Source organism: Vibrio sp. Vb2131, assembly GCF_033338535.1.
Classification (GTDB): Bacteria; Pseudomonadota; Gammaproteobacteria; order Enterobacterales; family Vibrionaceae; genus Vibrio; species Vibrio alginolyticus.
Genome location: NZ_JAWOSW010000028.1, coordinates 1 through 50273, shown reverse-complemented (window position 1 = coordinate 50273; position 50273 = coordinate 1). Strand labels below are relative to the sequence as shown.

Below are 50273 nucleotides of genomic sequence, written 5' to 3'. Positions count from 1 at the left end.
TGGTGATTTCTCCAATTGATTTTCCGGTGTAGCGGTTTCCGACGTCTCGGAAAACCAAGTAGTTCTCTCAAAGTTACCTCTATTAACGACACCAAATTCAGAAGCTTTAGAAAAAAGTTTAAAAAAATAACATTGCGAGATTTAGCTAATAAAATTGAAGAAAAGTAAGAAAAAGTGCTCAAGTTTCCACAAATCGAGCCGAGAGGGCTAAATTGTATAGAAAACCAGCAAAAGGAAACAATTAAAGGTAAGTTCGCAGACGATAGACGTGAAAATTAGAAAAGAAAAAGCCCCTTTTCCTTTGAGAGAACTGGGGCTAGGTTGGTCGCCAGAGCCTATGTGGAGATCAAGAGAAATGAACACATTTCCGGCATACCGAGTGCAACTTTACATTGAAAATGATTGGCAGGTGAGAGATGAGAGAGCCGCTCATTCTATTGTAAAGTTGCTTGCCAAAAGCCTGCATTCCCATCCACGTCTGAATGTATTGAGTACAGGCTAAGTAAACTACTGCAATAGTGACATTGCAGAGTTTGGCAACTGTTTCGCTTGAGCAAGAATCGATGTACCTGCCTGTTGCAAAATTTGTGCTTTGGTCATTTGCGTGGTTTCTTTCGCAAAATCTGTATCTTTAATTCGGCTGTTCGATGCGTCAACGTTTTCTTGGATATTCGCCAAGTTGTTGATGCTGTGACTCAAACGGTTTTGCTTCGCACCTAAGTCTGCACGTTGCGAGTCCACGTATTTCAGTGCCGAATCCAGCACAGAAATCGCGTTTTGAGAACCTTGTACCGTGGTCATATCAATATCTTGTACTGACGTTCTGATAGGTTCATCACTCAGGCCAAGCTCAGATGCTAATCCACCAGAAATAGAAATCTCACCCTGAACGTTTGGATGCGCGACAAAAACTTGCAACTTGCCATCTTCACTTACAGACGCATTAATCATATCAGACTGACCATTAATGTAAGTGGCAAGCTCTTCGATGTCGTCGCCCGCTTTGGCATTAATGTTGATTTCTAGATCATCAACATTGCCGTCTTCGTCTTCACCCATACCTGGTAGCGTGATCTTCAAGTCAGATTTAGCTGGGTCAACGCTCCAGTTTTTATCTTTACCATTTTCAGATAAGAAGGTCACACCGCCCATGCGAGTATCGTCCGCACGAATGCTGGTGAGTCCCATGATCATGGCTTCACCTGAGCTCGCACCAATCTGGAATGCCGCTTCACCGAATGAGCCGTTCAATAGACGACGACCACCAAATGAAGTGGTTTCTGCAATACGGTTTAGCTCGTCAATCAATGCCATTGACTCTTCGTTGATCGCCTGACGCTCAGCCGGAGAGTTAGTACCGTTCGATGATTGAATCGCAAGGTCACGCATTCGTTGCATGACAGAGGTTGCCTCATTCATCGCACCTTCAGCGGTTTGTGCAATCGAGATACCATCGTTCGCGTTACGCATTGCGACATCTAGGCCACGAGACTGTGCAGTTAAGCGGTTAGAGATCTGTAGACCTGCCGCATCATCTTTTGCACTGTTAATCTTATGTCCTGAAGATAAGCGCTCCATCGACGTGTTTAATTCATCAGTCGCTTTGTTTAGGTAACGCTGCGCGGTCATCGCGGAGACGTTAGTACTAACTGTTACAGCCATTTTGCTCTCCTGTTGAGTTCGCAAGCTTTTGCGAAGCGGCCAGCTTTACTCTCATTTGGATAAGCACTGACCGTAAAAGTTACTTGCTAAATCTGCCTTAAACGCAGGGTTTAGAATCTCTAAATCTGTTCTGATATTTTCAATACAATTTGTGTGCCAACTTGCGTAAATTATTTAACTACTTTTAAAAGAATCAAATAAACAATAAGTTAGCCTTATCATTAAGCTATTTCCGGTTTGTCAGCCTCATCTTAGCCCAAGGGTATTGAACGCTGCCCTGTTGCCGCCCGACTTGCCTCCCGCATCATTGCCGCTTTGGGTAAAATCGTGCCGCATGACATCTCAGACTCTCAGGTTACGTCGACTTATCGCGCTTAAGGCTTTGCACATAAGGCATCAAAATCAGACAATGTGTATGAGTGTCATACTAGATGTAGTTAAACAACGTTAGATCTTTGGTCTTACCGAATGCTTGTTGCGATGCCTGTAACGCTCGCGAGTTTTCACTGAACTCGATCACGGCTTTAGAGTAATCCAAGTCCTCAAAGTTGCTCTTCGCTTTTGCCAGAGACAAATTAAAGTCTTCATGATTTTGCTCTTGGATATCCAGCGTACTCAATCGAGCACCGGCATCTGTACGCGCTTTATTCAAATGGATAAAAGCAGCGTGGAATTCTTCTGTCATTTGGTGCAATTTAGCAGTCGCCGACGTATCCGAAACCGATTTGTCTGACCATGCCATTGCATCCTTGAAGGTATCGAAAATGCTGAACTCTGCCCGCTTTTCGATCTCAATGCTGTCACCAGGCGTAATTTGGCCTTTTACGTGCACTTTCAGGCCTTTGTATTCAATCCCTTTCTCTGGAGAAAACTCATCGGCATCCACTACTTTGCCGTTACGCTCTAATTGGTAACCAAATTTGCCGTTATTCATATCGACAAATGTCACGCGATACGCCGCATCATCCTTAGCGTCAACGTTAGTAGCTTTGTTTAGCAACAGCTCAGAGCCGTTTTGTAGATCGTAATTCGGCTGATAATCGCCAAATGGGTTTGGTATCTCCATAAACAGCTTGCTGCCAGGATCGTTCATTGGCATCTCAAGCATGCTGGAGACTTTCATTTTGCGCTGATAATCGTCCCCAGCGTATTGAACACTACCGTCTTTATCGCGATAGAATGGTTGGCTTTTTGGCTTAGTACCCGCAAACACGTAGTTACCAGATTCATCTTGCGAGTTCACTAAGTTAAGGAAGTTGTTCGCAATCTCTTCTAACTCACGCTTCTTTGCTTGTCGGTCTTCAGCAGAAAAGGCACCGTTAATCATCTCCATCGTTAAGCGCTTCGACTCGTCGGCAAAATTCTCCGCATTGGCGATATTAACTTCGTGGTTTTCTAGACGATTACGCACCAACACTATAGAGCTAAGATATTGTTGTAGCTGCTCTTGTTGCTGACTAATGTTTTGGATGTAATGCGCAGCGAGGGGGTCGTCACTAGGTTTCAGTAACTTTTTCCCTGAAGCAAGTTGCTCTTGGTTGTGGTGAACCTTATTCTCTTGACGACGCAAATCATTTTGTACGGACTGATAGTTATGGAAACTAGAAATTCGGGTTAGCACTTATCTCTTCTCCTTACCTCAGTTGTAAAATGGTATTGAAGGTATCATTCGCCGCTTGCATCACACGTGATGAAGCCATGTACGCTTGTTGAAACTTCATCATGTTGGCCGCTTCTTCATCGAGGTTAACGCCAGAGATAGAAGCAACGCGCTCTTGTGCCGCCTCATGCTCTAAGCGAGCGACAGAGGCTAATCGGTTTGCTGTAGAAGATTTCAATCCGACTTCGGTATTGAGGTTGTGATAAACATCGATCAAAGTACTGGATTTTCCGTCCATCATCTTATCTGTTTGGATCTTCTGCATTTTTCTCAAGTTGCCATTACCACCTTCCGAAGGCACCAAGTTCGCGGTGAACTTGTCATTCATCAGCGCACCTTCGCTCAGCTCAAATACAGTCGCATCGCCATTTTTATACAGCGGATGACTTTTCGGCACTGAGATTTCAATCATCGGGTTATCTTTGTCTAGCGGGTATGAGTATTTGTCCGATAGCAAATTGCCTTTGTTGTCCGTGATCTTTAACCATGGCTTATCATGTTTCTCGTCGGCTGGTTGTACGGTGACCTCAAACTCTTTAACATCCCCCGCCTCACGAATTTTGAACTTGGCGTTACCTTGAGCAAAAGTGGTTGAAGCTTCATAACTTTGCGCGGCAATGGCTTTTGCATCATTGGTTTCCATCTTGATGATGGCTGCGCCACTTCGTGTTGGGCGCAATAATACGCGCTCACCAGCGGCAAGACCTTCACCGATTTGCACTTTCATACCATCCAGAACAAACGAAGAATCTGATTGATCAATGTTCAACGACATTTGCTCACCTTTCGGTGTTGTCACGCTATACTGGTCGCCATCATAACGTAGCGAATATTCACCACCTTTGATCGCTGAAATATCATCAATGTAAACCGCAACATCAGCTTGAGAGTCAGGCGCAGCAAAAACTCGAGATTTTGCCACCAGCTCAGAGTTCACGTCGGTAAATACGTCTTTACCTATCTTACCGTTAAGATCCAGACCTTGAGATTGCAGCTGATTAATTTTGTAGGAGAAACCCGTCGCTAAACGGCCCATTTCATCTTGCAGTTGTGGAATGTGTTTGTCGCGCATTTCAAGCAAAGCGCCGATTTTGCCATCCATGTCGTCAGACTTGATCGCTTTAATGCCATCCCCTTCCACCATTGCTAAGCGTCTTTGATGAACATCCGGATAGCCATCGATCATTTTGAGCTGGCTTGCTTCCGTGCCAGAAACAAGAGTGTGTCCATTGCCGATATGAACATTAAACCCTTCGGCATTTTTGCGTGGGGTTACGGTAACTTTGGTGTACTCTGACAGCTCAGTAACCAGCTTTTCATGCTGATCCATCAGGTCATTATGTGGGCCCGGGGTGCGCATCATCAGTCGATGAATATCGCGAATTTCCAACGCAAGTTGGTTAACGCGCTCAATGCCCATATCCAATTTTTTATTGGTGACATCAGATTGCAGTCGAACGGTTTCGTGGAAATCATTTAATGTATCAGAGAAGATTTTCGCCTTTTCCAATACCACTTTTCGTGCCCCTAAATCGTTCGGGGTATCTGCCATGGTTTTTACCGCATCGAACCACTCATTCAGGTTCTCAGGAATTTTCTTCGATGCCACAGAGCTCAACATGCTAGATAGCATATCAAGATTGTCTTGGGTATCCGTTTTGTTGGCATTGTTGGTCGACGACAGGTTCAGTTCATTCACGGCAAACTGATCCCACGAGCGGCGAACATTTTCCACATGCACACCCATGCCGTAGGTAGAACCACCAAACATGCGCGGATCATTCGTGCCTTGGATAACAGACTGACGGCTATAACCCTCTGTATTAACATTAGAAATGTTATGACCAGTGGTGTTTAATTGCCTCTGAGCAGTAAGCACACTTTGAGTACCTACATTCAGAAGATCTGACGCCATACATGCCCCCAAAAACGAAATATAAATCGGCAAAACCGATCACCTAGACACATTAAAAGCAAAAGATGTGCCAAGTGATAGAAAGGCGTAGATGTTCAGATAAAGTGAAGGCTTGCACTATGGCAAGCCTTCGAGAACGTCATAAATTGTCGCAGAGACATTACATACTTTCGATTTTATCCTTCACCTGCAGGACTTTATCTGCGTAATTCGGATCGGTCGCGTAACCCGCACTGTGGATACCGCGAATAAACGACTCTGAATTCCCGCGTTGCTGCAATGCTGTCTCGTAACGTGGGTTGTCATTCAAAAATCGTACAAAGTCACTAAAGCTGTCTTCGTAACTTGAGTAGGAGCGAAACGCTGCCGTCTCTTTCACTGGCGTGTTATCGTGGAACTCTAAAGTTTGAGTCGTCACTTTGTCACCCTGCCAGCTTCGATCTGCTTTGATGTTAAATAAGTTGTTGCTGCTGCCACGCGCGTTCTTCACGACCTTTTGTCCCCACCCCGTTTCCAAAGCGGCTTGCGCAAGTAGCAAAGATGGCTCGACACCTAAGGCTTTCGCAGCTTTCTCCGCGTATGGCTTCATCGAGTTAACAAAGGATTCTGGTGAATCGAATCGAGTGGGTTCATTGCTTGGTCGAGATAATTGACCAGATTCAATCAAGCGCTGTTCAATCTCGCGCGCTTTTTTCGGGTCAACACGACGATATTCCGCAGCATTGTTTGCCGCATCACGCATAGCCGTTTCTTTTTTGTCGTTCCCTTGCCCAGCCGTTAATTGCTTAACAATCATATCGGCCAGTCCCATTGAACCAGACGAACTCAATTCACTCGCCATCTGTTCATCCAACATTTGTCGGTAGAACTTCTCGTTTTGGCTGTTCATCATGTTGGACTCAAAGCCCTCATTGGCTTCACGCATGGATTTCAACATCATGGAGGTGAAGATCGATTCGAACTGACGAGCAGCCGCATGCAATGCTTCTTGCTCGCCATCTTTTCCCTCTTTCACTGCTTTTTGACGCAGAGTGTCCAGAGAACTGATGTCATGGATAAAACCAATGTCGTTAGGATTGTTCATTATACCTACCTCCTAACCATTAAATGATGATCAACTGGCCTTCAATGGCACCAGCTTGCTTCAATGCTTGTAAAATTGCCATCAAGTCCGAAGGCGCAGCCCCGACTTGGTTCACGGCACGGACCAAATCATCCAACGTTAAGCCTGGTTCGAACTTAAACATTTTTCCTTGCTCTTCGCTGACTTCGATATCCGAGTCTGGTACGACTACGGTTTGCCCACCAGAAAAGCCGTTAGGTTGGCTAACATTCAGGTTTTCTTTGATCGCAACCGTCATGCCGCCATGCGTTACTGCTGCTGGTTTAAGACGTACATGCTTACCAACTACAATAGTGCCCGTTCGTGAGTTAACGATGATTTTGGCTGCACCATCTGCCGGGTCGAATTCTAGGTTTTCGATTGCCGATAAGAACGCAACACGCTGACTGACGTCACGAGGAGCACGCACGCGCACTGATGTCGCGTCAACAGCGCTCGCCATTTGTGGGCCAAGGAAGTTGTTTACAGCATCCGCCATACGTTGAGCCGTTGTGAAGTCTGACTCAAGCAAGTTGAACGTGATGTAATCACCACGACCAAATGGGTTTGGAATTTCTCGCTCTACTGTCGCACCACTAGAGATAAGACCAACGGTTGGATTGTTACCTACGATTTTAGAACCGTCAGCGCCTTCAGCACTGAAGCCGCTCACCACTAAGTTACCTTGAGCAACCGCGTAAACTTGACCGTCGAGACCTTTGAGGAACGTTTGTAGTAGCGTACCACCACGCAAACTTTTAGCACTTCCGATGGAAGAGACAGTCACGTCCACTTGCTGACCCGGTTTAGAGAAAGGCGGCAACTCTGCCGTAACCATGACTGCGGCAACGTTTTTAATTTTTGGCTTTGTGCCCGGCGGCATCTGAATGCCGAAGTTTTGCAGCATGGCGGCGAAACTTTGCTCTGTAAACGGGTTCGCTTCACCCGTACCAGGTAAGCCTGAAACCAAACCATAACCCACGAGTTGGTTGCTTCGTACACCTGCCACTTGCGCGACGTCTTTGATACGTGCGGCTTGGGCTACGGTAGAAAACAGAGCAACGCTCATCAGTACTAAAAGGAGTTTTTTCATGCTTACTTATCTCTTGCAGTCAAATTGCCGTCAGCAGGGCGTGTTATAGCGCTACATTAAAAAATCGTGCCAAGAAGCCTGGCTCTTGCATATCTTGTTGCAAACCAGTGCCAGAGTACTGAATTCTTGCGTTAGAAACGCGATTTGATGCAATGGTGTTGTCGAAATTAATATCATCCGGACGAATAGTGCCACTTAAACGTATGTACTCATCACCTGTATTTAGCGTCATCCACTTCTCACCGCGGATCACGAGGTTGCCGTTTGCCAGTACTTCAATCACCTCAACAGTGATGTAACCACTGATGCTGTTGCTCTGCTTTGCAGAAGAGTCACCCGCAAATGAGTTGGAATTGTTTAAGTCATAAGAGAAATTATATTTTCCGCCAATTTGCAGCTCTTCTCCGCCCACTTGAAGCGGGTCCATTTGCGCTTCATTGGTTTTCGATAAATCGGCATTTGCGCTTTTCGTCGCACTGGTTGTCTCATCCAGTGTTACGGTAATAATGTCGCCAATACCACGTGGTTTAGAATCGTCATAGAGATCGGTAATGTGCTCGGCGCTAAACAACGAACCTGTTGCAGCAGCATAATGCTCAGGTTTGTTTTTCGGATGAATTGGAGCCCAAGCAGGGTCGCCAGCAACCGGATCGCTTCTACCACGTAAAGTATCTACAATACCGCTGCTCTCTTCTTTCGATTTATCGCCTTCTACTGCGTCGACCACAGTGGTTGCTTGTGTCACTTCATCCGTTTCAATCGGTTCCAACATGGCACAGCCCGACATCGTAGCAATCAAAGCGAGTAGGCAAATACGTTTCATCGTGAGCTCCTCAAATCTTGCTCTTAATCGTTACAATTGCTGGTTAACGAAGCTCATCATTTTATCGACTGACGAGATCACTTTTGAGTTCATTTCGTAAACGCGCTGGGCTTCGATCATGTTGACCAACTCTTCCGTTACATTCACGTTGGACGCTTCCAGCATGGATTGACGAATTTCACCCAAACCGTCCAAACCAGGAACACCCTCTTGTGGATCGCCACTGGCACCCGTTGGTAAGTAAAGGTTCTGACCAATTGGCTCTAGGCCGCCCGGGTTAACAAAATCTGTAATGGTTAGCTGACCAACGACTTGGTTGTCTTGCTGACCTCGGACGCGAACCGACACTTCACCATCCGTACCGACAGTAATAGAAATCGCATCTTCTGGAATCACAATTTCAGGCTCTACAGGGTAGCCAGAACCCGACGTGACTAACGTGCCTTCACCATTTAGCGTGAACTGACCGTTACGGGTATAACCGATGTTGCCGTCCGGCAATGTCACTTGGAAAAAACCGTCGCCTTCCACCATCATGTCCAGTGCGTTGGTCGTTGTCTGTGCATTGCCGTGCGTGTGCACTTTTTGCGTCGCAACCACTTTAGAACCCGCACCTAACATCAAACCACTTGGCAGTTCCGTGTTCTGAGATGACTGGCCGCCAGGTTGGTTGATGTTCTGATAGAACAAATCTTCGAATACTGCACGGCTCTTTTTGTAGCCGACAGTAGAAGCGTTCGCCAAGTTGTTCGAAATCGTGGCAATGTTGGTTTGTTGGGCGTCTAGACCTGTTTTACTTACCCATAGTGCTGGATGCATAGTGAACCTCTAACTCTGTTAACTCATACGAAGCAGTGAATCTGAAGATTTATCCATTTCTTCAGCTGTGCTCATCATCTTGACTTGCATTTCAAACTGACGTTGTAAGTCAATCAATGCGGTCATTTCACCTACGGCATTCACGTTACTGCCTTCTATCGCTCCCGTCTGGAGACTAACAGTCGCGTCTGCTTCGTAAGGTTGGTTTGGAGTTTTATGGCGAAATAAGCCATTGGTGTCTTTAAACAAGCTTTGATCATTAGGCTTAACGAGCTTAATGCGATCAACCGCTTGGAATTCTTCTGCCGGGGCACCTTGAGGAAGTACAGAGATGGTGCCATCCCGACCGATTTCAATTTTGGAGAGAGGGATAGGCAAAGTAATCGGCGCGTCGTTTTCACCCAGCACCAAATGACCACTTGCGTTGGTAAGCATGCCATTTTGATCGACTTTTAGGTTGCCGTTACGGGTCAACCCTTCTTTCCCTGTATGATCGAGTACCGATATCCAACCGCTGCCTTCAATCGTCACATCCAGATCACGCCCTGTTGTAATCACGCTACCTTGAGCAAAGTTATGCCCTGGACGCTCTGTCATGCTGAACACACGTGAAGGATGGCCTTCACCATAAGCCTGCATTGAGCGAGCCTGTGCTAAATCAGCCCGAAATCCGGTCGTGCTTACGTTAGCCAAGTTATTAGCGCGCAATTGTAGTGCCTGCATATTTTGCTTGGCGCCACTCATTGCGAGAAACAGTGCGCGATCCATAAATTACTCCAAAAAATCTCTCTGTACACGGAGTAAAAAGCAATAGTTATGCCAAAATAAAAATAGACTTACTAATCAATATCTTGAATTAATAACAAACTATTAAAAGAGGTCAATAGAGGCAGAAAACTGTAACGAGAGGCAAGGTTTTGATCCATACGGCGGCAACAGCGGCAAATCGTAGATCAAAGCATGCTTAGCCTGAGTGAGGTGTATTCAGGCTAAGCATCAGATGAATGTCATGATGAAAATGAACAAAGCGGTAATTACTAAGAAGCAATCACACGCCATTGCTTACTCAAGCAGAGTATCGAATGACCCAGCTAGTGCTCTAGCGGATCTGTAAGATATTCTGTTGTAGTTGGTTGTGTACTTCTAGCGAACGTGAGTTTGCTTGGAAGTTACGCTGAGCAGAGATCAGGTCCACCAACTCCTGAGTCATATCAATGTTTGATTGCTCTAGCATACCGTTGTTGATAGTACCGAAAGAGCCTTTGTTTGATTCACCCCAGATCTTGTCACCAGAGAACTGCGTTGAATCCCATTGAGTGCCGCCTTTCTTATCCAGACCTTGCTCGTTTGGAACACGTACGAGAGCAACACGACCCAATGTAACGTTTTCACCGTTTGAGTAAGTCCCCAATACGCTGCCGTTTTCATCGAAGTCAACTTTGGTTAGGAAGCCCGTTGTTGCACCGTCTTCGTCAAACTTAGTCAGTTCGAACGGAGCCGCAAACTGTGTTGCTGAGCCTAAGCCGAAGTTAAGCGTCTGCGCAGGATCAGCACCATTCATATCGACTGGTGTCGTGTTCGTCGCCGGATCGCCCAGAGCCACAGAAGTGATTGGCTGACCATTGTTCAAGCTCGCCAACGTACCATCGTTGTTGAACTTCATGGTATGCCCCACATGACCTGTTGGCGTTTGCGCATCACCAGCCGCAACATTTAAAGGCTTTTCACCTTCTTTATCTGTCACGGTGTAGTAAGTGTTCCATGTATTTGGCTGAGTCTGATCTTTCAAGTAATACGTCGTTAGCTTGTAAGACTGACCCATCGAGTCATAAATTGTCGAAGAGGTTGAACGGTTGTATGTATCTGGGTCTGAAAAATCAAACTGCGTTGGATCTTTCAAATCGCCGTTCGCTGGCAAGTTCACACCCACTTCAATGTTTGCTGTTTGTTTTGGCTTACCAAATTCAGCAGGAATATTGATGGGTTGTGGCTCGTATGAAGAAACCTCACCAGAGCTTGGATCCACTTGGTAACCTAATAAGAACTCATCGTTCGCGGTCACCATGTAGTTTTCTTTATTTAAATGGAATGCACCATTACGTGTCAGTTCATTCTGTTGTGGAGTCAGACGCTCCTTCGCCACGGCGAAGAAACCTGTCCCCGAAACACGCAGATCCATTGGGTTGTTGGTGTAAATGCTTGAGCCTTCATGGAACTGCTGCGCCACTTGGCTTGCTTGCGCACCACCACCCGGCGTGGTTTTTGCGTTAGTAAATAAAGAGTTAGAGTAAACATCAGCAAACTCAGCACGGGATTCTTTAAAGCCGTACGTGTTGGCGTTCGCAATGTTGTTACTGGTGGTGTTCAAATCCAGTTGGGCGGCGGACAAACCGCTTAAAGATACATATGACATTCCAAAATCTCCTAATCTAGCGAGCTATGACTACGCTTTGCCGACTTCCAATACTTCTGCAAGTCGAACTGGCGATTCAAAACCAGCCAGATTGAGTAATACGTTTCCGTCACCTTTGCCAAGCAATACGCTGTTTACGTTGGCATACGTCGATACTGGGAACTCTTGCGACTCCCCTTCAACTAAGCCAGACGCTTTCACTTTGTATTTGCCAGCTGGCAGTGGATTTCCGCTTTCATCTTTACCGTCCCAAAGCACACGCGTGTCGCCGGCTGGTTTCGCCCCTACCTCAAAGGTACGAACCAGTTGGCCAGCTTCATCCTCTACACGAACAAACAGATTATCGATAGATTGTGAAAGCTTAACCATTGCCGCCATTGGAGCGTCGTCCTGCTTCACACCTGCTGCTCCTGGGACCAATACGTCACGCCCTACCAAAGAGGAAGCTTGTAACGCTTGATTTGATGTCATTGACGAATTCAAACTCTCAAACTGAGTGTTCATCTTGCCAATGCCATCAACGGTCGCAAATGAAGCCATTTGCGCAATCATCTGGTCATTACTTACCGGCTTAAAAGGGTCTTGCTGAGACAGTTGCTTCGTGAGTAATGATAAGAAGTCTTCCTGTTTTAGGTCCTGCTTACCCGTGCTCTCTTCCGCTTTCTTGTTACTCTCTTGTAGACTTTTAAGCTGGTCGATATAGGACAAGCCGCTTTGACCAACGTTGTTAATTCCGGCCATACGCTACCCCCTTATCCTTATTGACCCATCTGCAGCGTACGCAGCAGCATTTGTTTACTAGAATCAGCGACCTGTACATTAGTTTGGTATGCACGAGAAGCTGAAATCATGTTTGCCATTTCTTCCATTACATTGACGTTAGGCTTGTAAATGTAGCCTTCTTCGTTTGCAAGGGGATGGTCTGGGTTGTACTCCGCACTCAGCGGTTTATCACTTTCTACAATACCCATCACTTTCACTGGCACCGTATCACCGCCACGCATGGCGTTACTTAACTCTGCACCAAACACGGCATGACGCGCTTTGTAAGTGTCTTTCGCAGAGCTGCTGACACTGTCGGCGTTCGCCAAGTTGCTTGAGGTAGTATTCAGACGAACGGATTCAGCGCTCATTGCGGAACCTGTCACATTGAAAACGTTAAATAAGCTCATCTAAATTATTCCCCTTTGATTGCTTTGGTTAAGTTCTTGAATTTGCTGCCTAGAAAGTCGAGTGATGCTTGGTGTCTGATTTGGTTTTGCATAAACAAGTTACGCTCTAAATCCAAGTCTACCGTGTTGCCATCTCCCGTATCTGGTTGCGTAGGAAGACGATATAACTTGTCCCCAATCAACGTCGTAGTGGCAGGAATATGCCGACCATCTGTGCGACTAAGACCAATGCTTGCCCCAGATGTTGCCGCTTGCAATTCCTTCGCAAAGTCTAAACCTCTTGCTTTGTAACCAGGCGTGTTTGCTTGTGCGATGTTGGTGGAAATCACCTCTGCATTGCGCTCACGTACGCCCACCGTGTGCTGGTGGATGCCTAGTGCATTGTCAAAAGATATAGCCATGTTTGCCTCTACAATTAAGAACTGACCGTGATTGATAACCAAAAAGCAATTAGCATGCCAAAACCTAAAGCATTACACCAACCTAGTGGTTACCGTGAATTGAAATAGCAATAAGTGAGCCAAAGTAACTGGAATGTCATGTCGTATCACTTTGCTCACTTAATAAAGATACACCGTGTTGAGGGCACAAGGCAAAAACGCGCTTCAACTAATTGAGTGATACATGAAGCGCTCGGCGCAGAAAGGTAACAAACAAAAAAGCCTGACACGAAGTCAGGCTTTTCTATCAATGAAGAGATACCGCTATTTAAGCTTGTAAATGATGCCCGGATTACAGCGCACCATTTCAAATTTATCAGTCAGACCAGTTAGCGACTCTGATGCCCCTAACAGCAAGTAGCCACCAGGGTTTAAACTGCTCGCCATTTGGTTAAGCACTTTAGATTTCATTTCTGGAGAAAAGTAAATCAATACGTTACGACAGAAAATGATGTCGAACTTACCCATCAGTGCGTAACTGTCCATCAAGTTTTGTGGACGAAAGTTCACCAAACGCTTGACGTTATCTTTGACTTTCATGCGACCACCGTCCGCATTTTCAAAGAAGGTGCGACGACGTTCTGGTGAAAGCCCGCGACCCAAAGCCAAGTTGTCGTACACCCCTGCACGACACATCTCGAGCATACTTGCCGAAATATCTGTGGCTGTAATGGACACGTTTGGTAACAAGCCCGGCTTGCGCTGTTGCGTTTCCAGGATCGTCATTGCAATAGAATACGGTTCTTGGCCCGATGAACTGGCAGCAGACCAGATCTTAATTGGGCGCTTGCTTGCCGCTACTTCTGGCAATAATTTGTCAGCTAAAACCGTGAACGGATAAGTATCTCGAAACCACAAGGTTTCGTTAGTCGTCATCGCATCCACAGCGGCGACTCGTAATTCTCGATTACGCCCTGTAACAACATCACGTAGCAAATCTGATAACGATGCGAGCTTAAACTTCGTCACTAAAGGACTCAGTCGGCTACGCACGAGGTATTGCTTGCTATCACCTAACACGATGCCACATTGCGATTCTAGAAAACGGCTAAAGTCACGATACTCTTGATCACTGATTGTAATAGCAGTCATTAATGTCTCTTTTATTGTGTTAATGCAGATTTAACCGCGTTACCCAACTCATCTGGGTTAAATTTCGCAATGAAGGTGTTGGCACCTACACGCTCAACCATAGCTTGGTTGAATACACCACTTAATGAAGAATGGAGGATAACATAAAGGTCTTTCAAATCGGCATGTCTGCGAATTTCAGCCGTTAAGGTATAGCCGTCCATTTCTGGCATTTCAATATCGGAAATAACCAACGAAATTTGATCGTAGATATTGCCTTCTTGAGCCATTTCAATCAACTTATTGTACGCTTCTTTGCCGTCTTTGACAGATACGACCTCAAAACCGATGGATGTAATCGCACGCTCTACCTGTTTACGCGCGACCGTCGAGTCATCAGCAATCAGTATGCGGCGTACAATAGGCTTTTCTTGTTCTGCTTGTGCGATTTCTTCGCCAATAGCGGAATCCATCGTTTCATCAACTGGCGCAATTTCTGCCAGGATTTTTTCAACGTCAAGGATTTCAACCAGCTCATTGTCAATGTTTGTAACGGCAGTCAAGTAGTGCGCTTTACCTGCGCCGTCTGGCGGTGGCAAAATCGCTTCCCAATGCATATTGATAATACGCTCAACCGATGATACCAAAAATGCTTGGATCGTACGGTTAAATTCTGCAATAACAACAAAACATTTATCTAAATCAGTGGTTGGGCGGCCACCAATTGCCAGGCTCAAATCAATAACGGACACGGTATGGCCGCGGATATGAGCGATACCTTTAACCAGAGGGTGTAGATTTGGCATTGAAGTCAGCTTAGGGCACTGTAGTACTTCTTTCACTTTGAATACGTTAATGCCGTAGCGCTGTCGGCCCATCAGTCGAAAGGTCAATAATTCCAATCGGTTCTGACCGACGAGTTGCGTACGCTGATTCACCGAGTCAAGAATCCCCGTCATATGCTCATCTCCATCTCAAACTTTTTGTTTTTAAATGATACTCTACCACTGGCAAGCACGATACCAGGGAGACAGTATGGCGTATTTCACTTTCACTTCGACACCATTGACTATGACAATATGTAGAGCGCTAATTACAAAGTACGCTAAGTCTATCGGCATTTTGCTCAGTATGTTTAGCTTTTTTGTTCATTCAGCTTCAGATAATCAGATCGAGCAAATAAAAACAGCAGCAGAACAACATATTCTTGCTACGGTCGATCAGCCTGATGGTGGCGAGCTATCTGTTAATGCGGCAGAGATCGACTCGAGAATAAAAGCAACGGATTGCCCTGTTCCGTTAGATACATCTGCCTCTTCCACCAGCAGCACGAGAAGTAACATCAATGTGTTAGTGGAATGCCAACCGGATGACTGGAAAGTCTATGTCCCTGTGAGGATCTCGGTATCAGTACCAATGATCGTCGCTACACGAACACTAGGGAGAGGAGAAATCGTCAGCGCATCGGATGTTACCACTTCCATGATCGAGCTACAGCGCTTTCGTAAAGATGGATTTTCTAGCTACGATCAAGTGGTTGGGGCAAAGCTAAAGCGTAATGTTCGCTTAGGCGATGTCGTAGAGAGAAATGATGTTTGTGTGGTATGCCGAAATGAAAAGGTCATTATCAAAGCGGTGAATTCTGGCATGACGATCACAACGCAAGGCACAGCATTGCAGGATGGTTCAGCTGGCGATCAAGTAAGAGTGAAAAATGATAAGTCGCAACGTATAATAGAAGGCATAGTGACTGACATTGCGGAAATCACTGTTAATTTTTAATACCCACTGGTAGCGTGTTTAAACTGATCAATAAAAATGCAAAAAATGACTAAAGTTATTTTTGCGCTGGTCGATAGTCTGGATACCAGTATTACGATACAAGGCAAAGGTTAAACATGGCAGGTATAGATAATATACGTTCAGGGCAAATGATGACGACAACAAGTCGCGCACCTGCACGTAACGATTCCAATGCTACCAGCACGACAGAATCAAAAAAGGCGCCAGCGCAACAAGACGCAGTATCACTCAGCCAGCAAAGTAAAGCCGTCAGTAAACTCCAGAAGGATATGGCAGCTTCTCCGGCATATGACAGCGCCAAAGTTGCAGCAATCAAAGAAGCTATCACAAACGGTTCATACAAAGTCGATCCTGAAAAATTGGCTGACAACATGATTAAGTTTGAAAACGAATTGCAAGGCAAAAGCTAACTGACTTAGGCCGAAGGTAAGTATTTTATGGCAGCATTAGTCGATCTCATTAATTTCCAGCTAGAAAATGCTAAGGCACTTTCCGCTGTTTTACGCCAAGAAACACAAGCAATAACGGCGCGTGTCTCTACCGAGATTGAGAACATTGCCAAACAGAAGATGACGCTCATTGATCAGCTCAGAACAACTGATCAGCGAATCGCCTCTCACCCGCACGTCAATCAACTTACTGAAGATGAGCACCTAAGTCAGGTTGTTGCTCAAATCCAATCGATCGTCCTCGACTGTCAACAAGTTAACCAAGTAAATGGCGAATCGCTTAGTCGCGCACAGCTGAGCTTCAATAAACTCAACAACATGCTCCAGCGAACTCATGGCAAAGTTGGCATGACCTACAATGCGGGCGGAAAAACCCACACCATCTCGACGCTTGGCACCAATATAAAAGCTTAAACGTCACTCCTACCCTCAATTCCCGCGCTCACGTAGATATAAAAAAGCGACTCATTGTTACCAATCAGCCGCTCAAAAAGATTATCTGTCTAGTGAAATGGTTTAAAACAAAGTTTGCTGACGCTTCTCAGGCACTTGCTGAACTTCTCCGTAATCACGTAGCTTATCCATTTTACGGATATCCAGACGCAGCTCAGTCACATAACTGTCTTCAACAAGATAACTACGCACAACTTCTGCACCACGAATTACACCATCGACGGCACCAGTGGTGCTTTCAATACCCAAACGCTGGTCTTGCAGCTCTGCACGTCCACTAACACGCATGCCATAAACTTGCTCTGCTAGCTCACGATAAGCATCAATTTTTGATGCGCGCATTGCTCGTACACGCTTTTCTTCTACTGTGCGGCCTGTTTGCTCACTGACGCTAGCGTAGCCCACCGCCACTAAGATTTCATCTTGACGCATCTGTTGTAATGGCTGACACCCAACCAATATCAGTGTGGCAACAATAAATAATAACTTCTTCATGCTTCTATCCTATGGACGGAGAATCACAGTGTACGGCTGACGAATGGTAGGGTCAGAACGAATCAACACACCATCTTGTGTGCGGATGCTATTTAACGTATCTAAGTCACGCCCAATACGGTCAGCCGGAAGGAAACCTTGCGCTGTCGCTACAACTACACGGCTTTGCATGCCAACCACGCGTGCATTGACAAGCACTCCGCCCTCTTGGCGCAACATTGTTCCGGTCAGTACATACTGAATTTGCTGCTCTTGAGCTAAATCTTGCCAATCACGACTTAAAGCAAAATCGCCCTGCTGCGTCACTTGAATAGAGCCCGTAGTTTTGAAATCAACCACTTTAAACCCTCGGCGCTGAAACTGATGGATAAAACCTTCAGAGACCGAGTTACCTAACCAGTTTGTTGCATCCATATTTTGTAGATCAACAAACGAGGTAATCGCAATCGGTGTCCGCGCTGATACTGCCACATTAGAAACCATCAGGTCTTCTGTCATGCTCTCAATGAAAAAGTCCATCGTATGACGCGGACTATCCATCAGCATGAACTGGCTTCCCGAGTAAGGTTCTTTACCATTGTAAATCGGTGAGTACGCGCACGATGTCAGAAGCGTCATCATCGATGCGGCGACAAGCCACTTTTTCATGGTTTGATTCTCCAGATAATCTTAGGTGATACCGTTCTTTATTAATTCCTTTCCAAGAAAGTGAATATTGGAACAGTCTTTGCTTTTCTTTGTTTGCCTAACGAAGAAAAACCCACCAAACTTCACTGAATTTGTTAAAGCAATATTTATACCCGAACGGTTGTAACCAATGAAAAAAATATTAAACAGTCTGTTTTCAATCACTTTAGTGATGCTTGTGCCTTTTAAGGTAATGGCATCTTGGTATGAAGTCACAGGCGTTGCCACCATCGTTTCTTCAGAAGAGACGGCAAGGCTCCATGCGTTGGAAGACGCGCTGTTCAAAGCCGTCAATTTTTCGGGCGCAGATATTGGCAGTATTAGCAACTTGATGCCGCTATTAGAAGAAAGTCGCAACGAATACCAGTTTACCAATCATGAAGTCCGTTACATTTTGGTGGAGTCTGAACGCAAACGTCGCGGTAAAGTCGAGGTAAAAATCCGCGTTGATATTTATCCATCGGCAACGGGTTGCCACACCGATCAATACAAAAAGACAATGCTGGTCGGCAATATTGAGGTCGCATCACCACAACAAGCAGTGATGGGACAAATTTATCAAGTTGGTGACGATTTTAGCCACGTAGTGAACCGTCAACTTGATCAAACCTCACGCAGCTTTGTGTCTGTTGGTACAACGGACTATTCAATAAGCAGCAACTATCCTGCTCGCACTCAAATGATCGCGCAAGACAATGGCGCACAATACATCATTGGAGGGGTCATTACCGATCTCACTGCAACGGTCGAATCTCAACTATTGCAAGATGACATCATCAATCGTCAGTTTGCGTTAGAAATGAAAGTATTTGATGGTAAAACTGGCCATGAAATCTTCAACAAAGCCTACCGTGAGGTCGCGCGTTGGCCATTTGCTAAGACGAGTCAAGTGGACACTCGTAGTGCACGTTTTTGGGCATCGACCTATGGCGAGATGATGCTTCGCGTTAGTCGCAATATTATGTTGGATCTGGAGTCGGAGCTATCTTGCAAAATTACACTGCCAGAGGTTGTGGCAGTCTTCGGTAATACCGTAACGATGGATCTCGGCCGTATGCACGGCGTAAAAGAGGGAGACAAATTGCAGCTTTGGCACACCGCGTCGTTTATCGACCAAAATGGATTGCCAAGAAACAAAGTCTCGCAAAGCGAAATTACATTAACGGTATCACGCATATACGAACACGAAGCGGAACTGACGATTGATCAGCCAAATTTAGCATCTAGCGTTCAAATTGGCGACGTAATGAACAAGATCCTATAAAAGCAAACATTAAGTCTTGAGATATGCTCACTTTTGAATATTATAGGCAGCGCATCTTATTTGATTATACCAATGACCGTAGCGAATCGTTCAACGTGATGCTGATACAGATCTAAGTAGATTGCTAGATTTGAACTCAGTAAAACAGTGCAATGAACTGCAACTATTGGTATTACGCCCCCATGGCACAGCTGGATAGCGCAGTCCCCTCCTAAGGGACAGGTCGTAGGTTCGAATCCTACTGGGGGCGCCATATCATAGCCTTAGCTCCCACTTGAGCTAAGGCTTTTTTGTATCTTCAATTTCAAGCCTCGCACTGCTCCCCCTAGTACATCGTGTTAGGTAATCTTCCCAGTAATCAATATGATCGGATCAGGTGTTTCGGTTACGGGATAAAGCCTTCTACTGATCTGACTTCTTCCCCTTGAAATCATTTCAACAAGCCCTATTTACAGTTTTGTATTTTATTACTTTAATTATCTATGAGTTTTGCTTACCCTTTTAGCTATTAATAAAATTATTAGTTAGCACTATGTCTAAGAGCAATTTAATAACTAACACTGGACACCGCTTTATTTCTAAAGGCAAGACAGCCTTTAAGATACATATCCATACCCCCGAGGATACGGTACTACACCGCTCGGTTGGATTTGTTCGTATTGGAGAAAAGAAAGGCTTACAAAAAGCCATTAAGCTGAGAAACGAGTTAGGCCGGCAAATGTGGGGCAAATTCTGGCGACGTCTTTTGAAAGACCCTTACCTAATGACCAGGCTTCCACATAGCGTTGAGCCTAAAATCGTTCACAAGCCTAACCCTACTCTTGAAAACCCTGACAACCGAGATACGTGTTACATCGCCAAGTGGCGAGAGTTCAATGATGACGGTGAGTATAAATATAAAACGGTGGTTCGCTCTATTAGTAAGTACGGCAAACTTGCCGCCTACATGCAAACCAAAAAAGCGTTGTTAGAAGCACATAAAGATAACTTGAAGATCCTGACATTTATGGGGCGTTTAAACAGCATTGATCTTAAATAATACCTGGCCACTTTGAACATTTCAGTCAGTTTTTAAAGAGAAATAAAAAGCCCCAAAGAGCGAACTCTTTGGGGCTTTCAGCTTCAGTCTTCTATACTACGGTCGAATAGGAGCTTATTGCTGAACTTGGTATTCAAATTCTGGAACAACGACTTCTACGCGACGGTTTTGTTGACGACCTTCACGAGTGTCGTTTGAAGCGATTGGGTTGTTTTCACCTTCGCCACGAGCTTGGATACGTGATGAATCAATACCTTTTTCAACGAGTGCGTTAGCAACAGACTCAGCGCGTTTCTCAGAAACTTTTAGGTTGTAAGCTGCTGGGCCAGACGTATCTGTGTAACCTACAACTTCAACGTTCGCTTGTGGGTGCTCGTTTAGGAAAGCAACTAGGTTATCAAGTTTTGCAGCGCTCTCTGGTTTTAGAGTTGTGCTGTTTAGATCGAAGCTACCAGTGCCGATTGTTTGAGTTTCGAATGTTTTCGTTACAACTACTGGCTCTTCTACCACTTCTTCTACAACCACTTCTTCAACAACAACTGGCTCTTCTACGATTACTGGCTCATCGTTGCCGCCGAATTTGAAAGAAACACCTAGTGTTGCAGTGTTACCTGTCGCACGAGTTACATCGTTGCTGATGTCAGTCAGTGTTTGGTATTCCGCACGAGCTGTTACGTTTTGGCTTAGGTTGAATTCAAGACCAGCCGCGCCTAGGTAAGAGTAATCATCTTTGCCATCAAACATTACGTAAGCGCCACCCACTTTACCGTAAAGTGCGATGTCTTCAGTGATTGGTAGGCTAAATTTAGGAGCAAGAGTGATTGCTTCTACGTGGCCACCGAAAGAAGTTTGGTTAAAATCACCGATGTTGTCGAAACCCGCTTCTACTGCGAAGTATTTATTCATTTCGTAACCAACAAAAGCGCCAAGAGTAGAATCGTCTTTGTCACAAGCCTGGCCCGCTACACACGCGTCTTCCATCCATGACTTACCCATCTTACCACCAACGTATACTTCTGCTTGTGCTGCTGAAGCCATAAGTAGAGACGCTGAAATTACCGCTGCTAATTTTTTCATTATTGATTCCTCTAAAGAAGTTCTTTTGTTAGATGCCGAAATGCGCCGTCTGACTGACGTTGTATTTCAATTCTTTTTATTCATTCCTTGAGTGAGATACTTAGTCAGCTTCTTTTTATGCACATGCATTTTTTTTATGGAAGCAACTTACGTACATTTCCTGTTCAGTGATACATATCGCCATCTCGGTATCGCTGACGGGATGAACTATAACGCTAAGAAATCGCGAGAAAAATCCCAATTCTGTCAATTTATTGTCATCAAAAATCTCGACAACATGTGATCTTAAGCAAAAAAATCCCCACGTAATCACGACACAAACGTTTGCTTTATTTTTTGAAACAACATAGCTAAAGCAAAGGTTTTTCTTAAAAATGAGACAAACAAAATGGAACTTTAAGGAACATGGATAAAAATCAATCAGATACTTGATATATAATCGATCGTTTTTTATTCATGCCAACGATATTTGGATTAAAAAATCTTATCCATATTGAGGTAAATTACAGGTGAAACCATCTCTTCATTCACCAATATGAGAGAAAGTTTCTCGTTATCTAAATTGAAGATACAAAAAAGCCGCGGTTGCTCACCGCGGCTTTGTGACTATTTATTCAAAAGAACGTTCAGTTCAAAGCAATTATGCGTTTGCTTCACGCTCAGCAATGAACTCAAGCGCCATCTTAATGCGAGCAATACAACGCTCTTTTCCAACCAGCTCCATTACTGCATCGACAGAAGGAGACTGACCGCCTCCTGTTACAGCAACACGTAATGGCATACCGATTTTGCCCATGCCGATTTCCAACTCTTCACATACTGCTGCGATAACGCCATCTTTGATGTTCGCTGTCGTCCACTCAGTTAGTGCTTCCACTTTCGCTAATGCAAGTTCTAGAGGCTCTTTAGCCACGCCACGTAGGTGTTTCTTCGCTGCGCCCGCTTCAAACTCAGAGAAATCTTCATAGAAGTAACGGATTTGCTCAGCTAGCTCAACTAGTGTGTTGCAACGCTCACCCACCAGCTTGATCACGTCAGTAATAGCAGGACCATTCGTTACGTCTAGTTTTTGTTGGTCTAGATGCCATTGTAGATGCTCAGCAACGTACGCAGGATCTGAGTTCTTGATGTAGTGGTTGTTCAACCATTGCAGTTTGTCAGTGTTAAAAGCAGACGCTGACTTAGATACTGCGTTTAGGCTAAATAGATTGATCATCTCTTCTTGAGAGAAGATTTCTTGGTCACCATGAGACCAACCAAGGCGCACTAGGTAGTTGTTTAGTGCCGCAGGCAGGTAGCCCATATCGCGGTATTGCATGACTGATACAGCGCCGTGACGTTTAGACAGTTTCGCGCCGTCATCACCCAGGATCATTGCACAGTGTGCAAATGTAGGTACTGGCGCACCTAGTGCTTCGTAGATGTTGATTTGACGAGGGGTGTTGTTGATGTGGTCTTCGCCACGAACAACGTGAGTGATACCCATGTCCCAGTCATCCACTACTACACAGAAGTTGTAAGTAGGTGAACCGTCAGTACGACGAATGATTAGGTCATCCATTTGATCGTTGCGGATTTCAATGCGACCACGGATTTGATCATCAAATACTACGCTGCCTTCTTTCGGGTTACGGAAACGGATAACACATGGATCGCCATCTTTTGCCGCTTCGTTTGCTGCTTTGATTTTTGGATGGTTAGCATCGTAGCGAGGCATTTCTTTATTTGCTTCTTGCTCTGCACGGATTTCATCTAGCAGCTCTTTAGACGCGTAACATTTGTAAGCTTTGTCTTCAGCAAGAAGCTTATCAACCATTTCGTTGTAACGGTCAAAACGTTGAGTTTGGTAGTAAGGACCTTCATCCCACTCCAAGCCTAGCCATTCCATGCCTTCAAGAATTGCATCAACCGCTTCCTGAGAGTTACGCTCAAGGTCTGTATCTTCGATACGTAGAACGAATTCACCACCTTGGTTTTTAGCGTATAGCCAAGAGTAAAGTGCAGTACGCGCACCACCAACGTGTAGATAGCCAGTTGGGCTAGGAGCAAAACGAGTTTTAACCGTCATTTGAGTTCCTTAGGGGTAATGAGCAACGAGAGATCTCTCGTTGTAATGTCAAGGATAAAAGTGGCGACATTTTACCACCGTAAGTCAATTCTACAATCGGTTTGACAACAGAAATAAAAACGGGGCAGAACCAAAAAGGCACAGCCCTGCTATTTACTGTTAAAGCACGAGACGAAATTACTTCAGGTTACGCATTGCCCATTGCATAAATTCTTGCTGCTCTTCACGGCTCAATTCATTAAACGATGCTTTGATTGTTTTGGTTTCCGCTGGAGAAGACGCAATGCTTGCCTTAGTCGATTCTTTATTCATTGCGTTATTATAGTCGGCAACTTCTCGTTCGTAATCACGAAAACCTTGCAAACCACCTTTACGAAGTTGAACCATAGAGAATGCCACTTCTTTTCCGTTTTTGTCTTTCAATACCACTTTAGGATCGAGTTCGAAGGCTCTCGCCTCTTCAATAGTACGGAATGTTTGATAAGTCAGAGAAAGCTCGGTGTCTTTTTCTGCATCAAACTCTAATACCAGCGGCTGCGAATCGAATTTACGGCGCTTTCCATCTTCAAATACGATTTGTCCAACCGTTACCGCTAATTGGTTTTCCCCATCTTTTAACTCGATGCTGTTGTTCTTGGATATCCACTCAGGGTAGACGAACTCGCCGTTGAGAACGCGAGGAACTAATTCAGATTGCAGAGTGAGTTGAGCAGCAAAAGCTGGCGCCGAAAGCATTGCGCAAAGTCCGAGAAGTGTCGTTGTTTTTTTCATCATGGTTTCTCACTTTATACCAATTTAGATAAGCCTCTAAAATTTACAGGCCAGTCATTTCAAAGGCTTATTTGAATAAGTATCAAGATAAAAAGGGCGTTTCCGCCCTTTTAGCTGCTTCTTTAATTAGAAGTAGTATTCAACACCTACAGAGAACTCGTCGTAGTCAGCAGACTTCCAACGTGCTTCTGTTGGTTTATCTAATTGAGACGCACCGTCGCCAAAGTCTAGAGTACGAGCACGTACGTACAGCACTGCCGATGGGTCTACGAAATACATAACTTGTGCTGATAACACATCGTCCGCTGTATCGTTAATTTTCTTACCATCACGCTCTAGATCAAAGTTAGCGGCGTAAGCCAGTTTGTATTGCCAATCACCCGTGGTGTACATGATAGCGGCAGACATTGCATCTTGCTTTTCACTCACACCATTGCTTGCGTCCGCTTCCATGTATTTGTATTGCGCAAAGAAAGAGATCCCGTTATCAAACCAGCCTTGTGCCCCTACCAAGTACGTGTTGTTTTCCCACGTTTGGCTTTCCATCTTGATATTACGGTTACCTTCATATGCCGCATCTAACTGGATAGGACCAATTTTGTAGTGTGCTGCGATACCACCCCAGTAGTCATCCCCTTCACCTAGACCTGCTTTATCACCTGCACCAGCTGCGATATCTAGGGAGAATTTGTCAGCAAACATTGGAGAGTCCCAGCGGATAGTGTTTGATTGACGGTCTTGGTACTTGGCACCACCAATAGCACCACCCCAGTCGTATACATCGCCGAGACCAGGGTTAGATGCTGGCCAGTCAACCAATTCGTACATAGGTGTCAAAACGCGACCCAGACGAATTTGACCCCAAGATGCACTTTCAAAACCGACGAATGTGTCACGTTCACCAAGACCTGCGCCCTCGCCACCAAAGCTAGGGTCTACATAACCGCCTTCGATTTGCCAAATAAAAGTAGGGTCGAAGTTAGCAAATTGTTTTTTACCACGGAAACCGATACGAGATTCGTTGTTTAGCTGCATGCCACCCAAATCATCGTCCGTTGCTTTGCTGCCAGAATCGTAATCGCGGTACGCGGCCTGCATCGCGATGATCCCGTAAACTTCATAAGAAAATGAATCTTTGGTTAGAAACTCTTTTGCTGCGTCACTGTTTGCACCATCAGCAAATGCAGCACCACTGAACATCATGCCGGTAATTGCCGTGGCAAGTAGGCTTTTCTTTAGGTAAGACATTATAAACCCCTATATTTTTAGTTTTTTCCATTTTCAAATTCACTAACTAGGACATGGCAGGAACTTGAAACAGTGTTTGGACGGGGCAAATATGACAAACTTTTTTCGCACTAAAAAACTTTCCCTACAGCAATCTGAGCGACTTCAAAATGAGAAGATCAAAAATAAAATAAATCAATAAAAAACAATTAGTTAACATCAAACATAAAAAATAAAAAACGTTAAAAGTACGTTTTGACACTGAACTGACATTGAGAGCATCTAAAAAACGTGAGCGACTTCATTCATCTTTTAGGTGTTTTAACGGAACTTTATATTCAAAGAGAAAAAACCTTGAGATCACTCGCAAGTAAAATGACCGTGCACTTGTGGGATTCGAGAGATTTTGACGAAATTGTTGTGAGTAGCAAATGGGTATTGACCTTACCCTTGCAGGAAGGTTTAAGCTCATAGCATCACTACTATTGAGGTGCAGATTATGTATCAGTTAGTTATACCTTTATCAGGGCTCAACTGCATGGGCTGTGCGAGAAAAGTTGAGAATGCTTTACATGCGAATCACGATGTGGAGATCCTCAATTTGTCCCCGACGCAAGTAGAGGTCAAAACCGAGTCTTCTCTTAAAGAGCTCGTCTCGTCGATTGAATCTCTTGGTTACCAAGCAGGAAATCACTACGAACTAAACCTTTCAGGCTTAAGCTGTGGCGGCTGCGTCAAAAAACTTTCATCTTTATTAGAATCTAATCAAGACGTTATTTCTTTTGAGGCTTCAACAACGCACTTAGAGATTCGTACCCTCCTCTCCGAGCAACAAGTGATCGACTTAATAGCAACACTCGGCTATACCGCCAACCTTGATTCTGTTGAAGTAGAGAACGAAAGCTCACCAGAGACCGAACAGGTAGAAAAGCAAAGCAATATTAAAGATACGCAGGTGCCACCAGCGAGTATTCAATTGCAAATGCTGATTCAAGGCATGACGTGTGCGAGTTGCGTCTCTTCAGTAGAGAAAGCACTTACTAACGTAGAAGGCGTTGAGAAAGCACAGGTCAACCTCGCAGAACAAAGCGCACTAGTATTCGCAAGCCAAGACTCTGATGACCTCCTTAACGCAATTGTTGAATCGGTAAAACAAGCCGGTTACCAAGCAGAGATCCTACAAGACGCCGCAACCCAGCAAGAAAAGCAAGCACAGCAACAACGTCAGCAACAAAAATGCTTTAAGCTGGATGCTATTGCTGGCCTTGTCGTCGGTGCCCCTTTAATGATTTGGGGCGTTGCTGGCGGCAATATGATGATTCGCAACACCAACGACCAATTAGCTTGGGGCGCGATCGGTATCGTATGTTTACTCCTTCTTGCCACAGCAGGGAAACACTTCTTCAGTAACGCTTGGTTAGCAGCTACTCATAAGCGCGCCACCATGGACACGTTAGTCGCGCTCGGTACTGGCGCAGCGTGGTTCTATTCGATGCTTGTGGTGATTTTCCCAGACTGGTTCCCTCTTGCTTCACGCCACGTGTACTTTGAAGCGAGTGCAATGATCATCGGCTTAATTTCTCTTGGGCACTATATAGAAGCAAAAGCCAAAGCAAACACAACACGTTCCTTACAAGCTCTGATTAACCTGCAACCTCAGCAAGCTACGGTAATCACGGAACAAGGCGACCAACAAATCGCGGTTGAGCAAATCACGCTAGGCATGAAACTGCGTATCAAACCAGGCGAGAAAGTGCCTGTTGATGGTGTTGTGATTCAAGGTGAATCATACATTGATGAGTCGATGCTCACTGGTGAACCAGTACCAGTATTAAAAGCGCAAGAGGCTCAAGTGTCTGCTGGGACATTAAATACCGATGGTGGATTAGTCATTGAGGCAACGGGCATTGGCGCAAATACCACGCTGGCTCGTATCATCCGCATGGTGCGCACAGCGCAAAGCAGTAAGCCAGCCATCGCGAAACTGGCAGACCAGATTTCATCGGTGTTTGTCCCTGTCGTTGTTGGCATAGCAATACTGGCCGCGCTCGTTTGGTTTGCCGTTGGCCCAGAGCCAAAAGCGAGTTATATGCTGGTGGTCACCACAACCGTCCTGATCATCGCCTGCCCTTGCGCTCTAGGCTTAGCAACCCCGCTTTCTGTCACGGTGGGAGTGGGTAAAGCCGCAGAGCTCGGCATTCTGATCAAAGACGCCGACGCCCTGCAATTGGCAAGCAAAGTCGACACGGTTGTGTTCGACAAAACTGGCACGCTTACCCAAGGTAAACCTAGCGTTCAGAAAGTGTTTACTCACGCCACCAGCCAGGAAGATCTATTGGCTTTAGCGTATGCGGCAGAGCGTCAGTCTGAGCACCCACTGGCAAAAGCGGTATGTGATTACGCCAAACGACACGACGCAAAGGATGTCTCATTAGACAAGTTTGAGAACGTTCGCGGGCGCGGCATTTGGGCGACGTATCAAGATAAACCGCTACTCATTGGTTCGCTTCAATTTATGCAAGCAGAGAACGTCGAGACTAGCGCACTAAAATCTGCCATCGATGAATGCGCAAAAAATGCGTGGACTCCGGTAGCTGTGGCATTGAACGGCGAACTGCTCGGTCTGATCGCCATTGCCGACCCGATCAAATCAGATGCGAAACAAGCGCTCTCTGCATTAAAATCGCAAGGCATCAAAACGGTAATGCTGACGGGCGATAACCAACACGTTGCCAATGCTATCGGCCAAGAACTTGGTATTGATGAAGTGATTGCCCAAGTAATGCCAGATGATAAAGCTCAGCACATTGAGCAACTTCAATCTCAAGGACATGTCGTGGCAATGGTGGGGGATGGCATTAACGACGCCCCTGCTCTCGCGTTATCCAACCTAGGTATTGCCATGGGTAGCGGCAGTGATGTCGCCATTGAAAGTTCGCAAATGACCATCCTGAACACGTCACCAATGGCGGTAGTACATGCGATTGAACTCTCTCGCGCTACACTTAAGAACATGAAGCAAAACCTATTTGGTGCCTTTGTTTACAACTCGTTGGGTATTCCAGTTGCCGCTGGTGTGCTTTACCCAGCGTTTGGATTTTTGCTCAGTCCTGTTGTCGCAGGAGCGGCAATGGCACTGTCTTCAATTACTGTCGTTAGTAATGCAAATCGACTACGACTGTTTTCAGTAAAGTAACCACTTCTTTTTGAGGGTATTATGAAGTTGAAACTATTGACCTTTGCAATGCTTGCGACCGTGTCCGCCAACGTATTGGCAGCCGATGTCATTAACCATAAATCGCCATACTGTGGCTGTTGTGGAGAATGGACAAAACACATGGAAGAGAACGGCTTTACGGTCGAAGAAAAATTGCACGATGACATGAACGCCATCAAACGCGATCTAGGCATCAAGAATGAACAGCTTTACTCTTGCCACACGGCAGAGATCAACGGCTATCTGTTTGAAGGTCACATTCCAGCCGAAGACATTAAAGCGTTTTTGAAAAATCCACTACGTAACGCAAAAGGCCTATCAGTACCGGGCATGCCAATGGGCTCCCCTGGTATGGAATATGGCGACAAAAAAGACAGCTACACCGTTTACGCCTTTAACGAAAAAGGACAAGTGTTCGAATATAGCCACCACGAAGGCAACGGCAAATAAAAACAAAGCCCAGCGAGACAAACCGCTGGGCTTTTTCTTAATGGATAGTTAAGACAAATATAAAATTAGAAGCCGTAAGAGGCACCAAATACAAAAGCGTTATTCACTAGGCTGTCACCACTCGCGTTTTCTGCACCGTGTGCTTGACTACGGAACTCAAAGTAAGGTTGAACACCTTTACGAGTCCACGTTGCACGAAGCTCGTGGTCCATGGTTTCCGCTTCAATCATGTAGACGTTGTTGTAGCTTAGCGTCACATCCTCATTCATCACGTAACCGATGCGGTTGTCCATGCGGTAATCTGTATCCGCATCTGCGTCTGTCGCATCAATGTGCGCACGAGTACGGTTACTTAAGGAGATGCCGTTATCGAAGTTGTAACCGATCTTAACCAATGGACGGTACTGTACGTTCTCGCCAGCAGAGAATAGGTGTTGGTAACCCGCGGCAACCCATAAATGATCGGTAATATTAAATGACTGCTCACCACCCACAGTTATTGCTGGTGTTGTGTTACCTGCGCCACCGTTTTCTGTTTCCAGTTTACCCAACTGAATACCATCAAATTCGGTATAAACCGTAAAGCCGCCGAATTGGTTATCAAAAGTATGACCAGCTTCCAGTGTAGACGTAACGTCCGAACCATGAATTCGACCATCATCGTGGAATTGAACATTACCTGTTACGTAAGAAGAACCAGCAAAAGCATTAGAAGCGAAAGCGAGAGAAAGAGCACTCAGTGCAAAAATATTTTTCATAATTACTGCCTTTATTTATTCACGTTATGCGATAGTTTTAGAGGGCATCTCTTCCCTTTTATCGCAAACTTTGGAATGTGCCTCCTTGGCGTTCGCAATATTGTTTTAATTAATTCGCGATGGAAAATAAAACATTTTAAAAAGTGATCTTGTTCAAACCGAAGCTCAACAACCCTGATAAAAACATGGAAAATACAGGCACTTATCGTATTTTTATAAAATTATTCAAAAAATAGAAGTGTGATCGTAAACAGATAATTTATTGATATTTAGCAGATTAAGTCGATCAAGTTCACAATAACCTTGACCATTACAACCAAAAACTTATTTATCAATGAAAAATAATTAGACATCGATCACGCTTAATTTCCTCAAAAAATAAAGAAAGCCCCAACATGATGTTGAGGCTTTGCCAAAAAATTAACTTACAAGAATCGAGTTATTTCACGCTGGTCACTCGACTTGCTTTCTCACCGCTTGCTGACACAGAACGGATAAACACTTCACCTTTCACATTTGGACGAGCATTATCTACGTAAGTTAGCCAGTTCTTGCCGTCTAGAGAGTATTGAAGCTTCACACCCGGGAACTGAACGTTCATTGCCAGTTTACCCTCTTCAACTTTCGCGCCTGGTACAGGTAGGCGGTAGTCGATACCCGCTTTTTCTAGCTTAGCCAGTTCGCGTTGGCCAAGTACGTTCGCAAAGCGGTTGTAGTCTTGGTTTAGCGCAGCTTTGTTTACTAGGTTAGAGTTTTGCGAGTATTCAACACCCACTTTGTAGTCGTTTTCCCAATCAGCACGGTGCCATGCACGTTCAGCGGCTGCCAGTACGCGAGGGAATACCATGTACTCGTATTGCTCGTCGTTACGTACTGTCTCAGACCACAGCTGTGCTGATAGACCATAGAAAGGTTTCGCTTTGATTTCACCTTTACCAGTGAAGCCGTTACCATCGCGGTCTACAGAGGTTTCTGCGTTCTGAGGCATGTTCTCTGGTGCAAAACCAAACATCTTACGAGTATCTGTTGCACGCGTCGCCCAGTAGTAACCACGTTCTTTCGGGTCAACTTCGTACGGCATGTCCATGTATACGTAGTCTGGGTTAGAAACGATAACGTCGTAACCTTTCTTAGACCATTCGTACACTGATGATGTGCCACCCCAGTAAAGAACGTCCCAGAAATTAACACGTGTGTTTTCTGTTGCGAACGCTTTCTCACCTTCACTGTACTTAAGGCCATCTTGCCAAGCTTGGAAGTTTGGAATGCCTTTCTCTGCCACCATCTTCGACACTTCTTCTGCAAAGTGGCTTGGTAGATGAGCAAAATCGCTTACCGTACCGTCTGCAATTAGCGTCTGACATTGTGGTGACTGTGCGAATGGCTTGTCTTGCTTAGACAAATCAATGTTACCCTTCCAGCTTACTTTGTCTTCTGCGTTGATGTCTTGCAGACCAGCGCCTAGCTTGATGTTCTTCGCTTCGTCACCACCAAAGTGCCATGTTGTTAGCGGCGTGCCCGCTTCTTGGTGCATTGCTGCTACTTCTGAAATCACTTTATCAACAAAGCGAGTTGAAGATTCCATACATGGGTTGATGAAGCTTTGCTTATTGTAGAACTGAACCGTCGTTACGTTCGATGTATCTTGAGGATCCATCAGGCGGTACTCGTTCGCTTCTGCTTCTTTACCTTCTTCCATTAGACGGTCGTAACGTGCTTCCATTGATACCACTGCTGCACGAGCGTGTGCTGGCATATCGATTTCAGGAATCACTTCGATGTTACGCGCTTTCGCGTACTTCAAGATGTCCACGTAGTCTGCTTTGCTGAAGAAGCCAGAACCAAAGTTGTCTGTCGTTGCACCTGAGCCAAGCTGAGGCAGTAAACAGCTTTTCTCTTCCAAATCGAAACAACGGTTAGCACCCACTTCAGTCAGCTCAGGCAGACCCGGGATTTCTAAACGCCAGCCTTCATCATCCGTTAGGTGAAGGTGTAGTTTGTTCATCTTGTACGCGGCCATTTGGTCAAGCGTTGCAAGAATCGCGTCTTTAGAGTGGAAGTTACGAGCCACGTCCACCATCACACCACGGTAATCAAAACGCGGCGCATCTTTAATAGACAGTTGTGGTAGAGAATCAGCATTTTGGCTATCTACCAGGCCAAAGATAGATTGTACTGCGTAGAAAGCACCTGCTTGGTCAAACGCTTTAATCGCAATACCGTCGCCTTTGATGCTCATTTCGTAAGCACCAGATTTTGCCAATTCACCGGTGAAGTCTGCAGGAACAACAGTGATGCTTACAGGAAGATCACCACGAACATCCACACCTACCACTTCTGCACGACCTTGAATTGCTGCGTATTGAGCCGCATCGAATGCGTCTTTAGGCAGCGCAATACCCGCCGCGATATCTACCGTACCTTTACCTGCTTCAACAGACATTGGCGTTGGTAGTAACGTGGTTGATACGTCTTGTTTTGCTAGATCTTCGTTCTTCTCGAAACGAGACACAGCGCTCGCAAATACGTTGTTGTCATCTGGCGTACGTTTTAGGTTGTTACCCTCAAGGCCAGTCACGAAAGATGCAACGTCTTCTGTGTTAAGAGAAGCGATCATCTTAGGCTCTGCATTTGGTGCAGCAACGAAAGCGCCTGGCATGAAGTCAGTTTCAAATAACTGCCAGTATTCAGCAACAAGAGGAAGCACAACCTCTTCACCCGCAGCAAAACCATCAAACTTATCTGTTGGTTCTAGTTTGTGTAGATCACCCGTTACGCGAGAGATTTTAAACTGTTCGTTTTCAACATCCAGAATCAGACGAATGCTATGGAAGTAAATAGCCCAATCTTTTGAGTCAACCGCTTCACCTTGGTTAACCAGCGTCATGTTTACCTTGTTACAAGACGCCCACTCAGCCCCTAAGTCCTGACAAGCAAGACCTTCGTTTGCACCGTGGTTAGTCAACACTTGGTATTGAATATCAAGATTATTAGCCAACGAATTTACAACTTGTTGTTCAGAGCTTTGCAGCGCAGAGCAACCTGCTAATGTAGTGATAACAGAAACAGCAATCAGACTAGGTTTAAACATCTTACTTCCCCAAAAAAGTCAGTGGTTCAAAACGACAATGATAAAAATCTCGGCCCCTCAAATGCGAGGTACCTAACCGTTACATTCAACATACAACCTGTTATTTCTAAGCGTAAAATAAATAGAAATAGGAAGTGATCCAGCTCAAAAAATGACACTCAGCAAAAACAATAAAAATCTAATTTTCATGGAGTTACAATACACGTCAAAATCGAACAACTTGTTTTGACGAGTTTGCTGCGATCTAGGTCACTTATATTCATGAGTTACGACTGATTTTGTAAGATTTGGATCACGCCTAATTATTTTGTGAACCATTAGTAAGCGAATTACCTATTTACCTTTCGTGAAGTGACTCTCATTTATTCGTCGTCAAAACTCGTCAATATTTTTAGAAATGACGATTTTGTCGAATACCCCACTGGAGAAATTGCACTTAACCTCACGCTATTTTGCGTATAAAGTTTAAAGGTATCTTATCTGAGGACCATTCTATGTTTCGTCTCTTGACGCTCATATCATCTCTACTTGTTACTTTGACTCCTTTTTCCTCTTATGCAGAGCCACAGCATTGGTTAGCGAAAAAAGGGGAAACCGAACTTATGATTATTGGCTCGGTACATGTGGGGGATAAAACGATGTACCCACTCCCTAGAACGGTCATCCAGCATTTAAGCCAAAGCGCAGGGTTGATTATTGAAGCAGACGTCAGGAATTCTGAAGGCTTGGTTTACCCACAAACAACCATTCTTTCTAAAGATGTTTTAGACAGAGCTCAACGTCGCCACTTAATTGAAATTGCCCAAGATTTAGGTTTGCCAGAAACTCAACTCCTAAATTCCCCACCTTGGATGGCAGCATTCACCATCCAACTCGCTTTAGTCAACAAACTGGGGTATGTCTCTGATAAAGGGGTCGACATGCACTTAATAGGACTCGCTGATAAAAAGCAAATCCCGGTCATTCCACTGGAGTCCGTGCAATTCCAAATCGATTTAATCGCAGGTCAATCAGAAGGCGGTAAAGAGATACTTCTCTCATCAATTGAAGAATATGATGGCGGAGAAGAGTTGGTTCAATGCTTGATAGAGAGTTGGAAGAGTGGTGATGGTAGCATGTTGGTCGAAGCCTCTTTGACCGATCATACAACAGAAGAGTTTAACCAAGCCTTTTTATACGAGCGTAATCGAGATTGGGCTAAAAAACTCGACACTGGCAGTGTTCTACCTCAGCAATCGGGTCGTTACACCGTTGTTGTTGGTGGCTTGCATTTAGTAGGTAAAGATAACCTGATTGAACTGCTTAAAAATCGGGGATTTAACATCAAACCACTGGGTAAGACGCGCCAAGCAAATTGTGATATCTAGTGATTGTTTGAAAAATGCCATTTAAATACAACCATTTAAAATTCATTCAAACTTTCTTATAAAACGCCGTTAAGCTAAGTGGATACAAAACAACTCATATGAAATTTAAATATTTATTCCTATACACGATTGGAATTATGCTCACTTCTTCGCTGTCTTATGCTAAACCGCCATGCAACGTAGAAGCTTTTCAAGCTATTGATATAACTCCGGAAGTAAAAGGCGGTGTTTTAGATAAAGAGAGTGGTCAATTTCTTATTACCGAAAAACCAATGATGCGTTGCGCGAACATCACGTTTTCAACAGCCCACACTCGAAATCGCGTTGCACATATGATGAACCAAGGCTTTGAAGCGGTTTACTATGATGGAAATACAAGCAAATCTCACTCAGTAACGTTTGATGAAGACGATTTAAAAGCGGGTTACGTCAAGATTGGGCCAAATCACCCAAAGACCGCTTATGTCTGTTTCACTACTTCTGAAACTCCTATCAATACTATCTCGTGTGACATCAAGTAATAAATTTACTCGCTCTAAAAAATGAAAAGGCCCTACATTTCTGTAGAGCCTTCCTCTCAATATGTGTCGATGAAGAGCCATATTCTAACTTCAGGCGAACCCCATTTGGTTCGATACTATTGAAGTCTAAAATTACTAGCACTAAAAACGACGAAAGCCTGCTCATTGAGCAGGCTTTCTAAAAGTGGTCGGTGAAGAGGGATTCGAACCCCCGACCCTCTGGTCCCAAACCAGATGCGCTACCAAGCTGCGCTATTCACCGAGATGTTTAACTGAGGAATTGTCCCCGTCAACGAATGCGTATATTACGGATTCTGAACTGTGGCGCAAGTGCTTTTTACAAAAAAACCTTAGGTCTTAATTCGTTTGATGAATAACTGAACACTAGCACGTAAAATGTGACTGATAACTCACAACAAAATACAGTTTATTAACCTTAGCAACATAATTGATCCAGATCAGTGTGCAACAAGACACCGCCATTTAGTTTATTCCTGTCGGGAACATCTTGGAGGAAACGTATGGACTTTTGGCTTGATCTCCTATTTGGTAATGCAGTGGGTCTATCGTCAATGATAGTAATTTTTGGGGCAATTGGTCTGATGTTATTTTACGGCGGTTTCTTCATATACAAGATCATGAACGACAAATCTCCTCACTAGATCTCGCTTAGCTCTAGAAACGCTTTGCACCGGAGTCGGTTACTTGCCTACTCCGGTTTTTTATTTGATCTCAATGCACCACTCATTGATATAATCCTATTATTCTTCCCTGTTCTTAATGAGATTACTGCTATGTCTCACGACGACGATTTTGATCTATTTCAACAGATGATGGGCGATGTAAAGCCAATCACTCAAGACACCACCGAACACAAAAAAGTACACCAAGTAACAGAAGCACAGCTCGCAAAACGCGAAGCAGCAATCTGGTTAACGGAAGATGACCCAGAATACCTATCACTTGATCACGCTGAAATGCTCAAGCCAGAGGACTTTGTTGAGTTCAAACGTGATGGTGTACAGGACGGGGTTTACCGCAAACTTCGCCTTGGTAAGTATCCAATCCAAGCTCGCTTGGATTTGCACCGTAAAACATTGAAAGAAGCACGTGATGAAGTCGTGACGTTTTTAAAGCAATGCCTATCAATGGACATTAGAACGGTCGTTATCGTCCATGGTCGAGGAGAACGCTCAAATCCACCTGCAATGATGAAAAGCTTTGTTAGCAGTTGGCTACGACAAATAAAGGAAGTCCAATGCGTCCATAGTGCGCAACGCTTTCACGGTGGAACTGGAGCCGTTTACGTCCTACTTAGAAAAAGTGCGGAAAAGAAATTAGAAACCCGCGAACGTCACCAAAAACGGTTAGGCTAAATTTCACCCTAATGCTAGAATGCCCGCCCTTATTCTTCCTTCCCCTTAAAGGAAGGGAGCTTCATTCGCCGTTGTGAAACGTTAGGAGACAAAAATGTCACAAGACAACGCTAAACGATTAAATAAATTCATCAGTGAAACGGGGTTTTGCTCACGCCGTGAAGCAGACAGACTGATTGAGCAAGGCCGTGTCACCATTAATGGCAACAAACCTGAAATGGGGACAAAAGTGCTACCTGGTGATGATGTTTGTGTGGATGGTAAGCCAGTGGCAGCAAAAGAGAAGCCGATTTATATCGCTCTCAATAAACCAACAGGCATCACCTGTACAACTGAGAGAGACGTCCCTGGAAACATCGTTGATTTCATCGGCCACCAAAAACGTATCTTTCCGATCGGCCGCTTAGACAAACCCTCTGATGGTCTGATCTTTTTGACCAACGATGGCGACATCGTGAACAAAATCCTTCGCGCAGGCAACAGCCACGAAAAAGAGTACGTCGTACGCGTGGACAAGCCAATTACAGGCGAGTTTCTCAAACAGATGTCGAGTGGCGTTAAGATTCTCGACACAGTCACCCTACCTTGTAAGGTAACAAAAGAGACTAAATTCTCTTTCCGTATTGTGCTCACTCAAGGACTTAACCGTCAGATCCGTCGCATGTGTGAAGCGCTGGGCTATGAAGTATTCAAGCTGCGTCGCGTTCGCATCATGAATATCTCTCTTGATGGTATTCCGAATGGAAAATGGCGTTATCTAAGTGACGAAGAAGTGGCAGAGATCCTAGCAATGTGTGAAGGCTCGGTAGGTACAGAAGAAGCATCAAAAACAGACTCTAGAGGTCGCAACATTCGTAAAGCGACCGACGCGAAGCTGTTTGATAGCCGTGAAGAAAACCAAGATTCTACTGCTCGTCGTAACCAGAAGACACGAACTTTCCGCGGTAACAATGCTGATGAATTCCGTCATGCACCAAACTCGAAAAAAGGTCAACAAAAGCGTCGTCAGCGTGATGATGAAGGCGGACGTCCAGCTAAAGAACATTACAAAGCGAAATCACAAGGTGAACGCAGCAGACCGCAAGGCGAGCATGGTAAATCGCACCGTAAACCAGATGCATCGAGCAATACGCATTCAGCAAACAAGCCTCAATCACTGAGTAAGCCTAAGCAGCATTACATGAACCCAAATGCCGCGAAACCAAGCAAACCAGCTAAACGCACTGGTGGTACATTGAGTCTGAAGAAGTAACGCTTCACTGACAGGCAAGATCAAAAAAGGACGCTCATGAGCGTCCTTTTTATTTGTCATGAGTTTACAAACAAAGAGGTGCAAACTGACCACGAGTTAAGCTCAGCAAATCTCTCGGGGCTAACTCAATTTCTAAACCACGTTTACCAGCACTCACACAGATTTTGTCTTGCTCTGCTGCGCTTTCGTGCAAAAAAGTAGGTAAGGCTTTCTTCTGCCCTAGTGGGCTAATTCCACCAACGACATAACCTGTGGTCTTTTGGGCGATTTCCGGATCAGCCATATCGGCCTTTTTACCCTTCGCTGCTTTCGCCGCCAGTTTTAGGTTCAGCTTTTGATCAACAGGGATAATCGCAACCGCAAGGTTCTTTGGCTCCCCGTTCAAGCAGAACAGCAAGGTTTTAAATACTGTTTTCGGATCCTGCCCCAGTACTTCAGCAGCCTCCAAGCCATAACTATCGGCTCTAGGGTCATGCTCATACTGATGAATCGTGTGTGGAATTTTTTTCTTTTTCGCAAGATTAATGGCCGGAGTCATCAAGATTCTCCTCATAAAAACAAAAAGCGCAGATTGAATTGGATCTGCGCTTTTAGTTAATGATATCAGCGAGTTTGAGTCAATCGCTTTTTCTCTGTTGGGTTACTGATCAATCGCCGTATCAACTAAATACGTGATTTCACCTGAAGGGGCATACTCATTAACATCAATAGGGCTATGTGTTTCTAAATAATCCTTCAAAACCTCAGCATCGGTAAAACCTGTATTTACATACCCTGGATGATCGTCGATTTTAGGGTAACCATCTCCACCAGCAGCATTATAGCTTGGTACGGTAAAGCGGTAATTACCATCTAAGCGAAGTTGCTTATTACCAATGAACACATTGGTTACCTCACCATTATTGATACTCATCGCAATGCCGGCAAACTGCGCGTAAGCTCCAGAGTCGACAGGTTTAGTTGCAACGACATTTAGGTAATCCAATACTTCTTTGCCCGTCATATCAACGTAAGAGACCATATTGCCAAATGGCTGAACAGTCAGCACATCTTTGTAGGTAATCTCACCTGCTGCAATCGAATCGCGAACGCCGCCAGAATTCATTACGGCGAAATCTGCTTTCGCACGTTCCATGTGAGCCGTTGCAATTAATCGACCTAAGTTTGTTTGCTGGTAACGAACCACATTGCGGTCACCCTCAAGCTTACCGTTAGATTCTGCAATCTTCACGTTTAGTTTGCCCTGACCTTTTTCTTGATAAGGACGAAGAAACTCAAGCATCATTTCGTCTTGTTTAATCTCATCTTGGATCAAGACTCGTTGCGACTGACCATCAACTTTAACTTTCTTTTTCAAGTTTACAGGGATTAGATCGTAGCTCACCATCGAGAGTTCGCCATTACGAAACTCGTAATCGGCGCGTCCCACATATTTCCCCCACTCATGTGCCTGAACAATAAAGGTACCATTTTGTTTATCGGGCTGACATTCATCACCTGGTTTAAAGTTCTTTTTGATAACGTTTGGACCTTCCATGCACACAGGTTCTTGTGAGTGTCCTCCAACGATCATGTCGAGATCGCCGTCATTCAAATAACGAGCTAACGCCACATCGCCAGGAGCATTGATGCCTCTATTACCATTTTCATAGTGTCCCATATGCGTGACAGCAAAAATCAGATCTGGATACTCTGTCTCTTTCAGTTCTGCAATCAACTTCTTGGCTTCTTCTTTTGGGTCACGGAAGTCAATTTGTTCAATGAATTCAGGGTTGCCAAGTTTCGCTGTGTCTTCGGTTGTAAGGCCAATGACCGCAATTTTAATGCCCTGCTTTTTAAACATCGCGTATGGTTGGAATAAACGCTTGCCAGTATTTTTATCGTAAATATTGGCAGACAACATCGGAAAGTTTGCCCACTCTTGCTGCTTGAATAGCACATCCAATGGATTATCAAACTCATGATTACCTAGAGCCATCGCATCGTAACCAATTTTGCTCATGCCTTTAAAATCCGGCTCGGCATCTTGTAAATCAGACTCAGGTACTCCTGTGTTGATGTCACCACCAGAAAGCAATAACACGCTCCCCCCCTCAGCCTGTATTTCTTCGCGCAAATCATCGATTAACGTTTTACGCGCCGCCATGCCATATTCACCGTATCGATTTTGCCAAAAGCGACCATGATGATCGTTAGTGTGCAATACGGTCAATTTATAGGTTGTATCGGCATTCCATTCTGGTACAGGTTGCGTAGCACACCCAGCTAACGAGGCCAAGATAGCGGCACTCAAAACAGTTTTGATCATCAGACGCTGATTCATTTATTTACCTTTTTCTTATTGGGATTACTGACGCACATTTTAAGCATTGGATCTATTTGAAAACCACGTGCACCCTAACACATTGATTTAATAATTATGATGCATTGTTTAGCAATAACAAATTCATCAGTAACAAGTTTGAGAATTTACAGTTTTTCAGATAAAAAAATAGCCAACATCGGTTGGCTATAGTATTTGTTACCACCAGTCATCTGGCGTTTACTTGATATCTATATCTGCAAAGCTCTTGATCAGATCATCAAGCGATTTCATTTGTGCTAAGAATGGCTCTAACTTGTCTAGAGGCAGTGCAGATGGGCCATCACAACGCGCTTGGTCTGGGTTTGGGTGCGCTTCGATAAATAGACCTGCGATGCCTGTCGCTAGACCCGCTTTAGCAAGCTCAACTGTCTGCTCACGACGGCCGCCAGATGCTGCGCCTGATGGGTCACGCATTTGTAGTGAGTGCGTTACGTCAAAGATGATTGGGCTACCTTTCGAAGCATTTTTCATCACACCAAAACCAAGCATGTCTACAACTAGGTTATCGTAACCGTGGCAAGAACCGCGCTCACATAGGATGATCTTGTCGTTACCGCATTCTGCGAACTTCTCAACGATGTTACCCACTTGACCAGGGCTCATAAATTGAGGTTTCTTCACGTTGATAACCGCACCTGTTTTAGCCATAGCTTCAACAAGGTCAGTTTGACGAGCTAGGAATGCAGGAAGCTGAATAACGTCTACCACGTCAGCGACAGGTTGAGCTTGTGCTTCAGTGTGAACGTCCGTGATGATCTTTACACCAAAAGTGTCTTTCAGCTCCTGAAAGATTTTCATACCTTCTTCCAGACCTGGACCACGGTATGAATGAACAGAACTGCGGTTTGCTTTGTCAAACGACGCCTTAAATACGTAAGGAATACCAAGTTTTTCCGTTACTTTTACGTAGTGCTCACAGATCTGCATCGCAAGATCACGAGACTCAAGAACGTTCATACCTGCAAATAGGGTGAATGGCTTGTCGTTAGCAACCTGAATGTCGCCGATATTAACGATTTTCTGTTCCATTTTGATTCTCTTTTTCTGTCCACGATACGCCACAGTTCGGCACATCGATAAAATTAGTGAAGTGTGACGTGCGTTTCACTCATCACATTAACTTGTGATTTTAGTAGCTCAGAAGCCGGATCGTCAGGGCATTGGTCAATAAAGTACTGAAAATCTGATACCGCTACTTGAGGGCACTCTAGCTGTTGGAAAATAAAACCACGGTCACGAATTTCGTATGGATCATCTGGCACAAACGTTAGAGCAAGATTCGTACAACGTAATGCCAGCGTATAATGCTCTTCGCGCAACATCGCACTTTTAATCAATGCCAACCAGCGACCAATAATTGTTGGGTTGTCAGCTTCCTCAAAATGTTCAGGCTTTAGCTGAGCTAGCGGTCCTTCCTGGCCAATAAGCCAAGCTTGAAGAATCCTTTCACCTACATACTCACCATTAAATGGATTGATGTAGTCTGGCTTCTTATGCATCCAGTCGACTTTTAACAGGAACTGAGTAGGGAAAGTAACTCCCTTCAACGGGAACCCCAGCTTTTTGCCTAGGTATAACAAAATCGAACCTAAGCTCACAGGAATACCTTTTCTGCGCTCCAACACTTTATCGATGAAGCTGTTGTCCGAAATAAAGTATTCCTGCTCGTCGCCTTTGAATCCCCACTCGTGGAAAAACAGTCGTAGGAATGCATCAAATCGTTGCTCTTCATCGGTTTCATGAACAAGCGTGGCTTCTGCATCTTTGTAAAGACGCTCTAACTCTTGTTTCGCCCAATGTACTTTGGTTTCTGGGTTAATCGCTTTGTTGAGCTCAAGCGCACCTTCCACCAACGGTATATTGTCAAAATCTTCGTCAAAAAACTCTAACATGACGTCTTATCCAAATAACGTAGGGCTCTTAGACACAGCAATGTTTGCAGCCATGACCAACCAACCTAATGCGCCGAAAAAGCCAAATATCTTCAGTAGGTTGTTTTTCGCAAGTTTCAATGAGAAGAATCCAAGCGCAATGTACGCCAGTACGCAGGTGATTTTGTTTGTTAACCACGGTGCGGCATCGGTAAACGGGATGAAACCAGTAATGAAAATAAGCGCGATACCTGACACTAGCAATGCAGTATCAACGATGTGGGGAAACACTTTCAAAAAGCGATTATTTCGCTTCGGTGAGTTCATCATCATTAACACGAATCGGATCGATAGTAGCGTCGCGCTGAGAGCGATCGTCACTAAGTGTATGTGTTTTAGAGCTACGTACATTTTTCTTCTCTTTTTAGTTAGTGTTTGCTGACTTCCATGATTAACTGGCCAGACAACCAAGTGTTACTCGATCGTTACCGCCATAATCTTTTTCCGTAGCGACCTGTTGGTAACCAAAGCCACGCATTATCTCACGCACCGCCTCACCTTGATCATAACCATGTTCAAATGCCAGCCAACCGCCCACTTCAAGATACTGACGAGCAAGATCCGAGATATGACGAATATCAGCTAAGCCATTCTCTTTAGCAACTAATGCAGATTTTGGCTCAAAGCGCACATCGCCTTGGGATAAATGTGGATCTTTTTCATCAATATATGGCGGGTTGGAGACAATTAAAGCAAACTTCGTACCTTCTGTAATAGGCTCAAACCAACTGCCTTGAGCAAAGGTCACATTTTTGATGTTTAGCTGCTCAGCATTGTACTCTGCAAGTGCTTTCGCTTCTTGCTTAAGGTCTACGCCCATCACTTGACGCTTTGGCATTTCAGATGCAAGCGCGATGGCGATAGCTCCCGTCCCCGTTCCAAGATCTAAAATAGGCCCAGTTTGCTCGTAGGTCTTATCGAGTGCAACTTCGACCAAACGTTCTGTATCCGGTCTAGGTATCAGGGTAGAAGGAGAAACTTTAAACGGTAAAGACCAAAACTCTCGCTCACCAATAATATAAGCGACGGGTTCACCAGTTAAACGTCGTTCAAGTAGAGCATCAAACTGAGATTTTTGCTCTGCTTCTAACGCTTTTTCTGGCCAGGTCAGCAGGTAAGTTCGTGGTTTGCCCAGGACATGGCAAAGGAGTACAGCTGCATCGAGAGAAGGCGACTCTTTGCCGCCTTCTGCCAGTTTCGCCGTCGCACTTTTCAGTGCTTGCTCAATCGATTGAACTTGGCTCATCGATTAGCCGTTCTCTGCGAGCGCCGCAAGTTGGTCTGCTTGGTGCTCTTGAATCACAGGATCAATCAAGCTCTGCAGGTCACCTTCCATCACTTCGTTCAAACGATAGATGGTCAGGTTGATACGGTGATCAGACACACGACCTTGTGGGTAGTTGTATGTACGAATACGGTCACTACGGTCACCAGAACCTAGAAGGTTACGACGTGTATCAGACACTTCTGCGGCACGACGCTCTTCTTCCGCTTGAACGATACGAGCAGCAAGAACCGCCATTGCTTTCGCTTTGTTCTTGTGCTGTGAACGCTCATCCTGACACTCTACTACCGTACCCGTTGGTAAGTGGGTAATACGAATTGCAGAATCCGTGGTGTTAACGTGCTGACCACCCGCGCCAGATGCACGGAACGTATCGATTTTCAGGTCTGCTGCTTTGATTTCAGGCAGATCCGCTTCAGGGATTTCCGCCATTACTGCTACTGTACAAGCAGAAGTATGCACACGGCCTTGAGATTCAGTTGCAGGAACACGCTGTACACGGTGACCGCCTGACTCAAATTTCAACACGCCGTATGCACCGTCGCCGCTTACTTTCGCGATCATCTCTTTGTAACCACCGTGCTCTGCCTCGTTTGAAGACATGACTTCGATGCGCCAGCCACGCTTTTCTGCGTACTTGCTGTACATACGGAATAGATCACCCGCGAAGATACCCGCTTCGTCGCCACCCGCACCTGCACGAATTTCTAGGAAACAGTTACGATCATCGTTCGGATCTTTTGGCAGAAGAAGAATCTGTAACTCATCAGTAAGACGCTCAATCGTCGCTTTCGCTTCTTTGATTTCTTCTTGCGCCATTTCACGCATTTCTTCGTCGTCTTCGTTTGCCATCTCTTCAGCGGCGACAAGATCTTCTTGTGCTTGTTGATAAGCTTGGAAGCACTTGGTTACTTCTTCTAGCTGAGAGTACTCTCTTGATAGAGCACGGAATTTGTCCTGATTTCCAATTACATCAGGATCACCAAGAAGATGTTGAACTTCTTCGTAACGTTCTACTAGCGTTTCTAGCTTAGTCAGAATAGAGGCTTTCATAGTGTCGTTTTCTTAATAAAAAGCGTGAGTTATAGATCATCCAAGCCAAGTGTTTGGCGGATAATCGTTAATTTTGCTGGTTCGCCTTGCTCAGCTGCACTTTGCAATGCGCGAGTTGGAGCGTGAATCAGTTTGTTGGTGAGTTTATTACTCAGCTCGCGCAGCACTTTCTCCGGATCTGCGCCTGCCGCTAAAGATTGCAAACTTTTGCTCAGTAACTCTTCACGAATTTCGTTGGCTGATTTGCGATAGTCGCGAATACTATCGACGGCTTGCAGTGAACGCAACCATGTCATAAATGCAGCGCTTTCTTCACTAACAATCGCTTCAGCTTGAATCGCTTCGACTTTACGCTGCTCAATGTTGCTGTCGATGATAGATTGCAAGTCATCAACAGAATACAGATATGCGTCGTTCAGTTCACCGACTTCCGACTCCACATCTCGCGGCACCGCAATATCGACCAACAAGATAGGTTGATGCCGGCGCTGCTTTAGAGCCGTTTCGACCATACCTTTGCCAATAATAGGCAATGGGCTCGCCGTTGAGCTAATCACAATATCCGCTTTCGCCAAATGTTCAGGAATTTCGTTCAAACTGATCACTTCTGCGCCAAATTGGTCCGCTAAGCCTTGCGCGCGCTCTTTAGTGCGGTTCGCGACAATCATTTTTGTGCAACCGTTGGACGCTAAATGCTTCGCGACCAATTCAATCGTCTCACCCGCACCAACTAAAAGCACGGTTGAATCTGATAACGACTCAAAAATATGTTTTGCCAGTGTACATGCCGCATAAGCCACGGACACGGCATTACCACCAATATCTGTCTCTGTTCTCACCCGTTTGGCGACTGAGAACGTCTTTTGAAACAGTTTATCAATCGAGGCATCGACAGCTTGATGATCTCGCGAGTCAGAAAATGCTTGCTTTACCTGCCCCAAAATTTGAGGCTCACCCAACACCAGAGAGTCAAGACCGCACGATACGCGCATCAAATGCTTTATTGCAGCTTGTTCTTCATGAACATACAAACTCGGCATTAAATCTTCGCGGCTCACTTGATGAAATTGAGCAAGCCAATCGATCAACTTGTTTCGCGCTCCTTGCTTAACATCGCAGTACAACTCAGTTCGGTTACAGGTTGAAACAATCACACTGCCGTTAACTGCTTCGTGCTCTCTAAGTTGCTCGAGTGCAGGGCCGAGTTTATCCGGACCAAACGCCACCTTCTCTCGCAAGTCGACAGACGCTGTATTGTGATTAATTCCAATAGCAAGCAAGGACATCTAACGTGGTATCTCTGGGATAGGTTATAAAATAGGTCCAGAATTTTACTGTAAGCACGCATTTATTGAAAGGGTAAGCCGGATTTGTTTTCCTAAGTGCGACTTTTCAATGCTATAGTTGTGAGCGATTCCCGATGAAACTGATTAATAAGCTATCAAACATGACGTTACGCTCCTTTATTCTTTTTTTCTTGTCGAGCTTACTGCTCGCTGGTTGTTCGTCCGTTCCTGAAAGTGTTACCAGCGTTGAATGGCAAGCTCATGAGCAGCGACTCGAAACCATCCGAGATTTTCAAGCAACGGGGAAACTTGGTTATATTGGCCCAGACCAAAGACAAAATTTAAACTTCTACTGGAAACATTCTTCAGCACTAAGCCAGTTGCGTTTAACAACGATTCTCGGACAAACGGCATTAAAGCTCACCATCACCCCACAAGGCGCCACAGTAGAAACTTACGATGATCAGGTCCTTTCTTCTCGCAGTGCTAACCAGCTGATTTACCGTCTTACAGGGTTGATGATGCCCGTCGATCACATGCCTGACTGGCTATTAGGTCTACCGACCGATGCCGACAAATTCCAACTGTCTCCAACCAATACACTGCAAGCGTTAAACAAACAAATTGGTTTAAATGATTGGAGCATTGCATATCAACGATATGGCGACGTTCAATGGCATGAACAGTCTCTCCCTCTGCCAAATAAGCTGAAACTCACCACAGCTGATGTCAAAATAAATCTAGTGATCACAAAATGGAACATCACCCAATGATTGAACTTTCAACACGCTGGCCATCACCAGCGAAATTGAATCTCTTTCTATATATCAACGGCCGTACAGAGAATGGCTACCACGAGTTACAAACCTTATTCCAATTCGTCGATCACGGCGATGAGCTCACCATTCAAGCGAACCATTCTGGTGATATTACGATTTCTCCAGACATAGAAGGTGTGCCCCTTCAAGACAATTTAATTTGGAAAGCAGCAAGCGCGCTTCAAACTTACTCAAACTGCCCTTTTGGCGCGCATATTGAGCTACAGAAAGTGCTGCCTATGGGTGGAGGCATTGGTGGGGGCTCATCGAATGCAGCTACAGCATTAGTGGCACTGAATTACTTATGGCAACTGAATCTAACTGACGACGAACTGGCTGAAATAGGTTTAAAACTAGGCGCAGACGTGCCCGTATTTGTGCGCGGATTTGCAGCTTTTGCTGAAGGTGTTGGTGAAAAACTCTCTCCTGCTTATCCCGAAGAAAAATGGTATTTAGTCGTCAGACCGAATGTATCTATTGCAACCGTCGACGTTTTTTGTCATCCAGATCTGACGCGAAACACCCCAAAACGAGATCTAGAAACACTTTTAAATACGCCAAGCGTAAACGATTGCGAAAAAATTGTACGAATGCTCTACCCAGAGGTTGATAAGCAACTTTCTTGGCTGCTACAATACGCGCCGTCAAGATTGACGGGGACAGGATCTTGCGTTTTTGCTGAATTTTCGAGCAAATCTGAAGCAGAAACTATCCTTGCACAACTCTCTGATAAAGTCTCGGCATTTATCGCTCAAGGGCGCAATATTTCGCCATTAAAAGAGACTTTGGCTGAATACCAATCAGCCTCACACCGACCTATTTAAACTGGACGCAAACCCGAGGTTTCCACCGTGCCTGATATGAAGCTATTTGCTGGTAACGCAACACCTGAACTAGCCCAACGTATTGCTGATCGTCTTTACATCTCTCTTGGTGATGCATCTGTTTCTCGCTTTTCTGATGGCGAAGTTGCAGTTCAAATCAATGAGAATGTTCGTGGTAGCGATGTTTTCATCATTCAATCCACTTGTGCACCGACTAACGACAACCTAATGGAATTGGTTGTTATGATTGATGCAATGCGCCGTGCTTCAGCAGGCCGTATCACTGCAGTTATCCCTTACTTCGGCTACGCTCGCCAAGACCGTCGTGTACGTTCTGCGCGTGTGCCAATTACTGCAAAAGTTGTTGCTGATTTCCTATCTAACGTTGGTGTTGACCGCGTTCTAACTATCGACCTACACGCAGAGCAAATTCAAGGCTTCTTCGATGTACCTGTAGACAACATCTTCGGCACGCCAGTGCTACTTGAAGATATGCAGGCTCGCGGTCTAGATAACCCTGTAGTGGTATCTCCTGACCTAGGTGGCGTTGTTCGTGCTCGTGCAACAGCAAAAGCACTAGGCGACATCGACATCGCAATCGTAGATAAGCGTCGTCCACGTGCAAACGTTTCTGAAGTAATGAACCTAATCGGTGATGTTGAAGGTCGTGACTGTGTGATCGTTGATGACATGATCGACACAGGTGGCACACTATGTAAAGCAGCTGAAGCACTAAAAGAGCGCGGTGCTAAGCGTGTATTCGCTTACGCTACTCACGCAGTATTCTCAGGCAACGCTGCGGATAACATCAAGAACTCAGTTCTTGACCAAGTTATCGTAACTGACTCTATCTCTCTGTCTAAAGAGATGGCTGCAACAGGTAAAGTGACAACACTAAGCCTATCTCGCATGCTGGCTGAAGCGATTCGTCGTATCAGCAACGAAGAGTCAATCTCTGCAATGTTCAACTAATACGAACATTTCAGTTACACTGATTTCAAAAGCACCCCTCTTTGGGGTGTTTTTTTATTTGTACTGATAACTAGAAAATCCCTTGGTCGCCCACCGCGAGTTTTCTGTGCTATCATACTGCGCTTTTTGAGATTCCAGAGAGATCCTAACCTTGAGTCAACAAATCAAACTTCTTGTTGGTCTTGCTAATCCAGGACCAGAATACGCCAGAACTCGTCACAATGCGGGCGCTTGGGTTGTAGAAGAATTAGCACGCGTTCACAACGTTACACTGAAGAACGAACCAAAGTTTTTTGGTCTAACAGGACGCATTATGGTCAATGGCCAGGATCTCCGTTTGCTTATCCCAACCACCTTCATGAATCTATCAGGTAAATCGATCGCAGCGCTTGCGAAATTTTATCAAATTAAACCTGAAGAGATCATGGTTGCTCATGACGAGCTAGACTTACCGCCAGGTGTCGCTAAGTTTAAAAAAGGTGGGGGTCACGGTGGACACAACGGTCTGCGTGACACCATTAGCAAACTGGGCAATAACAAAGATTTTTATCGTCTTCGTATTGGCATTGGTCATCCGGGACACAAAGATAAAGTGGCGGGTTTTGTATTAGGTAAAGCGCCAGCTAAAGAGCAAGAGCTTTTAGATGCAGCAGCTGATGAGGCTGTTCGTTGTCTAGATATCCTGATTAAGGATGGCCTATCTAAAGCACAAAATCGCCTCCACACGTTCAAAGCTGAATAAGGTTACTATCATGGGTTTTAAATGTGGCATCGTTGGTCTACCTAACGTAGGTAAATCAACTCTGTTCAACGCACTAACTAAAGCGGGTATCGAAGCAGCAAACTTCCCGTTCTGTACCATTGAACCAAACACTGGTGTGGTTCCTGTGCCAGATCTACGTCTAGACGCACTAGCTAAGATCGTTAACCCACAGAGAGTTCTTCCAACGACGATGGAGTTCGTGGACATCGCTGGTCTTGTTGCTGGTGCATCACGTGGTGAAGGTTTAGGTAACAAATTCCTAGCTAACATCCGTGAAACAGACGCGATTGGCCACGTTGTACGCTGTTTTGAAAACGAAAACATTGTTCACGTTTCAGGTAAAGTTTCACCTATCGAAGATATCGAAGTGATCAACCTTGAACTTGCAATGGCTGACCTTGATTCTTGTGAGCGAGCGATTCAACGTAACGCGAAGAAGGCAAAAGGCGGCGATAAAGACGCAAAATTTGAACTAACCGTACTAGAAAAACTGTTACCAGTACTAACTGAAGGCGGCATGGCACGCACAGTTGAGCTATCTAAAGAAGAGTTAGCAGCAATCGGCTACCTAAACTTCCTAACACTGAAGCCAACTATGTACATTGCAAACGTAAACGAAGATGGCTTCGAAAATAACCCATATCTAGATGCGGTTCGTGAGTTCGCAGAAAAAGAAAACAATGTCGTTGTACCTGTATGTGCAGCTATCGAATCTGAACTATCTGAACTAGAAGATGAAGATCGCGAAGAATTCCTAGCAGATATGGGGATCGAAGAGCCGGGCCTGAACCGTGTAATTCGCTCTGGTTACGAACTACTGACTCTACACACCTACTTCACAGCAGGTGTTAAAGAAGTACGTGCTTGGACAATCCCTGTTGGTGCAACTGCGCCTCAGGCGGCAGGTAAGATCCACACTGACTTCGAGAAAGGCTTTATTCGTGCAGAAGTAGTCGGTTACGACGATTTCATCCAATTCAATGGTGAAAATGGCGCAAAAGACGCAGGTAAATGGCGTCTAGAAGGTAAAGACTACATCGTAAAAGATGGCGATGTTGTACACTTCCGCTTCAATGTTTAATTAAATGAATGAATTCTAAACACTTCATTTACACTAAAAGCCAGCTGTTAAGCTGGCTTTTTTAATACCTTAAGTAAATGAACAAAAATAAATTACGCAACTGCAAGCTAATTTATTTCCAGTTTTAGATCATAAACACGCCTCTTTGTTTAAAAAGGAAGCGAACGAGGTTTTTTCCGAAATTTATTAAAAAAAACTGTTGACGGATCTCACTCAACTTCGCATAATGCGCGCCGTTCCCAACGACAAGGCAACAAAGCGTTGAGAACAAAAAATATGGTTTTGGCTACGTAGCTCAGCTGGTTAGAGCACATCACTCATAATGATGGGGTCACAGGTTCGAATCCCGTCGTAGCCACC

General features: G+C 44.9%; 47 protein-coding genes and 3 tRNA genes. 19 read left to right on the top strand and 31 right to left on the bottom strand.

The genetic code is table 11. The annotated features are described in order from the left end of the window. Positions 1-507: 507 nt before the first annotated feature. The 14 genes from R7E38_RS21540 to R7E38_RS21475 form a co-directional block, all read right to left on the bottom strand. Complete coding sequence (locus tag R7E38_RS21540; RefSeq protein ID WP_005382038.1) at positions 508-1662, bottom strand: flagellin; 1155 nt, start codon at positions 1660-1662, stop codon at positions 508-510. A 427-nt stretch (positions 1663-2089) separates the two neighbouring features. Next, complete coding sequence (gene flgL / locus R7E38_RS21535) at positions 2090-3283, bottom strand: flagellar hook-associated protein FlgL (protein WP_005382037.1); 1194 nt, start codon at positions 3281-3283, stop codon at positions 2090-2092. A gap of 13 nt (positions 3284-3296) precedes the next feature. Beyond that, the gene (gene flgK, locus R7E38_RS21530) at positions 3297-5237 is read right to left on the bottom strand and encodes a flagellar hook-associated protein FlgK (RefSeq protein ID WP_017819974.1); all 1941 of its coding nucleotides are present in this window, start codon (positions 5235-5237) and stop codon (positions 3297-3299) included. A 160-nt stretch (positions 5238-5397) separates the two neighbouring features. Continuing rightward, complete coding sequence (flgJ, locus tag R7E38_RS21525) at positions 5398-6324, bottom strand: flagellar assembly peptidoglycan hydrolase FlgJ (protein ID WP_167415672.1); 927 nt, start codon at positions 6322-6324, stop codon at positions 5398-5400. A gap of 16 nt (positions 6325-6340) precedes the next feature. Further along, entirely contained in the window at positions 6341-7432 is a 1092-nt protein-coding gene (locus R7E38_RS21520; RefSeq protein ID WP_005393118.1) for a flagellar basal body P-ring protein FlgI, read from the bottom strand. A gap of 43 nt (positions 7433-7475) precedes the next feature. After that, complete coding sequence (gene flgH / locus R7E38_RS21515; protein ID WP_005382033.1) at positions 7476-8255, bottom strand: flagellar basal body L-ring protein FlgH; 780 nt, start codon at positions 8253-8255, stop codon at positions 7476-7478. Between the two features lie 30 nt (positions 8256-8285). Continuing rightward, positions 8286-9074, bottom strand: coding sequence for a flagellar basal-body rod protein FlgG (gene flgG / locus R7E38_RS21510; protein ID WP_005382032.1), 789 nt, complete (start codon positions 9072-9074; stop codon positions 8286-8288). An 18-nt stretch (positions 9075-9092) separates the two neighbouring features. Beyond that, a complete protein-coding gene (flgF, locus tag R7E38_RS21505) occupies positions 9093-9842 on the bottom strand; it encodes a flagellar basal-body rod protein FlgF (RefSeq protein ID WP_005382031.1) in 750 nt (249 codons plus the stop codon). 331 nt (positions 9843-10173) lie between these two features. Continuing rightward, positions 10174-11487 carry a flagellar hook protein FlgE gene (gene flgE, locus R7E38_RS21500; protein WP_005382030.1) on the bottom strand — a complete coding sequence of 438 codons (1314 nt, stop codon included), beginning with the start codon at positions 11485-11487 and terminating at the stop codon, positions 10174-10176. 30 nt (positions 11488-11517) lie between these two features. Beyond that, positions 11518-12228, bottom strand: a complete 711-nt coding sequence (gene flgD, locus R7E38_RS21495; RefSeq protein WP_005382029.1) for a flagellar hook assembly protein FlgD — start codon at positions 12226-12228, stop codon at positions 11518-11520. A gap of 17 nt (positions 12229-12245) precedes the next feature. Further along, entirely contained in the window at positions 12246-12659 is a 414-nt protein-coding gene (flgC, locus tag R7E38_RS21490; RefSeq protein WP_005393132.1) for a flagellar basal body rod protein FlgC, read from the bottom strand. A gap of 5 nt (positions 12660-12664) precedes the next feature. After that, complete coding sequence (gene flgB / locus R7E38_RS21485; protein WP_318082090.1) at positions 12665-13060, bottom strand: flagellar basal body rod protein FlgB; 396 nt, start codon at positions 13058-13060, stop codon at positions 12665-12667. Positions 13061-13363: 303 nt separating this feature from the next. Further along, on the bottom strand, positions 13364-14191 hold the full coding sequence (locus R7E38_RS21480; protein WP_005382024.1) for a CheR family methyltransferase: 828 nt from the start codon (positions 14189-14191) through the stop codon (positions 13364-13366). Between the two features lie 11 nt (positions 14192-14202). Next, on the bottom strand, positions 14203-15129 hold the full coding sequence (locus R7E38_RS21475) for a chemotaxis protein CheV (RefSeq protein ID WP_005382022.1): 927 nt from the start codon (positions 15127-15129) through the stop codon (positions 14203-14205). Between the two features lie 76 nt (positions 15130-15205). On the opposite strand from R7E38_RS21475, the gene flgA reads away from it, so the two are divergent. From flgA to R7E38_RS21460, 3 genes are all read left to right on the top strand, one after another. Next, positions 15206-15952, top strand: a complete 747-nt coding sequence (flgA, locus tag R7E38_RS21470; protein ID WP_005382020.1) for a flagellar basal body P-ring formation chaperone FlgA — start codon at positions 15206-15208, stop codon at positions 15950-15952. 116 nt (positions 15953-16068) lie between these two features. Beyond that, positions 16069-16383, top strand: a complete 315-nt coding sequence (gene flgM, locus R7E38_RS21465) for a flagellar biosynthesis anti-sigma factor FlgM (protein ID WP_005382018.1) — start codon at positions 16069-16071, stop codon at positions 16381-16383. 27 nt (positions 16384-16410) lie between these two features. Beyond that, positions 16411-16836, top strand: coding sequence for a flagella synthesis protein FlgN (locus R7E38_RS21460; RefSeq protein WP_213967738.1), 426 nt, complete (start codon positions 16411-16413; stop codon positions 16834-16836). A gap of 102 nt (positions 16837-16938) precedes the next feature. Here the strand turns inward: R7E38_RS21460 and flgP are convergent, their stop codons facing one another. Together flgP and R7E38_RS21450 are read right to left on the bottom strand one after the other, a co-directional pair. Then, positions 16939-17370 (bottom strand): flagellar assembly lipoprotein FlgP, encoded by a 432-nt coding sequence (flgP, locus tag R7E38_RS21455; RefSeq protein ID WP_005382014.1) that lies wholly within the window; start codon positions 17368-17370, stop codon positions 16939-16941. Positions 17371-17379: 9 nt separating this feature from the next. Further along, complete coding sequence (locus tag R7E38_RS21450) at positions 17380-18018, bottom strand: FlgO family outer membrane protein (protein WP_005382013.1); 639 nt, start codon at positions 18016-18018, stop codon at positions 17380-17382. A gap of 169 nt (positions 18019-18187) precedes the next feature. Here R7E38_RS21450 and R7E38_RS21445 point away from each other — a divergent pair, with 169 nt between their 5' ends. The 3 genes from R7E38_RS21445 (at position 18188) to R7E38_RS21435 (ending at position 20360) form a co-directional block, all read left to right on the top strand. After that, positions 18188-19321 (top strand): flagellar assembly protein FlgT, encoded by a 1134-nt coding sequence (locus tag R7E38_RS21445; RefSeq protein ID WP_005382012.1) that lies wholly within the window; start codon positions 18188-18190, stop codon positions 19319-19321. 176 nt (positions 19322-19497) lie between these two features. Next, positions 19498-19574, top strand: a tRNA-Arg gene (locus R7E38_RS21440). Positions 19575-19853: 279 nt separating this feature from the next. Continuing rightward, positions 19854-20360 (top strand): Fe3+-citrate ABC transporter substrate-binding protein, encoded by a 507-nt coding sequence (locus R7E38_RS21435; protein ID WP_226084097.1) that lies wholly within the window; start codon positions 19854-19856, stop codon positions 20358-20360. Between the two features lie 114 nt (positions 20361-20474). Here the strand turns inward: R7E38_RS21435 and R7E38_RS21430 are convergent, their stop codons facing one another. From R7E38_RS21430 to chiP, 4 genes are all read right to left on the bottom strand, one after another. Further along, the gene (locus R7E38_RS21430) at positions 20475-21437 is read right to left on the bottom strand and encodes an OmpA family protein (RefSeq protein WP_005382010.1); all 963 of its coding nucleotides are present in this window, start codon (positions 21435-21437) and stop codon (positions 20475-20477) included. A 640-nt stretch (positions 21438-22077) separates the two neighbouring features. After that, positions 22078-23505, bottom strand: coding sequence for a glutamate--tRNA ligase (gene gltX, locus R7E38_RS21425; protein ID WP_005384075.1), 1428 nt, complete (start codon positions 23503-23505; stop codon positions 22078-22080). Positions 23506-23682: 177 nt separating this feature from the next. Continuing rightward, complete coding sequence (locus R7E38_RS21420) at positions 23683-24279, bottom strand: DUF2057 domain-containing protein (RefSeq protein WP_005382008.1); 597 nt, start codon at positions 24277-24279, stop codon at positions 23683-23685. Between the two features lie 123 nt (positions 24280-24402). After that, positions 24403-25524, bottom strand: a complete 1122-nt coding sequence (gene chiP, locus R7E38_RS21415) for a chitoporin (protein WP_005382007.1) — start codon at positions 25522-25524, stop codon at positions 24403-24405. A 478-nt stretch (positions 25525-26002) separates the two neighbouring features. Here chiP and R7E38_RS21410 point away from each other — a divergent pair, with 478 nt between their 5' ends. Both R7E38_RS21410 and R7E38_RS21405 read left to right on the top strand, forming a co-directional pair. Further along, positions 26003-28699, top strand: a complete 2697-nt coding sequence (locus tag R7E38_RS21410) for a heavy metal translocating P-type ATPase (protein ID WP_226084099.1) — start codon at positions 26003-26005, stop codon at positions 28697-28699. A 21-nt stretch (positions 28700-28720) separates the two neighbouring features. Continuing rightward, on the top strand, positions 28721-29170 hold the full coding sequence (locus R7E38_RS21405; RefSeq protein ID WP_017819980.1) for a DUF411 domain-containing protein: 450 nt from the start codon (positions 28721-28723) through the stop codon (positions 29168-29170). A gap of 65 nt (positions 29171-29235) precedes the next feature. On the opposite strand, the gene R7E38_RS21400 is transcribed toward R7E38_RS21405, so the two are convergent. Both R7E38_RS21400 and R7E38_RS21395 read right to left on the bottom strand, forming a co-directional pair. Continuing rightward, the gene (locus R7E38_RS21400) at positions 29236-29928 is read right to left on the bottom strand and encodes an oligogalacturonate-specific porin KdgM family protein (protein ID WP_017819981.1); all 693 of its coding nucleotides are present in this window, start codon (positions 29926-29928) and stop codon (positions 29236-29238) included. Between the two features lie 439 nt (positions 29929-30367). Beyond that, positions 30368-33019 (bottom strand): beta-N-acetylhexosaminidase, encoded by a 2652-nt coding sequence (locus R7E38_RS21395; protein ID WP_017819982.1) that lies wholly within the window; start codon positions 33017-33019, stop codon positions 30368-30370. A 494-nt stretch (positions 33020-33513) separates the two neighbouring features. Here R7E38_RS21395 and R7E38_RS21390 point away from each other — a divergent pair, with 494 nt between their 5' ends. After that, the gene (locus R7E38_RS21390) at positions 33514-34386 is read left to right on the top strand and encodes a TraB/GumN family protein (protein WP_005382001.1); all 873 of its coding nucleotides are present in this window, start codon (positions 33514-33516) and stop codon (positions 34384-34386) included. Positions 34387-34523: 137 nt separating this feature from the next. Beyond that, positions 34524-34907, top strand: coding sequence for a hypothetical protein (locus R7E38_RS21385; protein ID WP_005384085.1), 384 nt, complete (start codon positions 34524-34526; stop codon positions 34905-34907). Positions 34908-35092: 185 nt separating this feature from the next. On the opposite strand, the gene R7E38_RS21380 is transcribed toward R7E38_RS21385, so the two are convergent. Beyond that, positions 35093-35169 (bottom strand) — tRNA-Pro (locus R7E38_RS21380). Between the two features lie 259 nt (positions 35170-35428). On the opposite strand from R7E38_RS21380, the gene R7E38_RS21375 reads away from it, so the two are divergent. The 3 genes from R7E38_RS21375 to rluF all read left to right on the top strand — a co-directional run bounded on the left by R7E38_RS21375 (position 35429) and on the right by rluF (position 37535). Continuing rightward, entirely contained in the window at positions 35429-35569 is a 141-nt protein-coding gene (locus tag R7E38_RS21375) for a DUF3149 domain-containing protein (RefSeq protein ID WP_005382236.1), read from the top strand. A 132-nt stretch (positions 35570-35701) separates the two neighbouring features. Next, positions 35702-36283, top strand: coding sequence for a DNA endonuclease SmrA (gene smrA, locus R7E38_RS21370; RefSeq protein ID WP_005382233.1), 582 nt, complete (start codon positions 35702-35704; stop codon positions 36281-36283). 94 nt (positions 36284-36377) lie between these two features. Continuing rightward, on the top strand, positions 36378-37535 hold the full coding sequence (gene rluF / locus R7E38_RS21365; RefSeq protein ID WP_017634839.1) for a 23S rRNA pseudouridine(2604) synthase RluF: 1158 nt from the start codon (positions 36378-36380) through the stop codon (positions 37533-37535). Positions 37536-37599: 64 nt separating this feature from the next. Here rluF and ybaK read toward each other — a convergent pair whose 3' ends face one another. From ybaK to hemA, 8 genes are all read right to left on the bottom strand, one after another. Next, the gene (gene ybaK / locus R7E38_RS21360) at positions 37600-38073 is read right to left on the bottom strand and encodes a Cys-tRNA(Pro) deacylase (RefSeq protein ID WP_005384092.1); all 474 of its coding nucleotides are present in this window, start codon (positions 38071-38073) and stop codon (positions 37600-37602) included. A 102-nt stretch (positions 38074-38175) separates the two neighbouring features. After that, positions 38176-39858 carry a bifunctional UDP-sugar hydrolase/5'-nucleotidase UshA gene (gene ushA / locus R7E38_RS21355; RefSeq protein WP_017819985.1) on the bottom strand — a complete coding sequence of 561 codons (1683 nt, stop codon included), beginning with the start codon at positions 39856-39858 and terminating at the stop codon, positions 38176-38178. 219 nt (positions 39859-40077) lie between these two features. Then, a complete protein-coding gene (gene kdsA, locus R7E38_RS21350) occupies positions 40078-40929 on the bottom strand; it encodes a 3-deoxy-8-phosphooctulonate synthase (RefSeq protein WP_005384095.1) in 852 nt (283 codons plus the stop codon). 53 nt (positions 40930-40982) lie between these two features. Next, the gene (locus R7E38_RS21345) at positions 40983-41792 is read right to left on the bottom strand and encodes a SirB1 family protein (RefSeq protein ID WP_005384098.1); all 810 of its coding nucleotides are present in this window, start codon (positions 41790-41792) and stop codon (positions 40983-40985) included. A 6-nt stretch (positions 41793-41798) separates the two neighbouring features. Next, positions 41799-42182, bottom strand: a complete 384-nt coding sequence (locus R7E38_RS21340) for a SirB2 family protein (RefSeq protein ID WP_005382225.1) — start codon at positions 42180-42182, stop codon at positions 41799-41801. A 40-nt stretch (positions 42183-42222) separates the two neighbouring features. Then, the gene (gene prmC / locus R7E38_RS21335) at positions 42223-43077 is read right to left on the bottom strand and encodes a peptide chain release factor N(5)-glutamine methyltransferase (protein WP_017634841.1); all 855 of its coding nucleotides are present in this window, start codon (positions 43075-43077) and stop codon (positions 42223-42225) included. Between the two features lie 3 nt (positions 43078-43080). Further along, entirely contained in the window at positions 43081-44169 is a 1089-nt protein-coding gene (gene prfA / locus R7E38_RS21330; RefSeq protein ID WP_005382222.1) for a peptide chain release factor 1, read from the bottom strand. Positions 44170-44198: 29 nt separating this feature from the next. Further along, complete coding sequence (gene hemA, locus R7E38_RS21325; protein ID WP_005384104.1) at positions 44199-45455, bottom strand: glutamyl-tRNA reductase; 1257 nt, start codon at positions 45453-45455, stop codon at positions 44199-44201. A gap of 134 nt (positions 45456-45589) precedes the next feature. Between hemA and lolB the strand changes: the two genes are divergently transcribed. From lolB to R7E38_RS21295, 6 genes are all read left to right on the top strand, one after another. After that, a complete protein-coding gene (gene lolB / locus R7E38_RS21320; RefSeq protein WP_226084100.1) occupies positions 45590-46228 on the top strand; it encodes a lipoprotein insertase outer membrane protein LolB in 639 nt (212 codons plus the stop codon). Beyond that, positions 46225-47097: a 4-(cytidine 5'-diphospho)-2-C-methyl-D-erythritol kinase gene (gene ispE / locus R7E38_RS21315; RefSeq protein ID WP_226084101.1), complete on the top strand. Its 873-nt coding sequence runs from the start codon at positions 46225-46227 to the stop codon at positions 47095-47097. Before lolB ends, ispE begins: the two co-directional genes overlap by 4 nt. A 27-nt stretch (positions 47098-47124) precedes the next feature. Beyond that, positions 47125-48069 (top strand): ribose-phosphate pyrophosphokinase, encoded by a 945-nt coding sequence (locus R7E38_RS21310; RefSeq protein ID WP_005393176.1) that lies wholly within the window; start codon positions 47125-47127, stop codon positions 48067-48069. Positions 48070-48220: 151 nt separating this feature from the next. Beyond that, complete coding sequence (pth, locus tag R7E38_RS21305; RefSeq protein ID WP_005384112.1) at positions 48221-48811, top strand: aminoacyl-tRNA hydrolase; 591 nt, start codon at positions 48221-48223, stop codon at positions 48809-48811. 10 nt (positions 48812-48821) lie between these two features. Then, positions 48822-49913 (top strand): redox-regulated ATPase YchF, encoded by a 1092-nt coding sequence (gene ychF, locus R7E38_RS21300; protein WP_005393178.1) that lies wholly within the window; start codon positions 48822-48824, stop codon positions 49911-49913. 284 nt (positions 49914-50197) lie between these two features. After that, positions 50198-50271: transfer RNA gene (locus R7E38_RS21295), tRNA-Met, on the top strand. Positions 50272-50273: the final 2 nt, after the last annotated feature.

What these genes read in the sequence shown, in the direction of transcription:
- R7E38_RS21375 (WP_005382236.1), top strand. Translation starts at nt 35,429, where the DNA reads ATGGACTTTTGGCTTGATCTCCTATTTGGTAATGCAGTGGGTCTATCG.
- lolB (WP_226084100.1), top strand. Translation starts at nt 45,590, where the DNA reads ATGAAACTGATTAATAAGCTATCAAACATGACGTTACGCTCCTTTATT.
- flgP (WP_005382014.1), bottom strand. Translation starts at nt 17,370, where the DNA reads ATGAAGAAGTTATTATTTATTGTTGCCACACTGATATTGGTTGGGTGT.
- R7E38_RS21520 (WP_005393118.1), bottom strand. Translation starts at nt 7,432, where the DNA reads ATGAAAAAACTCCTTTTAGTACTGATGAGCGTTGCTCTGTTTTCTACC.
- flgG (WP_005382032.1), bottom strand. Translation starts at nt 9,074, where the DNA reads ATGCATCCAGCACTATGGGTAAGTAAAACAGGTCTAGACGCCCAACAA.
- ushA (WP_017819985.1), bottom strand. Translation starts at nt 39,858, where the DNA reads ATGAATCAGCGTCTGATGATCAAAACTGTTTTGAGTGCCGCTATCTTG.
- flgB (WP_318082090.1), bottom strand. Translation starts at nt 13,060, where the DNA reads ATGGCTATATCTTTTGACAATGCACTAGGCATCCACCAGCACACGGTG.
- prmC (WP_017634841.1), bottom strand. Translation starts at nt 43,077, where the DNA reads ATGAGCCAAGTTCAATCGATTGAGCAAGCACTGAAAAGTGCGACGGCG.
- flgK (WP_017819974.1), bottom strand. Translation starts at nt 5,237, where the DNA reads ATGGCGTCAGATCTTCTGAATGTAGGTACTCAAAGTGTGCTTACTGCT.
- hemA (WP_005384104.1), bottom strand. Translation starts at nt 45,455, where the DNA reads ATGTCCTTGCTTGCTATTGGAATTAATCACAATACAGCGTCTGTCGAC.
- R7E38_RS21420 (WP_005382008.1), bottom strand. Translation starts at nt 24,279, where the DNA reads ATGATGAAAAAAACAACGACACTTCTCGGACTTTGCGCAATGCTTTCG.
- flgA (WP_005382020.1), top strand. Translation starts at nt 15,206, where the DNA reads ATGGCGTATTTCACTTTCACTTCGACACCATTGACTATGACAATATGT.
- R7E38_RS21390 (WP_005382001.1), top strand. Translation starts at nt 33,514, where the DNA reads ATGTTTCGTCTCTTGACGCTCATATCATCTCTACTTGTTACTTTGACT.
- R7E38_RS21395 (WP_017819982.1), bottom strand. Translation starts at nt 33,019, where the DNA reads ATGTTTAAACCTAGTCTGATTGCTGTTTCTGTTATCACTACATTAGCA.
- R7E38_RS21345 (WP_005384098.1), bottom strand. Translation starts at nt 41,792, where the DNA reads ATGTTAGAGTTTTTTGACGAAGATTTTGACAATATACCGTTGGTGGAA.
- R7E38_RS21385 (WP_005384085.1), top strand. Translation starts at nt 34,524, where the DNA reads ATGCTCACTTCTTCGCTGTCTTATGCTAAACCGCCATGCAACGTAGAA.
- flgM (WP_005382018.1), top strand. Translation starts at nt 16,069, where the DNA reads ATGGCAGGTATAGATAATATACGTTCAGGGCAAATGATGACGACAACA.
- R7E38_RS21410 (WP_226084099.1), top strand. Translation starts at nt 26,003, where the DNA reads ATGTATCAGTTAGTTATACCTTTATCAGGGCTCAACTGCATGGGCTGT.
- smrA (WP_005382233.1), top strand. Translation starts at nt 35,702, where the DNA reads ATGTCTCACGACGACGATTTTGATCTATTTCAACAGATGATGGGCGAT.
- R7E38_RS21340 (WP_005382225.1), bottom strand. Translation starts at nt 42,182, where the DNA reads ATGTACGTAGCTCTAAAACACATACACTTAGTGACGATCGCTCTCAGC.
- rluF (WP_017634839.1), top strand. Translation starts at nt 36,378, where the DNA reads ATGTCACAAGACAACGCTAAACGATTAAATAAATTCATCAGTGAAACG.
- R7E38_RS21475 (WP_005382022.1), bottom strand. Translation starts at nt 15,129, where the DNA reads ATGACGGGGATTCTTGACTCGGTGAATCAGCGTACGCAACTCGTCGGT.
- ychF (WP_005393178.1), top strand. Translation starts at nt 48,822, where the DNA reads ATGGGTTTTAAATGTGGCATCGTTGGTCTACCTAACGTAGGTAAATCA.
- R7E38_RS21435 (WP_226084097.1), top strand. Translation starts at nt 19,854, where the DNA reads ATGTCTAAGAGCAATTTAATAACTAACACTGGACACCGCTTTATTTCT.
- R7E38_RS21480 (WP_005382024.1), bottom strand. Translation starts at nt 14,191, where the DNA reads ATGACTGCTATTACAATCAGTGATCAAGAGTATCGTGACTTTAGCCGT.
- flgH (WP_005382033.1), bottom strand. Translation starts at nt 8,255, where the DNA reads ATGAAACGTATTTGCCTACTCGCTTTGATTGCTACGATGTCGGGCTGT.
- flgD (WP_005382029.1), bottom strand. Translation starts at nt 12,228, where the DNA reads ATGGCCGGAATTAACAACGTTGGTCAAAGCGGCTTGTCCTATATCGAC.
- R7E38_RS21540 (WP_005382038.1), bottom strand. Translation starts at nt 1,662, where the DNA reads ATGGCTGTAACAGTTAGTACTAACGTCTCCGCGATGACCGCGCAGCGT.
- R7E38_RS21430 (WP_005382010.1), bottom strand. Translation starts at nt 21,437, where the DNA reads ATGAAAAAATTAGCAGCGGTAATTTCAGCGTCTCTACTTATGGCTTCA.
- flgE (WP_005382030.1), bottom strand. Translation starts at nt 11,487, where the DNA reads ATGTCATATGTATCTTTAAGCGGTTTGTCCGCCGCCCAACTGGATTTG.
- ybaK (WP_005384092.1), bottom strand. Translation starts at nt 38,073, where the DNA reads ATGACTCCGGCCATTAATCTTGCGAAAAAGAAAAAAATTCCACACACG.
- ispE (WP_226084101.1), top strand. Translation starts at nt 46,225, where the DNA reads ATGATTGAACTTTCAACACGCTGGCCATCACCAGCGAAATTGAATCTC.
- prfA (WP_005382222.1), bottom strand. Translation starts at nt 44,169, where the DNA reads ATGAAAGCCTCTATTCTGACTAAGCTAGAAACGCTAGTAGAACGTTAC.
- R7E38_RS21460 (WP_213967738.1), top strand. Translation starts at nt 16,411, where the DNA reads ATGGCAGCATTAGTCGATCTCATTAATTTCCAGCTAGAAAATGCTAAG.
- flgC (WP_005393132.1), bottom strand. Translation starts at nt 12,659, where the DNA reads ATGAGCTTATTTAACGTTTTCAATGTGACAGGTTCCGCAATGAGCGCT.
- R7E38_RS21450 (WP_005382013.1), bottom strand. Translation starts at nt 18,018, where the DNA reads ATGAAAAAGTGGCTTGTCGCCGCATCGATGATGACGCTTCTGACATCG.
- chiP (WP_005382007.1), bottom strand. Translation starts at nt 25,524, where the DNA reads ATGTCTTACCTAAAGAAAAGCCTACTTGCCACGGCAATTACCGGCATG.
- R7E38_RS21405 (WP_017819980.1), top strand. Translation starts at nt 28,721, where the DNA reads ATGAAGTTGAAACTATTGACCTTTGCAATGCTTGCGACCGTGTCCGCC.
- R7E38_RS21400 (WP_017819981.1), bottom strand. Translation starts at nt 29,928, where the DNA reads ATGAAAAATATTTTTGCACTGAGTGCTCTTTCTCTCGCTTTCGCTTCT.
- kdsA (WP_005384095.1), bottom strand. Translation starts at nt 40,929, where the DNA reads ATGGAACAGAAAATCGTTAATATCGGCGACATTCAGGTTGCTAACGAC.
- gltX (WP_005384075.1), bottom strand. Translation starts at nt 23,505, where the DNA reads ATGACGGTTAAAACTCGTTTTGCTCCTAGCCCAACTGGCTATCTACAC.
- R7E38_RS21445 (WP_005382012.1), top strand. Translation starts at nt 18,188, where the DNA reads ATGAAAAAAATATTAAACAGTCTGTTTTCAATCACTTTAGTGATGCTT.
- flgF (WP_005382031.1), bottom strand. Translation starts at nt 9,842, where the DNA reads ATGGATCGCGCACTGTTTCTCGCAATGAGTGGCGCCAAGCAAAATATG.